At 64.8% G+C, this 55817-nt stretch carries 53 protein-coding genes (1 of these 53 running past the window's edge); 21 read left to right on the plus strand and 32 right to left on the minus strand.

The annotated features are described in order from the left end of the window. Positions 1–763 precede the first annotated feature (763 nt). The gene (locus ABIE20_RS24145; protein ID WP_429507841.1) at positions 764–1270 is read right to left on the minus strand and encodes a DUF1772 domain-containing protein; all 507 of its coding nucleotides are present in this window, start codon (positions 1268–1270) and stop codon (positions 764–766) included. A gap of 223 nt (positions 1271–1493) precedes the next feature. Here ABIE20_RS24145 and ABIE20_RS24150 point away from each other — a divergent pair, with 223 nt between their 5' ends. Next, entirely contained in the window at positions 1494–2078 is a 585-nt protein-coding gene (locus ABIE20_RS24150; protein ID WP_429507843.1) for a DUF4174 domain-containing protein, read from the plus strand. A 31-nt stretch (positions 2079–2109) separates the two neighbouring features. Here ABIE20_RS24150 and ABIE20_RS24155 read toward each other — a convergent pair whose 3' ends face one another. The 3 genes from ABIE20_RS24155 to ABIE20_RS24165 form a co-directional block, all read right to left on the minus strand. Continuing rightward, the gene (locus ABIE20_RS24155; RefSeq protein ID WP_429507845.1) at positions 2110–3204 is read right to left on the minus strand and encodes a polyamine ABC transporter substrate-binding protein; all 1095 of its coding nucleotides are present in this window, start codon (positions 3202–3204) and stop codon (positions 2110–2112) included. Positions 3205–3240: 36 nt separating this feature from the next. Continuing rightward, positions 3241–4056, minus strand: a complete 816-nt coding sequence (locus ABIE20_RS24160) for a carbon-nitrogen hydrolase family protein (protein WP_429507846.1) — start codon at positions 4054–4056, stop codon at positions 3241–3243. Positions 4057–4150: 94 nt separating this feature from the next. Then, positions 4151–4738, minus strand: a complete 588-nt coding sequence (locus ABIE20_RS24165) for an SMI1/KNR4 family protein (RefSeq protein ID WP_429507848.1) — start codon at positions 4736–4738, stop codon at positions 4151–4153. A 197-nt stretch (positions 4739–4935) separates the two neighbouring features. Between ABIE20_RS24165 and ABIE20_RS24170 the strand changes: the two genes are divergently transcribed. From ABIE20_RS24170 to ABIE20_RS24180, 3 genes are all read left to right on the plus strand, one after another. Continuing rightward, on the plus strand, positions 4936–5469 hold the full coding sequence (locus tag ABIE20_RS24170) for a sigma-70 family RNA polymerase sigma factor (protein ID WP_429507849.1): 534 nt from the start codon (positions 4936–4938) through the stop codon (positions 5467–5469). Then, complete coding sequence (locus ABIE20_RS24175) at positions 5469–6434, plus strand: FecR domain-containing protein (RefSeq protein WP_429507850.1); 966 nt, start codon at positions 5469–5471, stop codon at positions 6432–6434. The genes ABIE20_RS24170 and ABIE20_RS24175 overlap by 1 nt, the downstream gene beginning before the upstream one ends. 97 nt (positions 6435–6531) lie before the next feature. Further along, a complete protein-coding gene (locus tag ABIE20_RS24180) occupies positions 6532–8931 on the plus strand; it encodes a TonB-dependent siderophore receptor (RefSeq protein WP_429507851.1) in 2400 nt (799 codons plus the stop codon). 234 nt (positions 8932–9165) lie between these two features. Here the strand turns inward: ABIE20_RS24180 and ABIE20_RS24185 are convergent, their stop codons facing one another. Next, positions 9166–9675 (minus strand): methylated-DNA--[protein]-cysteine S-methyltransferase, encoded by a 510-nt coding sequence (locus ABIE20_RS24185; protein WP_429507853.1) that lies wholly within the window; start codon positions 9673–9675, stop codon positions 9166–9168. A gap of 14 nt (positions 9676–9689) precedes the next feature. Beyond that, positions 9690–10247: a helix-turn-helix domain-containing protein gene (locus ABIE20_RS24190; RefSeq protein ID WP_429507854.1), complete on the minus strand. Its 558-nt coding sequence runs from the start codon at positions 10245–10247 to the stop codon at positions 9690–9692. A gap of 96 nt (positions 10248–10343) precedes the next feature. Here ABIE20_RS24190 and ABIE20_RS24195 point away from each other — a divergent pair, with 96 nt between their 5' ends. Continuing rightward, complete coding sequence (locus ABIE20_RS24195; protein ID WP_429507856.1) at positions 10344–11267, plus strand: DMT family transporter; 924 nt, start codon at positions 10344–10346, stop codon at positions 11265–11267. An 18-nt stretch (positions 11268–11285) separates the two neighbouring features. On the opposite strand, the gene ABIE20_RS24200 is transcribed toward ABIE20_RS24195, so the two are convergent. The 3 genes from ABIE20_RS24200 to ABIE20_RS24210 all read right to left on the minus strand — a co-directional run bounded on the left by ABIE20_RS24200 (position 11286) and on the right by ABIE20_RS24210 (position 14709). Continuing rightward, positions 11286–11972, minus strand: a complete 687-nt coding sequence (locus tag ABIE20_RS24200) for a TIGR04211 family SH3 domain-containing protein (protein ID WP_093381520.1) — start codon at positions 11970–11972, stop codon at positions 11286–11288. A 182-nt stretch (positions 11973–12154) separates the two neighbouring features. Further along, on the minus strand, positions 12155–13528 hold the full coding sequence (ppnN, locus tag ABIE20_RS24205) for a nucleotide 5'-monophosphate nucleosidase PpnN (RefSeq protein ID WP_429507859.1): 1374 nt from the start codon (positions 13526–13528) through the stop codon (positions 12155–12157). A gap of 86 nt (positions 13529–13614) precedes the next feature. Continuing rightward, positions 13615–14709: a P1 family peptidase gene (locus tag ABIE20_RS24210; RefSeq protein WP_429507860.1), complete on the minus strand. Its 1095-nt coding sequence runs from the start codon at positions 14707–14709 to the stop codon at positions 13615–13617. Positions 14710–14875: 166 nt separating this feature from the next. Here ABIE20_RS24210 and ABIE20_RS24215 point away from each other — a divergent pair, with 166 nt between their 5' ends. Beyond that, the gene (locus ABIE20_RS24215; protein ID WP_429507862.1) at positions 14876–15667 is read left to right on the plus strand and encodes a response regulator transcription factor; all 792 of its coding nucleotides are present in this window, start codon (positions 14876–14878) and stop codon (positions 15665–15667) included. A 3-nt stretch (positions 15668–15670) separates the two neighbouring features. Further along, the gene (locus ABIE20_RS24220; protein WP_429507863.1) at positions 15671–16294 is read left to right on the plus strand and encodes a glutathione S-transferase family protein; all 624 of its coding nucleotides are present in this window, start codon (positions 15671–15673) and stop codon (positions 16292–16294) included. A gap of 68 nt (positions 16295–16362) precedes the next feature. Here ABIE20_RS24220 and ampC read toward each other — a convergent pair whose 3' ends face one another. Beyond that, complete coding sequence (ampC, locus tag ABIE20_RS24225) at positions 16363–17517, minus strand: class C beta-lactamase (RefSeq protein WP_429507865.1); 1155 nt, start codon at positions 17515–17517, stop codon at positions 16363–16365. 131 nt (positions 17518–17648) lie between these two features. Here ampC and ABIE20_RS24230 point away from each other — a divergent pair, with 131 nt between their 5' ends. After that, a complete protein-coding gene (locus ABIE20_RS24230; RefSeq protein ID WP_429507866.1) occupies positions 17649–18524 on the plus strand; it encodes a LysR family transcriptional regulator in 876 nt (291 codons plus the stop codon). Here ABIE20_RS24230 and ABIE20_RS24235 read toward each other — a convergent pair. From ABIE20_RS24235 to ABIE20_RS24255, 5 genes are all read right to left on the minus strand, one after another. After that, entirely contained in the window at positions 18490–19563 is a 1074-nt protein-coding gene (locus ABIE20_RS24235; protein WP_429507868.1) for an NAD(P)/FAD-dependent oxidoreductase, read from the minus strand. The genes ABIE20_RS24230 and ABIE20_RS24235 overlap by 35 nt on opposite strands. Further along, positions 19560–19985: a hypothetical protein gene (locus ABIE20_RS24240; protein ID WP_429507933.1), complete on the minus strand. Its 426-nt coding sequence runs from the start codon at positions 19983–19985 to the stop codon at positions 19560–19562. Before ABIE20_RS24240 ends, ABIE20_RS24235 begins: the two co-directional genes overlap by 4 nt. Before the next feature lie 29 nt (positions 19986–20014). Further along, entirely contained in the window at positions 20015–22675 is a 2661-nt protein-coding gene (locus ABIE20_RS24245; protein ID WP_429507869.1) for a DUF4132 domain-containing protein, read from the minus strand. A gap of 3 nt (positions 22676–22678) precedes the next feature. Continuing rightward, complete coding sequence (locus ABIE20_RS24250; protein ID WP_429507870.1) at positions 22679–23074, minus strand: hypothetical protein; 396 nt, start codon at positions 23072–23074, stop codon at positions 22679–22681. A gap of 82 nt (positions 23075–23156) precedes the next feature. Further along, positions 23157–23969, minus strand: coding sequence for an AraC family transcriptional regulator (locus ABIE20_RS24255; RefSeq protein WP_429507934.1), 813 nt, complete (start codon positions 23967–23969; stop codon positions 23157–23159). Positions 23970–24048: 79 nt separating this feature from the next. Here ABIE20_RS24255 and ABIE20_RS24260 point away from each other — a divergent pair, with 79 nt between their 5' ends. Further along, complete coding sequence (locus ABIE20_RS24260) at positions 24049–25041, plus strand: bile acid:sodium symporter family protein (RefSeq protein ID WP_429507871.1); 993 nt, start codon at positions 24049–24051, stop codon at positions 25039–25041. Here ABIE20_RS24260 and ABIE20_RS24265 read toward each other — a convergent pair. From ABIE20_RS24265 to ABIE20_RS24275, 3 genes are all read right to left on the minus strand, one after another. After that, entirely contained in the window at positions 25022–25939 is a 918-nt protein-coding gene (locus ABIE20_RS24265; protein ID WP_429507872.1) for a bestrophin family protein, read from the minus strand. The genes ABIE20_RS24260 and ABIE20_RS24265 overlap by 20 nt on opposite strands. A 97-nt stretch (positions 25940–26036) precedes the next feature. After that, positions 26037–26756, minus strand: coding sequence for a DUF899 domain-containing protein (locus ABIE20_RS24270; protein WP_429507874.1), 720 nt, complete (start codon positions 26754–26756; stop codon positions 26037–26039). 185 nt (positions 26757–26941) lie between these two features. After that, positions 26942–27598 carry an HAD family hydrolase gene (locus ABIE20_RS24275; RefSeq protein ID WP_429507876.1) on the minus strand — a complete coding sequence of 219 codons (657 nt, stop codon included), beginning with the start codon at positions 27596–27598 and terminating at the stop codon, positions 26942–26944. 77 nt (positions 27599–27675) lie between these two features. Here ABIE20_RS24275 and lexA point away from each other — a divergent pair, with 77 nt between their 5' ends. The 4 genes from lexA to ABIE20_RS24295 are packed head-to-tail and all read left to right on the plus strand — an operon-like array spanning position 27676 to position 33412. Then, positions 27676–28293: a transcriptional repressor LexA gene (gene lexA / locus ABIE20_RS24280; RefSeq protein ID WP_045194093.1), complete on the plus strand. Its 618-nt coding sequence runs from the start codon at positions 27676–27678 to the stop codon at positions 28291–28293. After that, positions 28293–28910, plus strand: a complete 618-nt coding sequence (imuA, locus tag ABIE20_RS24285; protein WP_429507877.1) for a translesion DNA synthesis-associated protein ImuA — start codon at positions 28293–28295, stop codon at positions 28908–28910. The genes lexA and imuA overlap by 1 nt, the downstream gene beginning before the upstream one ends. A 6-nt stretch (positions 28911–28916) precedes the next feature. Beyond that, positions 28917–30332 carry a Y-family DNA polymerase gene (locus ABIE20_RS24290; RefSeq protein ID WP_429507878.1) on the plus strand — a complete coding sequence of 472 codons (1416 nt, stop codon included), beginning with the start codon at positions 28917–28919 and terminating at the stop codon, positions 30330–30332. Next, a complete protein-coding gene (locus tag ABIE20_RS24295) occupies positions 30308–33412 on the plus strand; it encodes an error-prone DNA polymerase (RefSeq protein WP_429507880.1) in 3105 nt (1034 codons plus the stop codon). The genes ABIE20_RS24290 and ABIE20_RS24295 overlap by 25 nt, the downstream gene beginning before the upstream one ends. A 95-nt stretch (positions 33413–33507) precedes the next feature. Here the strand turns inward: ABIE20_RS24295 and ABIE20_RS24300 are convergent, their stop codons facing one another. Next, entirely contained in the window at positions 33508–34335 is an 828-nt protein-coding gene (locus tag ABIE20_RS24300) for an aldo/keto reductase (protein ID WP_429507882.1), read from the minus strand. Further along, positions 34323–35228 carry a LysR family transcriptional regulator gene (locus ABIE20_RS24305; RefSeq protein ID WP_429507884.1) on the minus strand — a complete coding sequence of 302 codons (906 nt, stop codon included), beginning with the start codon at positions 35226–35228 and terminating at the stop codon, positions 34323–34325. Before ABIE20_RS24305 ends, ABIE20_RS24300 begins: the two co-directional genes overlap by 13 nt. A gap of 137 nt (positions 35229–35365) precedes the next feature. On the opposite strand from ABIE20_RS24305, the gene ABIE20_RS24310 reads away from it, so the two are divergent. The 3 genes from ABIE20_RS24310 (at position 35366) to ABIE20_RS24320 (ending at position 38304) form a co-directional block, all read left to right on the plus strand. Then, entirely contained in the window at positions 35366–36064 is a 699-nt protein-coding gene (locus ABIE20_RS24310; RefSeq protein ID WP_429507885.1) for a CoA transferase subunit A, read from the plus strand. Positions 36065–36096: 32 nt separating this feature from the next. Beyond that, positions 36097–36753 (plus strand): CoA transferase subunit B, encoded by a 657-nt coding sequence (locus tag ABIE20_RS24315; RefSeq protein ID WP_429507886.1) that lies wholly within the window; start codon positions 36097–36099, stop codon positions 36751–36753. Between the two features lie 120 nt (positions 36754–36873). Beyond that, a complete protein-coding gene (locus ABIE20_RS24320) occupies positions 36874–38304 on the plus strand; it encodes a short-chain fatty acid transporter (RefSeq protein ID WP_195884437.1) in 1431 nt (476 codons plus the stop codon). 130 nt (positions 38305–38434) lie between these two features. Here ABIE20_RS24320 and ABIE20_RS24325 read toward each other — a convergent pair whose 3' ends face one another. Together ABIE20_RS24325 and ABIE20_RS24330 are read right to left on the minus strand one after the other, a co-directional pair. Next, positions 38435–38872: a carboxymuconolactone decarboxylase family protein gene (locus ABIE20_RS24325; RefSeq protein WP_429507888.1), complete on the minus strand. Its 438-nt coding sequence runs from the start codon at positions 38870–38872 to the stop codon at positions 38435–38437. A gap of 102 nt (positions 38873–38974) precedes the next feature. After that, positions 38975–40405: a PLP-dependent aminotransferase family protein gene (locus ABIE20_RS24330; RefSeq protein ID WP_429507889.1), complete on the minus strand. Its 1431-nt coding sequence runs from the start codon at positions 40403–40405 to the stop codon at positions 38975–38977. A gap of 160 nt (positions 40406–40565) precedes the next feature. On the opposite strand from ABIE20_RS24330, the gene ABIE20_RS24335 reads away from it, so the two are divergent. Then, a complete protein-coding gene (locus ABIE20_RS24335) occupies positions 40566–40808 on the plus strand; it encodes a DUF2790 domain-containing protein (protein WP_429507891.1) in 243 nt (80 codons plus the stop codon). Here ABIE20_RS24335 and dkgB read toward each other — a convergent pair. Next, a complete protein-coding gene (dkgB, locus tag ABIE20_RS24340) occupies positions 40805–41608 on the minus strand; it encodes a 2,5-didehydrogluconate reductase DkgB (protein ID WP_123566328.1) in 804 nt (267 codons plus the stop codon). The genes ABIE20_RS24335 and dkgB overlap by 4 nt on opposite strands. Before the next feature lie 159 nt (positions 41609–41767). Between dkgB and ABIE20_RS24345 the strand changes: the two genes are divergently transcribed. Beyond that, positions 41768–42388, plus strand: a complete 621-nt coding sequence (locus ABIE20_RS24345; RefSeq protein WP_045194080.1) for a TetR/AcrR family transcriptional regulator — start codon at positions 41768–41770, stop codon at positions 42386–42388. 41 nt (positions 42389–42429) lie between these two features. On the opposite strand, the gene ABIE20_RS24350 is transcribed toward ABIE20_RS24345, so the two are convergent. From ABIE20_RS24350 to ABIE20_RS24365, 4 genes are all read right to left on the minus strand, one after another. After that, a complete protein-coding gene (locus ABIE20_RS24350) occupies positions 42430–43716 on the minus strand; it encodes an MBL fold metallo-hydrolase (protein ID WP_429507893.1) in 1287 nt (428 codons plus the stop codon). Continuing rightward, positions 43713–45446 (minus strand): hypothetical protein, encoded by a 1734-nt coding sequence (locus ABIE20_RS24355; protein WP_429507894.1) that lies wholly within the window; start codon positions 45444–45446, stop codon positions 43713–43715. The genes ABIE20_RS24350 and ABIE20_RS24355 overlap by 4 nt, the downstream gene beginning before the upstream one ends. A 44-nt stretch (positions 45447–45490) precedes the next feature. Further along, on the minus strand, positions 45491–46312 hold the full coding sequence (locus ABIE20_RS24360; RefSeq protein ID WP_429507896.1) for a WG repeat-containing protein: 822 nt from the start codon (positions 46310–46312) through the stop codon (positions 45491–45493). Positions 46313–46389: 77 nt separating this feature from the next. Beyond that, the gene (locus tag ABIE20_RS24365) at positions 46390–46869 is read right to left on the minus strand and encodes an N-acetyltransferase family protein (protein ID WP_429507898.1); all 480 of its coding nucleotides are present in this window, start codon (positions 46867–46869) and stop codon (positions 46390–46392) included. Between the two features lie 187 nt (positions 46870–47056). Between ABIE20_RS24365 and tam the strand changes: the two genes are divergently transcribed. Continuing rightward, on the plus strand, positions 47057–47821 hold the full coding sequence (gene tam / locus ABIE20_RS24370; RefSeq protein WP_429507899.1) for a trans-aconitate 2-methyltransferase: 765 nt from the start codon (positions 47057–47059) through the stop codon (positions 47819–47821). Here tam and ABIE20_RS24375 read toward each other — a convergent pair. The 4 genes from ABIE20_RS24375 to hydA form a co-directional block, all read right to left on the minus strand. Continuing rightward, positions 47818–48201 carry a DUF2784 domain-containing protein gene (locus tag ABIE20_RS24375; protein WP_429507900.1) on the minus strand — a complete coding sequence of 128 codons (384 nt, stop codon included), beginning with the start codon at positions 48199–48201 and terminating at the stop codon, positions 47818–47820. The two genes, tam and ABIE20_RS24375, sit on opposite strands and share 4 nt — an antisense overlap. A gap of 122 nt (positions 48202–48323) precedes the next feature. Beyond that, positions 48324–49601: an NAD-dependent dihydropyrimidine dehydrogenase subunit PreA gene (gene preA / locus ABIE20_RS24380; RefSeq protein ID WP_429507936.1), complete on the minus strand. Its 1278-nt coding sequence runs from the start codon at positions 49599–49601 to the stop codon at positions 48324–48326. Further along, positions 49598–50965 carry an NAD(P)-dependent oxidoreductase gene (locus ABIE20_RS24385; protein ID WP_429507901.1) on the minus strand — a complete coding sequence of 456 codons (1368 nt, stop codon included), beginning with the start codon at positions 50963–50965 and terminating at the stop codon, positions 49598–49600. Before ABIE20_RS24385 ends, preA begins: the two co-directional genes overlap by 4 nt. A 91-nt stretch (positions 50966–51056) precedes the next feature. Beyond that, positions 51057–52502 (minus strand): dihydropyrimidinase, encoded by a 1446-nt coding sequence (gene hydA, locus ABIE20_RS24390; protein WP_429507903.1) that lies wholly within the window; start codon positions 52500–52502, stop codon positions 51057–51059. A 331-nt stretch (positions 52503–52833) separates the two neighbouring features. Here hydA and ABIE20_RS24395 point away from each other — a divergent pair, with 331 nt between their 5' ends. Together ABIE20_RS24395 and ABIE20_RS24400 are read left to right on the plus strand one after the other, a co-directional pair. Then, on the plus strand, positions 52834–54321 hold the full coding sequence (locus ABIE20_RS24395) for an NCS1 family nucleobase:cation symporter-1 (protein WP_429507905.1): 1488 nt from the start codon (positions 52834–52836) through the stop codon (positions 54319–54321). Positions 54322–54365: 44 nt separating this feature from the next. After that, positions 54366–55649, plus strand: coding sequence for a Zn-dependent hydrolase (locus tag ABIE20_RS24400; protein WP_429507906.1), 1284 nt, complete (start codon positions 54366–54368; stop codon positions 55647–55649). 116 nt (positions 55650–55765) lie between these two features. On the opposite strand, the gene ABIE20_RS24405 is transcribed toward ABIE20_RS24400, so the two are convergent. Next, positions 55766–55817, minus strand: the final stretch of a protein-coding gene (locus tag ABIE20_RS24405; RefSeq protein WP_429507908.1) for a LysR family transcriptional regulator. The gene runs 818 nt beyond the window's last position; 52 of the gene's 870 nt are visible here — the last part of the coding sequence; its start codon lies beyond the right edge, outside the window; the stop codon is at positions 55766–55768.

Consider the following 55817-nt stretch of genomic DNA (forward strand, 5'->3'; position numbering starts at 1 on the left):
GCCGGCGATGAGGCCGGTACAGCCAGCACATCAGGTGGCATCTGGATTACGAGCGCTGCGCACTCGATCGCTGGCAAGGCCTGCTCCCACAGGTCCGGTACATGCAGGTCTATTGTGTGGGCCTTGCCGGCGATGAGGCCGGTACAGCCAGCACATCAGGTGGCATCTGGATTACGAGCGCTGCGCACTCGATCGCTGGCAAGGCCTGCTCCCACAGGTCTGGTACATGCAGGTCTATTGTGTGGGCCTTGCCGGCGATGAGGCCGGTGCAGGCAGCGCATCAGGTAGCGTCTGGATTACGATCGCAGGCAAGGCCTGCCCACAGGTCCTCTACATGCAAGTCTATTGTGGGAGCCGGCCTTGCCGGCGATGAGGCCGGTGCAGGCAGCACATCAGGTGGCGTCTGGATTACGAGCGCTGCGCACTCGATCGCTGGCAAGGCCTGCTCCCACAGGTTGGCTACATGCAAGTCTATTGTGTGGGCCTTGCCGGCGATGAGGCCGGTGCAGCCAGCGCATCAGGTGGCGTCTGGATTACGATCGCAGGCAAGGCCTGCCCACAGGTCCGGTACATGCAAGTCTATTGTGGGAGCCGGCCTTGCCGGCGATGAGGCCGGTACAGCCAGCACATCAGGTGGCGTCTGGATTACGATCGCAGGCAAGGCCTGCCCACAGGTCCGGTACATGCAAATCTATTGTGGGAGCCGGCCTTGCCGGCGATGAGGCCGGTGCAGGCAGCAAGTCCAGCTCCGGTGTACACAGATCTACTGTTGAGTCCACACCACTCGCAGCAAGGCCACCATCAACCACGCCGTCGCCGCCAGGGCGGTGATGGTGCGCACATGGTTCCAGCGGTTCCACACCCGTGCATAGGTGGGCCAGGCACTGGCCGCTTCGCTGCTGGCCGGGTCCAGGCGTGCCAGGCTCTGGTTGCGTGGCACGTTGAAGAGCAGGGTTACCAGTACGTTGCCGAGCAGGTACAGGCCGCTGCCGATGCCGATGCACAAGCTGCCGGGCAGCGGCCAGCGCAGCCAGGCCCAGGTCAGCAGGATCGCGCAGGTGACGGCGGTGCCGAGAAACAACGACAGGAACAGACGATTGAGCACCACCTGGTTGATCGATTGCATGGCGGTGACCGCGCTCTGCGCCGGGATGCGCTCCAGGGCCTGCATCACGAAGTTGGAGAAGGCGAAGAACAATCCGCCCATCAATCCGCAGCCCAACGCGGTAACAAGGATCAGCAGCAACAGCAGGGTATTGGCAATGCTCATGGTTCAGGCCTTTTTCCAGGGTGGTCGACGGGCATGGCAGGCGGCCTTCAGCTATCCTCAGAATCGGATGACAGACCTTTCGGTATGCATCCAAGGTCGCACTTGGTAATCGGAAGTTACCTTTGCTTTGCCCACTCATCTGGCCCTGTAGTTTAGGCTCGCAACCCGGATCTTTCGTCGCGACTTGTAGTCTTTGATGCATGGAAATTGAAAGGAGATGCGCATGCTTGTCCGGTCACTGACCCTCGCCACCCTGCTGGCCTTCGTTGCCGGCCCCGCCCTCGCTGCCGATAGCGATGACCCTCTGGCCCAGGATCTGTACAAGGCCCGCCCCTTGATTGTCCTTGCCCCCAGTACTGCCGACCCAACCTTGCGTAAGTTAGTAGAGGCCCTCAAAGACCCGGCCACCAAGGCTGCCTTTGAGGAGCGAAAACTGGTGTTGTATAGCGTCGCAAGCATGGTCGGCAAACGCGATGACAAGTTTCTGGAGCAGCAGGAGACCATGGCCCTGATCCGCAAGTTCAAGTTCAGCGCCCGGGATACCATGGTCACCCCGGTGGTACTGGTAGGCAAGGACGGCGAACTGCACCGGCTCGAACACACCGGCACCCTCGAACCCAAGGCAATTTTCGATGCGGTCGACCAGTTGCCGGCAGCAGAGAAAGCCATCGTGCCGCCGACCGTTGCCGACCTGAAGAATGAGCCCGACAAGGGCAAGAAAGACGCAAAGCCCGGCAAGGATGGCAAACCGGCCAAGCCGGCAAAACCACCTAAGCCCTTGCCACCGCCCAAGCCGCTGGAGGACTGAGGCGCGGCGATCACCCAGGCACTTCTCCCAACTAACTGCCGGTCTTGACCTTGCTCCACACCCGGGTGCGGATGCGTTCGTATTTGAGTGGCAGCGGCTCCAGGGCGAACAGGGTGTCGAGCACCGCCTGGGGCGGGTACACCGAGGGGTTGTCGCGGATTTTGGCGTTCACCAGTGGCGCGGCATCCTTGTTGGCGTTGGGGTAGCCGAGGTAGTTGGTCGAGGCGGCAATCACCTCGGGGCGCAGCATGTAGTCGATAAAAGCCAGGCCTTGCTGCGGGTTGGGCGCATCCTTGAGCAAGACCATGCTTTCGAGCCAGAACGGCGCGCCCTCGCGCGGAATGCTGTAGCGGATGTCGCGGCCGTTCTTGGCGTTGTCGGCGGCAAGCTTGGCATCGAACACCCCGCCGGACCAGCCGAGCACCACGCACACGTTGCCGTTGGCCAGGTCCGAGATGAACCGCGAGGAATCGAAGTAGGCGATGTGCGGGCGCACCTTGAGCAGCAGCGCTTCGGCCTTGCGGTAGTCCTCGGGGTTCTTGCTGTTGTAGGGCAGGCCCAGGTAGTGCAGGGCGATGGGGATGATCTCGCCGGGCGCATCAAGCATGGCCACACCACAGTCGGCCAGCTTGGCGATGTTTTCTTCCTTGAAGATCAGGTCCCAGGAGTTGAGCGGTGCATCGTGGCCCAGGCGCGCCTTGACCTTGTCGACGTCGTAACCCAGGCCCGTGGTGCCCCACAAGTAGGGGGCGGCGAAGCGGTTGCCGGGGTCGTTGCCCTGCAGTTTGGCGAGTATCTGCGGGTCCAGGTGCGCCAGGTTGGGCAACTGGCTGCGGTCGAGTTCGGCCAGCACCCCGGCCTTGATCAGGTTGGGCAGCAGGTCGGCGCTGGCGAACACCACGTCATAACCGCTGCGCCCGGCCATCAGCTTGCTCTGCATGACATCGCTGTTGTCGAACACGTCGTACACCGGGGCGATCCCCGAGGCCTGCTGGAACTCCTTGGTGGTGTTCGGCGCGATGTAGTCGTACCAGTTGTAGATGTGCACACTGGGCGCGGCGGCCTGGGCAGCTGCCAGGTTGAGCAACGCGGCCAGGGCCAGGGGCAGGCGACGGATGGACTTCATGAAGGGCACTCCGGATTCTTGTTATAGGGGTAGCGCTCAGGGGATCAGCAGTTCGCGGCGGCCATCGGCGTGTTCGAGGCGCTGGCCGGGCAGGTGCAGGCGCCGGTCGGCCAGGTAGTCGTAGTCGCGGCGCGCCTGGTCAAGCTGCCCAAGGTCCAGCTCGATGACTTGCCGGCAGGCCTCGCGCCCCGCCTCGAACAGCAGGCGCCCATGCGGGTCGACCACGGCGCTGCCACCGGCGAACACCAGGTTGTCATCGCCTGCACCGACGCGGTTGACCATCAGCGCGAAGGCCTGGTTTTCCTGGGCGCGGGCCATGATCGCGGTGCGGTGCACCGGGCCGTAGGGGTCCATGTTGCCGTTGCTGACCACGATCAGTTCGGCGCCCAGTTGCGCCAGGGCGCGGCTGCTTTCCGGCAGCTCGATGTCGTAGCAGATCAGCAGGCCGATGCGCAGGCCTTTGAAGGTGGTGGTGGCGTAGCGATCACCGGGGGTGAACAGGCCGCGCTCCGAGGGCCACAGGTGGGTCTTGCGGTAGCGCAGGGCGATGCCCTCGGGGGTTAGCAGCAGCGAGGTATTGTAGAAGCGACCGTCGGCCTTTTCGGCCAGGCCGATCACCACCGCCACGTCGCGCTCGCGCAACGCCTGCAGCACCGCCTGGATGCTGGGGCCGTCCACCGTTTCGGCAACTTCGGGCAACTGTTCGGCGCTGGCAAAACCCATCAGCTGGGTTTCCGGGAACACCAGCAGGTCGGTGTCGGCCGCACAACTGGCGATCGCTTCAAGGGTGCGTTGCAGGTTGTAGGCGGTATCGCCGTCGCGGCCGGCGAGTTGTATCAGTTCGATCTTCATCGGGGTTCCTTGCGTGGGGCTGGAACCGAGTATGCGACGCGACGGCGTGGGCGGTAATTACGTTGATGGAGTAACCCTGAATGGGTAATGGAGCTCAGATTTCGCGTTCGACGAAGGCATAGTCATCGTCGATCAGTTGCTGCAGGTACTGGTCGAAGCTGTCGGCGATCACTTCATAGCTGTCCGGGTCGTGCAGGTAGCGCACCACCTGGCCGACAGTGCCACCGGCGGCGGGATTGAAGTCGATGTACAGCTTCGAGCTGCCGCCGTTGTTCATGCAATGGGAGAAACACAGGCGCTGGTTCATGGCCAGGTCGCTGTCGACGCCCGGGCCGACGGTTTCCGGGTATTCCTCCAGGTACTCGCCGTACATGCCGCGAATGCTGTCGGTGTAACCCCTGGCGTCTTCGAGGATCTGCCCGGTGGCGCTGAGGTAGTAGGGGTATTCGAACACGTCCGAACCGAGCACCAGGACGATGACCGTGCCGCCTGGGTACTCACGAAAATGAGTGCCGTCGATCTGACCGAGCAATTTCAGCAGGCTGTCGGGGCACAGCGGGTAGTGGGCGCTGAGTTTTTGCAGGTCGGCGGGCGAGGCGCCGTGGGCGAGGTTCAGTTGTTCAAGCTCTTCGCTTGGCAGGGCCTGGCGCAGGCCGCTGAGGTAGGTGTCGACGAGGGACATGGGGCGGTTCCTTCCTGAAAGAGCAGAGATGTGTGGTCAGGCTGACTGAAATTGGCCGTGATTGCGAGCGCTCTGCGCTCGATCGCCGGCAAGTCCCACAGAGCCGGCGCAATTTGCAGGGTTCACCGGCGCTCTTCCAACCACTTCACTCATTCGCATAGAATGATAGAAATTCTCATTTACTTTTTCGAGTCGCCATGACCGATTCCAACCCCGCCCTGCGCCAGCAGGTCAGCCACTTGTACCAGGCTCATCACCGCTGGCTGACCAGCTGGCTGCGTCCGCGGGTGGAGTGCCATGACCTGGCTGCCGACCTGATGCAGGACGTGTTCGTGCGCGTGCTCAGTGCCGACGATGCCGTCGACCGCCTGCGCGCCGTGCGCGAACCCCGGGGCTACCTGGCGACCATCGCCCGGCGCTTGATGATCGATCACTTTCGCCGCGCCCGGCTTGAACGTGCCTGGATACAGGCGCTGGCCGAGCAGCCCGAAGCCCTGGACATCTCTGCCGAAGCCCGAGCCATTTTGCTGGAAACCCTGTGCGAACTGGATGCCATGCTTGCCGGGCTCGGTGCCCGGGTGCGCAAGGCCTTTCTGCTCTCGCAACTGGACGGCATGACCTACAAGTCCATCGCCGAAACCCTCGGTATCTCGGTGGTCACGGTCAACCGCGACATCGCCAAGGCCCTGCACCATTGCACGCTGTACAGCCTGCAACACGAGGCTGACTGATGGCCGCCCTCGATTCGCGCCAGCTCGCCGCCCTTGAGCAGGCCGCCGCCTGGCGTGCGCGCCTCGGTGATGAAAGCGCCGGCAGCGCTGAACACGCCGCCTGGCACGCCTGGCTGCAGGCCGACGAGCAACACCGCTGGGCCTGGCAGCAGGTCGAGCGGGTGCAGCAACGCTTGCAGCAAATGCCCACCCGCCTTGCCGGGCGTACCCTGGAACTGGCAGGCCAGCAACCGGCGCTGGGCCGTCGCGGTGTGCTCAAGGGGCTGGTGCTGGCGGCGGGAGCCGGCGCTGTGGGGTGGGGCGGTTACCAGCAGGCGCGCCAGGGCCCCTGGTTCGCTGATTATCACACCCGAACCGGCGAACGCCTGAGCCTGACCCTGGACGATGGCAGCCAGGTCCAGCTCAACACCGCCAGCGCCGTGGATGTGCGCTTCGACCCTCAGCAGCGCCTGCTGGTGCTGCGCGACGGCGAGTTGCTGATCACCACCGCCAAGGACCCGGCCAATCGACCCTTCCTGGTGCAAACCCGCCACGGCACCGTGCAGGCACTGGGCACGCGCTTCTCGCTGCTGGCCGGCGAAAACACCACGCGCCTGGCGGTGTTCGAAAGCCGCGTGCAGGTGCTGGCGGGCGAGCAGGGCGGCGGTGCGCTGCTGGAGGCGGGCGAGCAATGCCGCTTCGCCAACCCGGCGCTGGTGCTCAGTTCGCCACTGGAGGGTAACCTGGATGCCTGGAGCAAGGGCCTGCTGATCGCCAACGAACAGTACCTGGGGGCATTTGTCGCCGACCTGGCGCGCTACCGCCGTGGTTGGCTGCGTTGCGCGCCGGAGGTAGTGGGGCTGCGTATCAGTGGCACCTTCAGGCTCGACGACCAGGCGCAGATCTTCCGCGCCCTGGAAAGCACGTTGCCGGTGCGGGTCAGCCAGCGCACGCCGTATTGGGTGACGGTAGAGGCACGCCAGTAAAAGTATTTTTTATGTAAATGATATTAATTCGTCTTGTCGTTCGACTTATGGAAGGCAGGCCCACTGCCTGAATGCCAACCAGAAGAGAACGCATCGAATGAGAACCCGCCCGATTCACCACGCCCTGCGCTGTTGCGCGCTGTTGTTGCCCTTGAGCATGGCCCAGGCCGAATCGGCCGCGCGCAGCTACGACCTGGCCAAGGACGATCTTGGCCAGGTGCTGACCCGTTTTGCCGCCGAAGCCGGCGTGGTGCTGTCGTTTGACCCGGCGCTGACCCAGGGCCTGCGCAGCGAAGGCCTGCACGGCCAGTACGGGGTCGAGGAGGGCCTGCGCGCCTTGCTCGCCAGCAAGGGCCTGGCGCTGATCAAGGAAGCCGACGGGCGCTACAGCCTGGTGCGCGAAGTGAACGAGGCGGGCGCGATCAACCTCAGTGCCACCGAGGTCACCAGCAACCAGCTGGGGACCATCACCGAAGAAAGCCACTCCTACACCCCCGGCACCATTGCCACCGCCACACGCCTGGTACTGACGCCGCGCGAGACGCCGCAGTCGATCACCGTGGTGACCCGCCAGCACATGGATGACTTTGGCCTCAACAACATCGACGATGTGATGCGCCACACCCCGGGCATCACTGTCTCGGCCTATGACACCGAGCGCAACAGCTACTACGCACGCGGTTTTGCCATCAGCAACTTCCAGTACGACGGCATTCCTTCGACCTCGCGCAACGTCGGTTACTCGGCTGGCAACAGCCTCAGCGACATGGCCATCTACGACCGCGTCGAAGTGCTCAAGGGCGCCACCGGCTTGCTCACCGGCGCAGGTTCGCTGGGCGCGACCATCAACCTGGTGCGCAAGAAACCCACCGCCGAGTTCAAGGGCCATTTTGATCTGGGCGCCGGCAGCTGGGACAACTACCGCAGCGAACTGGACGTCAGCGGCCCGTTGACCGACAGCGCCAACGTGCGTGGCCGGGCGGTGGCGGCCTATCAGGACAAGCACTCGTTCCTCGACCACTACCAGCGCAAAACCAGCGTCTACTACGGCATCCTCGAGTTTGACCTCGACCCCGACACCCTGCTGACCGTCGGCGCCGATTACCAGGACAACAACCCCAAAGGCTCCAGCTGGTCGGGCACCGTGCCGCTGTACGATGGCAATGGCGACACCAACAATGTCTCGCACCATTTCAACAACGCGGCGAAATGGAGCAGCTGGGAGCAGTACACACGCACCGTGTTTGCCAGCCTCGAGCATCACCTGGACAACGGCTGGGTGGCCAAGGCCCAGCTCGATCACAAGATCAACGGCTACCACGCGCCGCTCGGTTCGATCCAGGGCTACCAGCCACGCACGGACGGCACCGCCGGTATCTACGCGCAGAAGTACACCGGCGAAACCGTCAGCAACTCCCTGGACCTGTACCTGAGCGGGCCGTTCCAGCTGTTCGGCCGCGAGCATGAACTGGTGATCGGCAACTCGTACAGCGCCTCGCGCTGGAAGGGCAACGACTACCGCGACGTTACCCATGCCAACAACAACATCCTCGACTTCCCCAACTGGGACGGCGACATCGCCGAACCTGACTGGGGCCCGGTGTCGGCGCGCACCGACGACAAGGTTCGCCAGAACGGCACCTACCTCACCGCGCGCCTGCACCCTGTCGACGACCTGACCCTGCTGCTCGGCGGGCGCCTGGTCAACTACCGCTACGACGGCATCGACGCCGACAACAAGGAAAACGACCGCCTGATCCCTTACGTAGGCGCGGTCTATGACCTCAACGACACCTATTCGCTGTACGCCAGCTACACCGATATCTTCATGCCCCAGGACAGCTGGTTCCGCGACCGCACCGACCGCCTGCTGGACCCGGACGAAGGGCAGAACTACGAGGTGGGTATCAAGGGCGAGTTCCTCGATGGCCGGGTCAACGCCAGCCTTGCTTATTTCGAGATCCACCAGAGCAACCGCACCGTCGAGGACAACCAGTACAACGGTGACCCGACCAACCCGGCGGTGGGCTTCGCCTGGATGGGCGTCAAAGCCAAGACCAAGGGCTTCGAAGCTGAAGTCTCGGGTGAACTGGCGCCGGGCTGGCAGTTGCAGGGCGGCTACACCCACAAAGTGATTCGCGATGACGACGGCCAGAAGGTGTCGACCTGGGAGCCGGAAGACCAGGTCAGCTTCTACACCAGCTACAAGCTCAAGGGCGCGCTCGATCGCCTGACAGTCGGCGGCGGTGCGCGCTGGCAGGGCAAGGGCTGGCAGGTACTGCACAACCGCCCCAAGGGCATCGACGAGGAGTTCGCCCAGGACCCGTTCTGGCTGGTGGACCTGATGGCCCGCTATCAGTTCACCGAGCGTTTCTCGGCCACGGTCAATGCCAACAACCTGTTCGATAAACGTTATTACACCAACATCGGTTTTTATAATTCGATGTCGTACGGTGACCCGCGCAACTTGATGCTGACCACCCGCTGGGATTTCTGATCGGCTAAATAAAAAACGCCCCCTTGATATATCAAAAGGGGGCATTTTTTTATACCGGCTTACTATTGATTATCGAGCGCCAGGCCCGGCTTTTACGGGCGGTTTCAGGATCAGGTAGGCTTTTAGCGCAAGGGCTGCAAAGCACAAGGTCATGCCGGCGATGAATTGAAATGTAGTCATAGAATGCCCTCCAAAACAATTAACGGACGATTATAACATGTATAAATAATATAACTAGGCGTGACGCTCGTGGGCCAATAACCAGCGCTTGCGTTCAATACCACCGCCATAACCTGTCAGTGAGCCATTGCTGCCCACCAGCCGATGGCAGGGAATGGCCAGGCTTACCGGGTTCAGTGCATTGGCCAAGCCCACCGCCCGTGCAGCTGCCGGGTTGCCCAGCTGTGATGCGATCTGCCCGTAAGTGCGGGTACTGCCTGCTGGAATAGCGCGTAACGCCGCCCACACCCGTTGCTGGAACGGCGTGCCGCCGGCATCAACCGCCAGCGCATCAAACGCCTTGAATTGGCCGCAGCAATAGGCCTGCACAGCATCCGCAAGCGCCGTCAGCCCAGCGGTTTCGCGTAATTGCACAGCGGCGCCGAAACGGGTGCGCAGCAGCCGCAGCAGGCGTTTTTCTGGCTCATCGAATTCCAGCGCCAGCAGCCGTTGGTCATCGCCGACGATCAGCACCTGGCCGATCGGCTCGGGCAGGTGCAGGCGGCGCAGCAGCAGTTCGCTCATGGACAATCCTCGTTTCAGGCGTGTTCGATCAGCATCACCGCCAGGGTGTCAGCGGCCAGGGCCTCGAACACATGCGGGGCGTCGGCCGAATAGCTCATGTAGTCACCGGCCTCCAAGGTCACCGCTTGCTCGATCGGGCCGACCCGGGCGCGGCCGCTGCAGAGGATCACGTGCTCAAGGGTACCCGGTGGATGCGGTTTTGACAGCCGCGGTTCACCCGGCTGCACCCGCAGCCGGTAGATATCGCGCTGCGCCCCGGCCGGGCAGGCGGCGAGCAGGGTGGCGGCGTAATGGGCCTGCTCGCTATGGCTGGCGGCGCCTTCAGCGGCGCGAATCACCTGCACATGCTGGCGCGGCTGGCCCATCAGCCGGCTGACCGGCACCTGCAGCGCAGTGGCCAGGGCCCAGAGGGTTTCCAGGCTGGGGTTGCCGACCCCTGATTCCAGTTGCGACAGGGTCGACTTGGCCAGGCCCGCGCGCTTGCCCAGTTCGGTTACCGACAGGCCCAGGCGCTCGCGCTCACGACGGATGGCGCTGGCCAGCAGCAGGATGGGGGAATGTGCTTCGATCATGTGTTCGCTCTGCCGGTCATTTGTTCGTCTTGACGAACGCTGTTCATCTGTTCAGCATAACGGACCTTTGTTCGTTATGACAGGATTCAGCTCGCCATGAACCTCAAGACACGCGGCACCCTGGAAATGACCGCCGCCATGGTGATCTCTGGCACGGTGGGCTGGTTCGTGCTGGCCGCAGACCAGCCGGCAACGGCAGTGGTGTTCTGGCGCTGCCTGTTCGGTGCGTTGGCATTGTTGCTGGCCTGTGCCGGGCTGGGCTTGCTGGGGCGAGGAATGATTAGCGCTCGGCAGGCGCTGGCTGCGGCGTTGGGCGGGGTGGCGCTGGTGCTGAACTGGGTGTTGCTGTTCAGTGCTTATGCCCATGCCTCGATTGCGGTCACTACGGTGGTCTACCACACCCAGCCGTTCATGCTGGTGGGCTTGGGCATGCTGCTGTTCGCCGAGAAGATGACCGTCAACAAGGCCGGCTGGCTGCTGGCGGCGTTCGCCGGGATGCTGCTGATCGTCCTGGCCGGATCGAGCGTTGATGGTGTTGCCGGTGACTACCGCCTGGGTGTGCTGATGGCCCTGGGCGCGGCGTTTTTCTATGCCGTCGCTGCCGCTATCACCAAGCGCTTGCAGGGGGTGGCGCCACACCTGATCGTGCTGATCCAGATGCTGGTCGGGGTGGTGCTGTTGGCGCCCTTTGCCCATCTACCGGCTTTGAGCCTTGCACCCGGCACCTGGGCCTTGCTGGCCTCCATCGGCATCGTCCATACCGGCTTGATGTCGACCTTGTTGTACAGCGCCATCCAGAAAATCCCTACCAGCCTGGTTGGCGCCTTGTCGTTCATTTACCCGGTGGTGGCGATCCTGGTCGACTGGCTGGCCCTGGGGCACCCGCTGAGTAGCCTGCAACTGGCCGGTTCCGGCTTGATTTTACTGGCGGCGGCGGGGATGACTTTTGGCTGGATGCTGCGCATCACGGCCGCTGCGCGGCCGATCGCTGGCAAGGCCAGCTCCCACAGGGATCGCTGAGCACCTCAGGATTATCCATCAGAACCAGCGGTCATTCTTCTTACGCCCGCGGCTCAAGGCCGGCAAGATCAAACCCGCCAGCAAACCGGCCCCGGCGATGCCGCCGCCGTACACCATGTAGCGCATCAACACCTGTTTGTTCTCGTCACCCAGGCGTGCCTGGGTGCTGCGCAGTTCCGACTGGGTGTCGCTCAGCTCGGCATTGAGTGCCTTGCTGCGTGCTTGCAGTTCGTCGATCAGCGCCTTGCGCGAGTCGAGGGTCTCTTGCATGCCTTGCACGCGGGTCTTCCAGCTGTCGTCGATGGTCTTGAGCTGTTCGCTGAGCTGGGTCACCTGCTCGGTCAGCTGCGGCAGGCGCTCGGCCTGGCCGGGCACGGCCTGCAGGTCGCTGCTGGTGATCCACACGGTGTCGCCGGATTCACCGCGCACCTGGCTGTAGTTGCCTTGGGTGGTCAGCAGGGTGACCTTCTGCCCGGACTTGAGGTTGCCGACAATACGATGGCCGTCGGTAGGGCCGCTACGCACGTAGGTGCTCAAGCTGTCGCTGACCCAGCGCTCGCTGCTGGGTGCGGCCTCTTCGGCATGCAGCGGGTTGGCCAGAACCAGCAGGGCGCCTATCAGGCTGCCGGTCAGCAGGCGGCGCGCGCCCGGATTGCAGGAGGAAAACAGCGCGGGCGCCGCAGAAACAGGACGAGAGATAGGCATGATGGTCTTCGCGTGAAATAAACAATAAAAGCCCGATGACTGGGCCGGTGAAGAGTCGGCGTGCGCGCAGGCCGCCTGCTGAAAGACCATATTTCTGCGGGCTGGTTCACTGAAGGGTGTAGGAAAATAGCAGCAAATGTTGCGGGCACAGGCTGTGCCCGCAAGCGGGGGAGGGGCATGAATCAGCTCACGACGCGGTAGCAGGGCACGTATTCGGCGCCGCCCGGCAGCTTCATCCGGTGCTGGTCGACGAACGCCTGCAGCAGCTGGCCGAGGGGTTCGAGCACGGCGCTGTCACCCTTGATTTCGTACGGGCCTTTCTCCTCGATCAGGCGGATACCCTTGTCCTTGACGTTGCCGGCAACAATCCCGGAAAACGCCCGGCGCAGGTTGGCGGCCAGTTCGTGAGGCGGCAGCGCGCGGCTGAGTTTGAGCCCGGCCATGTTCTCGTGGGTCGGGTCGAAGGGGCGCTGGAAGCCTTCTTCGATCTTCAGCAGCCAGTTGAAGTGGAAGGCGTCGTTGCGCTCGCGGCGGAACTGCTTGACCTCCTTGAGCCCGTCGACCATCTGCCGGGCGACTTCGGCCGGATCGTCGATGATGATCTGGTAGTGCGCCTGCGCCTCGTCGCCCAGGGTCGCGCGCACGAACGCATGCAGTTGCTGCAGGTACGGCGCGGCGCTCTTGGGCCCGGTGAGGATCACCGGGAACGGCAGGCCGCGGTTATCCGGGTGCATGAGGATGCCGAGCAGGTACAGGAACTCTTCGGCAGTACCGGCGCCACCAGGGAAGATGATGATGCCGTGGCCGACGCGCACGAAGGCTTCCAGGCGTTTTTCGATGTCCGGCAGGATCACCAGTTCGTTGACGATCGGGTTGGGCGCTTCGGCGGCGATGATGCCAGGCTCGGTCAGGCCCAGGTAGCGGCTGCCGCTCATGCGCTGCTTGGCGTGGGCAATGGTCGCGCCTTTCATCGGGCCTTTCATTACGCCCGGGCCGCAGCCGGTGCAGACGTCCAGCTTGCGCAGGCCGAGCTCATGGCCGACCTTCTTGGTGTACTGGTATTCCTCGGTGCTGATCGAGTGACCGCCCCAGCACACGACCATTTTCGGTTCCACGCCAGGGCGCAGGGTGCGGGCGTTGCGCAACAGGTGGAAGACGTAGTCGGTGATGCCCTGGGAGCTTTCCAGGTCGATGCGCTGGCTGGCCAGTTCGCTTTCGGTGTAGACGATGTCGCGCAGGGCGCTGAAGAGCATTTCGCGGGTGCTGGCGATCATTTCGCCGTCGACGAAGGCATCGGCCGGGGCGTTCAGCAGTTCCAGGCGCACGCCGCGGTCCTGCTGGTGAATGCGTACCTCGAAGTCCTTGTAGGCTTCGAGGATGGTCTTGGCGTTGTCGACGTGCGCGCCGGTGTTGAGGATTGCCAGCGCGCACTGGCGGAACAGGGTGTACAGGCTGCCGGAACCGGCTTCACTCAGTTGCTGTACTTCACGTTGAGACAGTGTTTCCAGGCTGCCTTTTGGGCTGACAGATGCATTGATAACTTCACGTTGGGGCATTCTGGGTTTCCTGTGAGCGGGTAAACGTCCATCTTCAGAACACCACCATACCGACAAATTGTCGCAGCAACGAGTGCCTTTCGCTGTCAGGCCTTCCAGCCGACCGCCTGCAGGGCCTCAAGCAAGCGCTCGGGCGTGAGCGCCAGGACCTTGCTGCCATGGGCCTCGAGGTCGGTGGCAGCCAGCAGGGCATTGACGATGGCTTCCTCGACGGCATCGGCAGCGGCGCTGAACAACGCCGAGATGTGCTCGTTGTTGACCGTCTGCACCGTGCTGGTCAGTGCCCCCGGGTGGCCAAAGTTGGCCGCTGGCAGGCTGTTGCCGGTGGAGAAGGCGATGAAGATATCGCCACTGGAGTCCTCGGTACCGCCACCGACCCGCGCCAGGCCGACACCGGCCCGTTGCGCCAGGCGCGTGCACTGATGCGGCAGCAGCGGGGCGTCGGTGGCCAGGGTGATGACGATCGAACCCATGCCCGGCTCGCCAACGTTGCGCGGCGCGCTGAACGGCGAATGCACCTCGCCCAGCACCTGGCCGACCGGGTAGCCGGCCACCCGCAGGGCGCCGCGCACGCCATAGTTGGCCTGCACCAGGACGCCGACGGTCCAGCCACCGGCCGCGCTATCCAGAACCCGTGACGAGGTGCCGATACCGCCCTTGAACTCGTGGCAGATCATCCCGGTACCGCCGCCGACGCAACCTTCGGCCACCGGCCCCGATTGCGCCGCGGCACGTGCTGCATGGACATGCTCGGCAGTCACGTGCTGGCCCCAGATATCGTTGAGCACGCCGTCGTAGGTTTCCAGCACCGTTGGCATGCACCAGTAAGTGCGTGCCTTACCCATCTCGCGCTCGGCCGCCACCAGCGCATCGCGGACCACGCCGACGCTGTGGGTGTTGGTGTAGGCAATCGGCGTGGTCAGCAGGCCGGCTTCGCGAATCCACTCAAGGCCGGTGGCATCGCCGTTGCCGTTGAGCACGTGCACGCCGGCAAAACATGGTTGCAGGCTGGCGGCCTGGGCTCGCGGCTCGATCACCGTGACGCCGGTATTGACCGCGTGGTCGCCGCTGCCGCGCTGCACGGTGTGATGGCCGACACGCACGCCCGGCACATCGGTGATGGCGTTGAACGCGCCAGGGGTGCCCACGCCGATACGAATGCCCAGATCACGTACACGCATTGATTCACAGCTCCTGTTGGAAGGTTCGAAGGGCCCGCAAGGGTCGTTGCTCGGACAGCATGACAAGTGCTTGAGCAACGGCAATACTGCGTGCCGGTGAGCAGAGTCTAGGAGCCCGACCTGCCGCTGGCGATTCCCCCCAATCGTTACCCCCTAGGAGTTATCGGTGAACCTGCTATTCGAAGCCGCCGCCCATCACCATGGCCTTGCCCGGGTCATCGACCAGCTTGGCAAACCGGGGTTCTGGCATCAGTTGATCGTGCTGCTCGATCAACTGCTGCCGTGCGACACCGCCCTGGCCTTGCTGGTGGAGCGCGACGGCGCGCCCCAGGTGCTGGAGGAATTCGACCGCGGCTTTCGCGATGCGCCGGCGGCAGCGCCCCTGTACCTGGGCGGCCTGTACCTGCTCGACCCGTTTATCCAGGCCATGCGCGACGGCCTCGCCGATGGCGTGTACCGCATGGAAGAGGTCGCCCCGGACGAGTTTCGCAAGAGCGACTACTTCAACAACTACTTTCGTGCCCTGGTCGGCGAGGATGAGCTGCAGCTGATCCTCAACCTTGAGCCGGGCAAGGTCCTGGCCATTTCCCTGGGCGCCAACCAGCGTTACCAGACCGCGACCATCGGCCAACTGAGCCTGCTGGCGCCGTGGCTGCTGGCCTTGATGCGCCAGCACTGGCAACAGCAGCATCCATTGCAGGCCACTGAGCGTTCGACCCCGGTCGAGCGGGCCCTGGAGCATTTTGGCAGCGACACGCTGTCGGCGCGCGAGCTGGAAACCGCGCGCCTGGTGCTGCGCGGCAACTCCAGCAAGGCCATCGCCAAGCGCCTGGACATCTCCCAGGAGACGGTCAAGGTGCACCGCCGCAACCTGTACAGCAAGCTTGGGGTATCGTCCCAATCGGAGCTGTTCAGCCTGTTTTTGCAACACCTGGGACAACATGACCATCAGGAGTGAATGATGCTACGGATACTCGGCAAGGCTTCATCGATCAACGTGCGCAAGGTGCTGTGGACCTGCGCCGAATTGCAGCTGCCGTTCGAGCGCGAAGACTGGGGCTCGGGCTTTCGCTCCACCGAGGATGAGGCGTTCCTGGCGCTGAACCCCAACGCCATGGTGCCGGTGATTGTCGACGCTGATTTCGTCTTGTGGGAGTCCAACACCATCATCCGTTACCTGGCCGCCCAGTATGGCGGCCAGCAGCTGTACCCGGCCGAGCCGAAGGCGCGGGCGCGGGTCGATCAATGGCTGGACTGGCAGGCCACCGACCTCAATGGCTCGTGGAGTTATGCCTTTGTCTCGCTGGTGCGCAAGGCGCCGACCCACCAGGACCCTGCAGCATTGGCGGCGGGCTGCCGCAACTGGGCGAAGAACATGACCATCCTTGAACGTCAGTTGCAGCGTACCGGGGCCTATGTCAGTGGCCAGGACTTTTCCCTGGCGGACATTGCCATCGGCCTGTCGGTCAATCGCTGGTTGCAGACGCCCATGGAGCGCCCGGCGTTGCCGGCGGTCGAGGCTTACTATGACCGCCTGAACGAGCGTGAAGGCTATCGTTTGCATGGGCGCAACGGGTTGCCGTGAGGCCAACTTTAAGCACTGCGTAGGACCTGTGGGAGCGGCGGGGCGACGCCTCGACTTGCCCCGCGATTCTACTTGGCCAGAGCCGTGAGGATCTGGTGCGCCACCTTCACCCGCTCGGCAATGGGGTAGTTCTTGTTCGCCAACAACACAATGGCGATGCGTTTTGACGGCACGAACGCCACGTAGGCACCAAATCCATCGGTCGAGCCGGTCTTGTTCAGCAGGGTGTCGGCCGGCAGCGGTCGCGCCGGTTTCAGCCAGGTCACAGGTTGCGGTTCCAGCACCATCGACGGTGCATTGCCGGCCTGCAGCCGTTCCAGGCTCACCGGGTAGGCATACTGTTCCCACCCCAGGCCCTGGGTCATGTCACCGACCTGGTAATAGCCGGTCTGGGTGGTGGCGATGGCCCGTTGCAGCGGTTTGCTCAGGCTGTGCGGCTGCATGTTCAGGTCCAGGTAGTGGAGCAGGTCCACGGCCGTGACTTTCAGACCATAGGCTTCGCCATCCAGCGGCCCGGGGCCAACGCGCACGGGTTGGTCCTGCTTGTTGTAACCCTGGGCGTAGTTGCCCAGTTGCGCGGCAGGCACCTGCAGGTAGCTGTGCTGCAGGCCCAGTTGCGGCAGCAGCTGTTGTTCCATCAACTGCGCAAACGGCGTACCCAGGCTTTTTGCCGTGAGGTAGCCGAACAGGCCCAGGCTGGGGTTGGAATACAGGCGGTGGGTGCCGGGTGCGTAATCGGCTTTCCAGTGGCCGTAGTAACCGGGCAGGTCAGCCTCGCCCTTGACCTCGTCAGGGAACTGCAAGGGCAGGCCGCCAGCACTGTAGGTGCCGAGGTTGAGCAGGGTGATGCCATCGAACGCGGTGCCTTTGAGCGCGGGCCAGTGCTTGCTGGCCGCATCGCCAAGGCTCAGCTTGCCACTGGCCTGGGCAAAGCCTGCGAGGGTGGCGGTGAAGGTCTTGCTCACCGAACCGATCTCGAACAGGGTCTCGCCATTCACCGCCTGGCCGCTCTGTTTCGACGCCACACCGTAGTTAAAGTAGTGCTGCTGGCCATCGACGCTGATGGCCACGGCCATGCCGGGAATCGCCTGTTGCTGCATCAGCGGGCCCACGGCGGCGCTCACCGTTGACTCCAGCGGCGTCTGCGCAAGGCTTTGCCCGGCAACCAGGCACAGGGCAAAAGTGGCCAGAATCCCTGGCTTGAGGTTGGTTTTTTGGTGCATGATCGGCAACCTTTCCTTAAGTGGACTGTTGTGAGCCTGGCTGCAGCAGGGAGCGCCAATCTAGGCGCTTTGCCCAGGTTGCACAAACGATGATATTTCGCAGCAGCCATTAGAAAAATTTGGGAGTCTGCATGATCCGACCGCACCTGCCCCTGAATGCCCTGCGTGCGTTCGAGGCTTCGGCCCGGCACTTGAGCTTTACCCGCGCAGCGATCGAGTTGTGCGTGACCCAGGCGGCGGTCAGCCATCAGGTCAAGAGCCTTGAAGCCCAGCTCAAGGTCACCCTGTTCAAGCGCCTGCCACGCGGCTTGATGCTCACCAATGAAGGCGAAACCTTGCTGCCGGTGCTGCGCGACTGCTTCGACCGCATCGCCCAGACCCTCGATTGCTTCGATGGCGGCCATTACCGCGAAGTACTGACCGTGGGCGCGGTGGGCACCTTTGCCGTTGGCTGGCTGCTGCCACGCCTGCCGGAGTTCCAGGCCCTGCACCCGTTTATCGATTTGCGCCTGTCGACCAACAACAACCGCGTCGATGTTGCCGCCGAAGGCCTGGACTATGCCATTCGTTTTGGCAGTGGCGCCTGGCATGGCATCGATGCGCAGCCCTTGCTGGAGGCGCCGCTGTCGGTGTTGTGCGTACCGTCGATTGCCGTGCAGTTGCACAGCCCCGCCGACCTGCTGCAACACACCCTGCTGCGCTCCTACCGCAGCGACGAGTGGGCCGAATGGTTCCAGGCCGCAGGCCTGCCGGGCGCAGTACAGCCTTCGCGGACCATGGTCTTCGATTCGTCGTTGGGGATGATGGAGGCAGCGCTGCAAGGCGCCGGCGTGGCCCTGGCGCCACCGCTGATGTTCGAGCGGTTGCTGGCCAGCGATGCCATTCGCCAGCCCTTTGACCTGAGTATTGGCACTGGCAGCTACTGGCTGACGCGCCTGCAGTCCAAAGCCGAAAGCCCGGCGATGGCGGCGTTCAAAGCCTGGCTGTTGAAGGCAGCGACAGGCTGAAACGCGAAGGCCGGCAGCCATGCAGCTCGGGCGCCAGCTGGCCGTCGATCAGCTCTTGCGTCACCAACCGGCCAACCACGGCCGCCAGGGTAACGCCCGAGTGCATCACCGCCAGGTACAGGCCACTGACCGTTGGCAAGGTACCGATGATGGGGATGCGATCATCCGGCATGGGCCGCCAGCCAACCTCGGTACTGATCAGCTCAAGGCCCTGGCCGCCGTGCAAGCTGTTGCGGATGGTGTTCAGCGCCCGCTGGGCAATGCCCTGGGGACCGTCTTCGCCGTCGGCGTCGAGGTAGTCTTCGGCGGCCAGGATCAGCTCCGGCGTCGGTTGGCGGATTTCCAGTTCACTGCTGGCGATCAGGGTATGTACCAGTTGCTGGTGTGCCCGCAAGCGGATCAGGATCGACGGCGACGGGTGCAGCGGCAAGCTGACGCCCAAGGGCTGCAGCAAGGCTTTGCACTCGGTGCCTGCCGCCACGACCAGGCGCTCGCAAGCAAGCCGTCCGCCAGCGGTGACAAGCGCCTCGACAGCGCCGTCCCGGCATTCAATCGCCAGCACCTGCGTGTCGCTGAGCACGCTGGCGCCGTTGGCCTGGGCGTGCTCCAGCAGCAAACGGGTCATCGCTAGCGGCTCGATCGAGCCTTCCTGCGGTGCAAACAGCGCTTGCTGGCGGGGCGCTTTGAAGTGCGGCTCAAGCTGTTGCACGCGAGCGGGGCCGATCAGCTCGACACCATCAGCGGGCGAGGGCGTGTCGCTGAACGACAGCGCGCCGATCCAGTTGATCGGCACCGTGCCCAGTTCGCCTTGCAGCCGGTGATACTCGGCAATCGCCAGATTGCGCAGTGCCGCGAATTCGCCAGGCTGAGGCGCCGTGGTGTTGATCCAGCCAAAGGCCCGCGAGGTGACTCCCAGGCCCGGCTGCCCCTTGTCGATCACGGTCACCTGGGCGTGCTTGCTCAGGTGATAGGCAATCGAGGCACCGACGATACCGGCGCCGATGACCACCACGTGCGGGCGCTCGGTTTCTGCTTTCATTGGCGATTCTCCGGCCAGGTGGCAGTCGGAAAGTAGCTTTCCATGCCCGGCTCCTTGTGCTCGACGCCGTCGCGCTGCCAGTAGCAGGTCAGGCGCGCGTAGTTGTCCAGGTCACCGTGGATCAGGCAGGTCGAGCGATGCCCGGGCCAGGTGAAACGCAGCACCTTGGCCTTGGCAATGGCCGCGACCTCGACCTGGCCGATGGCGGTGCGGGTCTTGCCGTCGAGGGTCGTTGTCAGCAACAACTGTCCGTCCACATAGCGCAGTGTGGCCCGGCCCGAATACGTGGCGCCGTTATCCGGCGCTTTGCCGATCAGCGCATAAGGCCCGACAACAAAGCCGTACAATGGGTCCGGATAGTCCTCGTCATCGGCCACGCAAACCGTGCCGACCAGCAACAAACTCAGCAGCAACAGCCTCATGGCGGACACGGGGCAATCCTTTTTCACGTTCACTTCAAAGCCAACTGCCGGGTAATGGTCGGGTCGCTGATCTTGTCGTCGTCAATCAGCAGCAAGGCCTTGGAGAGGATGATCGACAGCAGCGCGTCGCCCTCGAACGGCAGGTACTGCGGGGTGTTTTTCAGCCGCGCCTTGGCGTCGGGGACGATGCACAGGTACTGATCGTTGGGCAGCATGAGGATGTTGCCCGAGCCCAGGTGGATCTTGTAGCTGCGCAGCTTGCCGGTGACTTCCAGGAAGCGCCCGTGCAGGGTCCATTTGTCCTTCAGGCGGGTCATGCGCGGTAGCAGTTTTTCCAGCAGTTGCTTGCGCGTTTGCGCGGTGGCACCCAGCTCGCCGAACGAATGGTTGTGCCAGTAATCGCGGTAGCGGCCGTCCGGCCCGCCGTCGGCCCATAGCGGGTCGTTGGCCAGCGAGGCGACGCCGACGAACAGGTCGACGTCGCGCATCACTTCGCTGAGCACCAGCGGTGGCACCTGGTCCAGCGGCAAGGGCGCGGCGTCCTCGGCGTTGTCCCAGCGGTTCAACGCATATCCACCGCCACCGGCATGGGCGCTGCGCTGGGCGGCGTCGATGGGGTAGAAACGCACCTGGTCGGTGCTCAGGCGCAGAAAGGCTCCCGCCTCGTTGGTGTCGACGCCATAGTCGTCGCCCACACCCTCGATCCAGAACTCGGCACGCAGGCCCCAGGCCGGCAGTTCGCGGCTGGCTGGCGGGTAGGTGTCATCGACCATCAGGCGCAGCTTGTTGCGCCAGCCGCGGGCGGCGGCCAGGGCGTGGAACTGGTGCTGGCGCAGGATATGCGCGGCGAAGCGGTTGGAGTAGGTGGCGGTGGTACGTTCGGCTTCGGTCAGCAGGTAGACCTCGCGGTGGGCCTGCTTGAACGGCTGGGTGATCTGCAGCGCTTCGATGCGCTCGCGCCAGGCCAGGACCTCCTCCAGCGGGCGGCCAATCGGGTGCCAGAGGCGCACTTCGGCCTCGCTGGAAGGGCTGATGGTGCTGCCGTCGAGGGTTTGCAGGCAGCCTTCGTTGAACACCACGGCGTGTTGCTGGCCGCCGTCGCTGATTACCCAGATCAGCCGCCGCGCCAGGGTGCCGATCAGCGGATGGTCGAGGTAGCGCTCCTGCCATTGATCGTACGGCCAGTGCTTTTCCAGCAGGAACAGGCTGTCCAGGCGCTCGGCCTGGGCCGGCAGCATGGCGCCGATATCCTTGACCGCGCCTTGCAGCTCCTTGAGCTCGTCCTTGTAGTCGGCCTTGACCTTGGCCGGTACCGATTTTTGCGGCGTGCCGTCGGCGCGGAACCAATTCAGGCTGGCGGTCTTGCCATCGACTTTGAGCTCGGCGACAAAGGCGCCGTCATCAAAACGTTCGCGGCGCAGGCCGACCTGTTCCAGGCCATAGGTCGGCACGCCGAGCTCTTCGATCTGGTCACGGGGCAGCTGCAGGGCTTGGGCGGCGCTGGTGAAGGCTTTTTCGATTTCCTTCTGGGCGGTGCCGAACTTGACCCGCACCTTGAGCAGGGCCAGTTGCCCGACCGCTTCGCTGGTTGGGATCGACGACAGCGCGAACACCGCCGCGTTGCCGACCTTCGGCGCGCGCGGGCCGATGCCGCGCACCTTGCGGTAGGCGCTCAGGGCCAGGCGGGCAATGGCCCGGGTCAGTTCGCTGTCGGCCAGTGGCGCGCTCATCCACAACAGGCCGCGCAGCACCGTGGCGTTGCCATCGTGCATGCGCGCGCGGTCATCGGTGCTTTCCCAGCCGACGTTGAGCAATGCGCCGCAGCGCCCGGCATCGACCCGCGCAAACCAGCGCAGCAGTGCCGCCCGCAACGGCGCTTCGCCGACCTTGGCCAGTAGCGCCTGGGCGTTCTTCAGCCATTTTGCCGAGGGCCGCGCCGACGTTGCGGCAGCGGCCTGGCGCAACAGCGCCAGCCAGTCTTCGCGCACCTCGGGGCTCAGTTGTTCGAGGTCTTCCAGGGCCAGTTGGGTCCAGTGTTCGCACGGCGCCAACACCTGCCAGGCGCCGCTGCCCAGCAGCGGGTCGAGCTTGGCCAGCAGTTGTTCGCCGAAGTTGCCGTAGTGGCCCAGGTCGGCGCACTGGCTGCGCAGCATGATCAGCAGGTCACGCAGGTCAGTTGGCACTGTGCTGAAGTGTTGCGCGATGACCCAGTCGGCCACCGTCAGGGTCGGCAGGGTGCCGTAATAGGCAAAGCGGTAGCTGGTGAACCACTGCAGCACAGGCTCGGCCAACTGGCCGACGTCGGCGCCGTTTTCCATCAGCCAGGTCATCAGCGCCGGCAGTACGCCGTAGTCGAAAATGTGCGAGAAGGCATGGCCGGCACTGGCGGTGCTCAGCTCACCGTTGTAGGCCACCACCCGTTCGATCAGCGCCAGCACCAGGCGTGTGCGCAGCGCCGGGTCAGGGCTCAGGGCCATCACCGCCGGCAATTTGCCCAAGGCGAAGACCATGGCATCGGGGCGGCCGTGAATTTTTTGCAGCAGCGGCAGCAGCTCGCCGATCAGCTCATGCTCGTGGCGCAGTTCGGAGCCGGCCAGCAGCGGGTAGCCGTCCGGGCCGATGTGCTCGACCGGGCCCAGTTCGGTTTGCGCGCGGTCGTGGCGAAACGCCTGAAGTTGTTCCAGTGCCATGGTTCAGCCTCCTACCAACGGGGTCAGTTTGATGAAATTGACCACGCTGTCGTGGCGGATGGTCAGGACTTCGTCGAGGCTTTCGGCCTGACGCTCGTCGAGCAGGATGAAAAAGCCATTGCGCTCGAAGGCCTCGCAGGCGATGTCGACCTGCTTGCGCCAGTCGATGCTCGGCCGCTCGACGGCAGGCTCGCCATTGAGCGCGGCTTCCAGCGGTTCGGGGCTGACCAGGCGCTGGCGCCGGCTGTGGCCGGTTTCAGTGCTGCGCTGCAGGACTTCCTGATGGACCCGCTCGCGGATCAACTGGCGCACGGTGATGGTGTCGGTGGCAAAGTGCAGGGCGAAATCGTCAAAGACTTCGCCTGAGACCGACTCGTCGCGGACGGTGAGCGTTGCCATGGGAACTCCTTTTCTGGCAAGAGGCAAAACGGAATGGGCGCAAGAGTATCAGGCTGGTCGGCGGATTTCGACGTGCAGGCGCTCAACCATCACTGCCGTTGCGTGCGCGAAAGAACTCCCCCGGCGGCAGGCCGAACTGCTTGCCGAAGGCGGCGATAAACGCCGACAGTGATTCGTAGCCGCAGGCCAGGGCCACGTCGGTGACCCGCTCGCCGCGCTCAAGGGCCGGCAGGGCGCAGAGCAGGCGCATGCGCTGGCGCCAGAGGCGAAAGCTCAGGCCGGTTTCGCGCTGAAAACGCCGGCTCAGGGTTTTCTCCGACACGCCGGCTTGCCGCGCCCAGTCGGCCAGCCCGGTCGGCGAATCGGGCTGCGTCTGCAGGTGGCTGCACAGGGCGCGCAGGTCCGGGTCCAGTGGCAGCGGCAGCATCAGTTGCTGTTGTTCGGCACGGTCCAGCTGGTCGAGCAATACCTGCACCAGACGCCCGTCCGGGCCCTCGCTGTCGTACTCCACCGGCAGTTCGCTGAAGCTGCGGATCAGCTCGCGCAACAGCGGCTTGACCGCGACTACCCGACATTGCGGCTCACTCCAGCTCGGCGGTGCTTGCTCCAGGTACAGGCTGCGCAGGCAGGTGTCGTCAGCGCAACTGACCCGGTGCGGCACGTGCGCCGGCAGCCACACCGCGCGCTGCGGCGGCACCAGGTAGAAACCCTGGTCGGTGTGCACCTCCAGCACGCCGCGGATGGCATAGGACAACTGCCCCCACGGATGGCTATGGCGGTAGCCGAGCACCACGTTGGGCAGCGCCTGCACGTGGCCATACACCGGACGCGGCAGTGCGGTCAGCTGTTCCAGTGACTGCGGGGCGAAGGTGGGCGGTTGTCCTTTTGGCGACACTGGCGGGGCGCTGGCGTTAGTCAAGATCGGGCAAAGACCTTAACGTCTGCGGCGCCACAATAACAAGCCGGGAGCGGTCATGAAGTACCTGCGGATGCTGTTCGACAATTTCACCCTGGCGCTGCTCGGGGTCATCCTCATTGCCACGCTGTTGCCTTGCGAAGGCAGCGGCGCCGTGCTGTTCGGCTGGCTGACCAACCTGGCCATCGGCCTGTTGTTCTTTTTGCATGGCGCCAAGCTCTCGCGCGAGGCGGTCGCTGCCGGTGCCGGGCACTGGCGCCTGCACCTGCTGGTGTTTGCCTGCACCTTCGGGATGTTCCCACTGCTGGGCATGCTGCTCAAGCCGCTGTTGCTGCCGCTGGTGGGCGATGAGCTGTACCTGGGGGTGCTGTACCTGTGCGCTTTGCCAGCCACGGTGCAGTCGGCCATTGCCTTTACTTCCCTGGCCCGCGGCAACGTGCCGGCGGCGATCTGCAGCGCGGCGGCGTCGAGTTTGCTCGGCATCGTGTTGACGCCTTTGCTGGTGGTGCTGCTGATGGGCGTTGAAGGTGACAGCGGTTCGAGCCTGGATGCCGTGCTGAAAATCGTTGTGCAACTGCTGGTGCCGTTTGTGGCCGGGCAACTGGCGCGGCGCTGGATCGGCGCCTGGGTGGCGCGCAATGCCCGTTGGCTGAAGAGTGTCGACCAGGGTTCGATCCTGCTGGTGGTCTATACCGCCTTCAGCGATGCGGTGGTCAGCGGCCTGTGGCATGCAGTACCTGCGTCGCGCCTGATGGGCCTGGCGCTGGCCTGCTGCCTGCTGCTGGCGCTGGTGCTGGGGCTGACCAGCGCGCTGGGGCGCTGGCTGGGCTTCAACCTCGAAGACCGCATCACCATTTTGTTTGCCGGCTCGAAAAAAAGCATGGCCACCGGCGTGCCGATGGCCCAGGTGCTGTTCGTCGGCGGCGGCATCGGCGCAATGATCCTGCCGCTGATGCTGTTCCACCAGATCCAGCTGATGGTCTGCGCGGTATTGGCCCAGCGCTATGCCGCGCGCACTGAAGAACCGACGCTTACAACAGAACCCCTTTGACCGGTTGCAGTTGTGCCGGCGCCGCTTCATCGGCCAGCTCGCGCACGGCGATTTCCAGGTTGCGGCACATGGCGTCCAGGGCCAGGTCGTTGGGCTGGGTGTCGAACGGGTCGGCGATCTGGTCACCCAGGGCATCCAGGCCGAAGAAGGTATAGGCCAGCACGCACACGGCAAACGGTGTGAACCAGCCGATGCTGTCGACCAGGCAGAACGGCAGCAAGAAACAGTAGACGTGGACGATGCGGTGCAGCATGAGGATGTAAGGGTAGGGGATGGGCGTGTTCTTGATCCGCTCGCAGCCCCCCAGCACGTACGACAGCCGGTTGAGCTGCTGGTCGAGGTTGGCCTGGATCACCTCGCCGGCACCGGCGTCGCGGGCCTGGGCCATGAAGCGCTGGCCGAGCAGGCCGAGCAGGCGGCTGGCGGGCGCGTCGCTGCTGGCCAGGGCGGTGCGCGTCGGGGTGTCGAGCAGGCGCTGGCGGTCGGCGCAGGCCGGGGTGCCGCGCAACTGGTCACGCAGCACATAGGCGAAAGCAATCAAGGGGTCGAGCAGGGCGCGGCGCTGGCTGGCGTCGAGGTCGGGCAGCAGGCTCAGGGTCTGGCGGGTCAGGTTGCGGCTGACGATCAGCAGTTCGCCCCACAGCGTGCGCGCTTCCCAGAAGCGCTGGTAGGCCACGGTGTTGCGAAAGCCGAGGAAGATCGCCAGGGTCAGGCCCCAGAGGGTAAAGGGCGTGGCGGTGAGGATGACCTTGTACTCGAACAGGGTACCGTGGGTGGCCACCACCGCCGAACTGATCAGCACCGTGTACAGCACCTTGCGCCAGATCGCCGGGATGATCGAGCCCTTGAGCGAAAACAGCAGGACGCGGATGGAGGGTTTTTGTGGCTGGATGATCATCAAGGCAGGACCTGTACAGTAACGCGAGTATTGACGCGCGCTACTGTAGGGCAAAGCCTGTCCGGGATACAGCCCGAAAGGGCTTGCCGGCGCTGTACTACTCGTGGCAACAATGGGGTGGTTGGGCGACGTCTTCATAACGGTCATGATGGCGCACCCAATCCATGGTGCCTTCCTCGTTGCGGCCCTTGGGCATCAGGTCGAGAAAATTGTAGGTACCGACCAGAATGTCCAGCCCGCGGGCGTAGCTTGAGTAGGTGTGGAACAGCGTGCCGCCGGCATCGCGGTAGAACACGCTAAGGCCCGGCAGCTCGGTTTCTTCGCCCGAATACGGCTCATAGTTGTATTGGTCGCTGCCCTTGGCGCCGACGCCGAAGTCCTGGTTGAAGCTACTGGCGTGGGACGAGACCCAGGGGAACTTCCAGCCCATGCGTTGCTTGAAGGCCTGGAACTGGGCATAGGGTGCGCGCGACACCGCCACCAGCGACACGTCGTGATGGGCCAGGTGCAGGTTGGCGCCGTCGAAATGATCGGCCAGAAACGAACAGCCCGGGCAGCCTTCATCCCAGCCTTCGCCGAACATGAAGTGATAGACCAGCAACTGGCTGCGGCCGGCGAACAGGTCGCCAAGGCTCAGGCGGCCTTGGGCGCCTTCGAAGCGATAGTCCTGGTCGACCCGCACCCAGGGCAGGGCGCGGCGGGCCTTGCTCAGTTCATCGCGCTGGTGGGTCAGGGCCTTTTCATGCAGCAACAGCTGGCGGCGGGCGCTGAGCCATTCGCTGCGCGAGACCACCTGGGGGTTTTGATGGTTGTCCATGGGTACGGCTCCGCTGGGGGAATGTACTCATGGTCGATTGCCAGCCGGGAGATTCGACAGGTATGAGGGCAGGGGCGATGAACGGTGGTGAATTCATCGCCGGCAAGGCCGGTTCCCACAGAGATCCTGCATACCCCGCAACCCTGTGGGAGCTGGCCTTGCCAGCGATGGGCGCGCCGCAGTCTTCAGCCGGACATCCGCCCGATCAACGCCCACAAGCGCTCATCGTCGAAATCCTTCACCACCAACTGCGCACCGGCTTCCAGCAAGGCTTCAGGCCGCTGGCTGGTCGACAACCCGACGGTGAATATCCCCGCGCCGCTGGCCGCCTTCACCCCCGGTACCGAGTCCTCGAACGCCAGCGAATGCGTCGCCCGCGCCTGCAGGCGCTCAAGGCCGGTGAGGTAGGGCAGCGGGTCGGGCTTGGCCCGGGGCAGTTCTTCGGCCACCAGCACATGCTCGAAGCGTTGCTCCAGGCCCATGGCGCCAAGCATGTGCACGGCGTTGGCCCGTGGCGCGTTGGTGACCACGGCAACGCCGATGTGCTGGCGTTCGGCATGTTCAAGCAAACGCAGCAGGCCGGCGGTGGGCTGCAAGGTCGGCGACAGTGCGCGAAAGCGCGCCTCTTTGCGCTCGGCGAACAGCTGGTGCTCGCTCACCGGCCGGTCCGGGAACAAGTAACGGCACAGGTCGGCATTGGCCCGGCCGCTGACGTGGGCATCGAATTCGGCTTCGGTGAACACCCGGCCTTCTTCGAGCAACAGCTGTTGCATGGCCAGCAGGTGGAGTTTGTCGGTATCGGTCAGGGTACCGTCGAGGTCGAACAACAGGGCATCAAGCATGGTCGGCTTCCGCTGCGGTGGCCGGCCATGATAACCGGATCAGCGGGGCTGGTCAGATGCACAGGAAAAGAGTACAAATGTACTCCATGAATAAACTATCGCCCAAACGCCGCGCTATTCTCGATTTCATTCGACAGCGCATCGCCGATCAGGCCCAGCCGCCAAGCCTGGCCGATATTGCCACGGCCTTCGGTTTTGCCTCGCGCAGTGTCGCGCGCAAGCACATCCAGGCGCTGACCGAGGCTGGTTTCATCGAGGTCACCCCCAACCAGGCCCGTGGCATCCGCCTGGCCGGTGCCTTGCGCCGCCCCGAGGTGCTGGAGATCCCGGTGCTCGGCCAGGTCGCCGCCGGCCGGCCGATCGGCCCCGACGTGGATATCCACGAGCAACTGATGCTCGATTCACACCTGTTCAGCCGCTCCCCGGACTACCTGCTCAAGGTGCGCGGCGACTCGATGATCGACGCCGGCATCCTCGACGGCGACCTGGTCGGCATCAAGCAGCAGGCCGAGGCCCGTGACGGGCAGATCATCGTCGCGCGCCTGGACGGCGAGGTGACCATCAAGCGCTTCGAACGCGCCGGCGGGCATTACCGGCTGCTGCCGCGCAACCCGGCGTATGCCCCCATCGAGGTCGGCCCGGAGCACGACTTTGTCATCGAAGGGGTGTTCTGCGGCCTGGTGAGGCGCGGCTGATGGGTGCGGTGGTCAGCCTCGACGGCCTGCTCGACCAGCAACGGGTCTGGAAGGGTCGCCCGCAGGCCTTGCCCCAGGGACTGCAGCCCACTGGCCATGCCGTTCTGGACACGGCGCTGCCCGGTGGCGGCTGGCCGCCCGGGGCGCTGACCGAGCTGCTGCTGGCGGCCGAAGGCTGTGGCGAGCTGCAATTGTTGTGGCCGAGCCTGGCGCGCCTGACCCAGGCCGGCGAGCGGGTGGTGCTGATTGCGCCGCCGTTCATTCCCTACCCACCGGCCTGGCAGGCGGCCGGGGTCGACCTGCAGTGGCTGGCGGTGGTTCAGGCCACTGCCGGCGAGGTGCTCTGGGCTGCCGAGCAGTGTTTGCGCTCGGGCAGTTGCGGCGCGGTGCTGTGCTGGCCGCACAAGGCCGATGATCGCGCCTTGCGCCGCTTGCAGGTCGCGGCCGAAAGCGGCCAGACCCTGGCCTTTGCCTGTCGCCCGCAACAGGCCGCGCTCAACCCGTCACCGGCGGCGCTGCGCATTGCCGTCGATGCCCAGCCGGCCCAATGGCGGGTACTCAAGTGCCGCGGCGGCCTGGCTCCGGCCACGCCCATTGCCTGCCCCGGGCGAGGCTGATGGATCATGCTCTGGGCCTGTATCCTGCTGCCGCAGCTGGCGCTCGACGCCGTGCTGCGCGCCCGCGACGACGCCGACACGCCATTGGTGCTGCTCAGCGGCCCGGCCCAGCGCCGGGTCTTGCAGGCGGTCAACCCGCCAGCCGCCGCCCTGGGCCTGCGCGCCGGGCAGGCGCTGACCACCGCCCAGGCCCTGGCCGGCCGTTTTACCTGCATCGAGCACGACCCGGCGGCCATCGAGCAATTGCAGCAGTTTCTGGCCGCCTGGGCCTATCGCTTCAGCTCCCAGGTCAGCTTGCATTACCCGCGGGTGCTGTTGCTCGAAGTCGAGTCCAGCCTCGGCCTGTTCGGGCCCTGGCCGGCCTTTGAGGCGCGGCTGCGCGCAGAGCTCAAGGCGCTGGGGTTTCGTCACCGTATCGTCCTGGCCAGCAACCCGGTGGCGGCGCGCATGCTTGCCAATGTCCACGACGGCCTGGCCCTGGCGTGCCCGCAGCAAACCCGTGCGGCGCTGGAGCAGATACCCATCGACCGCGTCGGCCTGCCCGCCGAGGCTGCCAACGCCTTGGCGCGCATGGGCCTGCGCCAGCTCGGCCAGGTCCTGGCCTTGCCCCGTGACGCCCTGGCCCGGCGCTTTGCCGCGCCGGTGCAACTGCACCTGGATCGCCTGCTCGGGCGCCGGCCCATGGCCCTGGAATTCTATTTGCCGCCGGACCGCTTCGATGCGCGCCTGGAGCTGAACTTCGATGTCGAATCCCATCAGGCCCTGCTGTTCCCCCTGCGCCGGCTGATCAACGACCTTGCCGCCTTCCTCGCCGGGCGCGACAGCGGCGTGCAGCGCTTTGCCCTGCACCTGGAGCACGCCGAAGGGCCTGATACCTGCGTGCCGGTCGGCCTGCTGGCGGCCGAGCGTGATCCGTCGATGTTGTTCGAGCTGGCCCGTGGCCGCCTTGAGCAACTGCAGAGTGCCGCACCGGTGCGCAACCTGCGCCTGCTGGCCGAAGACCTGCCGGCCTTCGTGCCGCAGCGCGCCGAACTGTTCGACCCGCGCCCACAGCAAAACCAGCCCTGGGAGCAACTGCGTGAACGCTTGCGCGCGCGGCTGGGCGACGAAGCGGTGTGCGGGCTTGCGGCCCAGGCCGATCACCGCCCCGAGTGCGCCTGGCAGGCGGGCGACGGGCGGCGCCAGGCGCTGGCGCTGCCAGGTGCGCCACGCCCGGGCTGGCTGCTGGCCGAGCCCCAGGCCTTGCCCGGCCTCGGCGTGCAGTTGCTGACCGGCGCCGAGCGCATCGAATCCGGCTGGTGGGACGGCGGCGATGTGCGCCGCGATTACTACCGGGTGCGTACCGCCAGCGGCTTGCACGGCTGGGCCTACCGCACCCTCGGTGAAGACGGCCGCTTGTGGCTGCAGGGCTGGTTCGCATGAACACACCGGGTTACGCCGAGCTGCACTGCCTGTCCAACTTCAGCTTCCAGCGTGGCGCCTCCAGTGCCCAGGAGCTGTTCCAGCGCGCCCGCCAGCAGGGCTACCAGGCCCTGGCGATCACCGACGAGTGCACCCTGGCCGGCATCGTCCGCGCCTGGCAGGCAGCCAGGGCGGCGGGCCTGGCGCTGATCGTCGGCAGCGAAGTGCGCCTGCACGACGGCCCCAAGCTGGTGCTGCTGGCCGAGAACCTTGGCGGCTACCAGCACCTGTGCAAGCTCATCACCCTGGGCCGGCGACGGGCGAAGAAGGGCGAGTACCAGTTGCTGCGCGAAGACTTCGCCACGCCCCTGGACGGCCTGCTGGCGCTGTGGGTGCCGGACGGCAGTGAGGCTGACCCGGCCAGCGGCCACTGGTTGCGCGAGGTGTTCGCCGAGCGTCTGTGGCTGGCGGTCGAGCTGCACCGTGGCGCCGATGACCCGCGGCGCCTGCAACAGCTGCTGGCCCTGGCCGAGCACCTCGATATTCCGGCCGTGGCCAGCGGTGATGTGCACATGCATGCCCGTGGTCGTCGTGCCCTGCAGGACAGCATGACCGCCATCCGCCATCACTGCAGCGTGGCCGAGGCCGGCCAGCGCCTGTTCGCCAATGGCGAACGGCACCTGCGCCCGCTGGCGCAACTGGCCGAGCTGTACCCGCCGGCATTGCTCGAAGAAAGCCTGCGCATTGCCGCGCGTTGCCAGTTCGACCTGGGCCAGTTGCGCTACCAGTACCCTCGCGAACTGGTACCCGAAGGCCAGACGGCCAGCGCCTGGCTGCGCCATCTGTGCGAGCGCGGCCACCGTGAGCGCTGGCCCGGGGGCATCGGCGACAAGGCGCGCCAGTCCCTGGAGCACGAGCTGGAGCTGATTGCCGAGCTCAACTACGAAAGCTATTTTCTTACCGTCCACGACATCGTCAACTTCGCCCGGGGCCAGGGCATTCTCTGCCAGGGGCGCGGCTCGGCGGCCAATTCGGTGGTGTGTTTCGTGCTCGGCATCACCGAGCTCGACCCGATGAAAAGCCACCTGCTGTTCGAGCGCTTCTTGTCCCGCGAGCGCGACGAGCCGCCGGACATCGACGTCGACTTCGAACACGACCGCCGCGAAGAAGTCCTGCAGTACGTGTTCCGCCGCTACGGTCGCCATCGCGCGGCGCTCACCGCCGTGGCCAGTACCTACCACGCTGCCGGTGCAGTGCGCGATATCGCCCGGGTGCTGGGCTTGCCGGTGCAGCAGATCAACGCCCTGGCCGATTGCTGCGGGCGCTGGAGCGACCGCCTGCCACCACCGGAGCAACTGCGCGAAGCCGGTTTCGACCCCGACAGCCCGTTGCTGCGCCGGGTGCTGGCGTTGACCGGCGAGCTGATCGGCTTTCCCCGCCACCTGTCCCAACACCCGGGCGGATTCGTGATTTCCGAGCAGCCGCTGGACAGCCTGGTGCCGGTGGAAAACGCCGCCATGGATGATCGCACGGTGATCCAGTGGGACAAGGACGACCTCGACCTGGTCGGCCTGCTCAAGGTCGATATTCTTGCCCTGGGCATGCTCAGCGCCTTGCGCCGCTGTTTCGACCTGCTGTATCGCCACCGTGGTCGCCAGCTGACCCTGGCGAGCATCCCGGCCGACTGCGCGGCGACCTACGAAATGATCGGCCGCGCCGACACCGTCGGCGTGTTCCAGATCGAGTCGCGGGCGCAGATGGCCATGCTGCCGCGGCTCAAGCCGAAGAATTTCTACGACCTGGTGATCGAGGTGGCTATCGTTCGCCCCGGGCCGATCCAGGGCGATATGGTTCACCCGTACCTGCGCAGGCGCCAGGGGCTTGAGCCGGTTAGCTATCCGTCCGATGCGCTGAAGCAGGTCTTCGAACGCACCCTGGGCGTGCCGTTGTTCCAGGAACAGGTGATGGAACTGGCGATGGTCGCCGGTGGTTATTCGGCCGGCGAGGCCGACCAGCTGCGTCGGGCCATGGCCGCCTGGAAGCGCCACGGCGGCCTGGAACCGCACCGCGAACGGCTGACCCAGGGCATGCTCGACAACGGCTACAGCGCAGAATTTGCCGAGCGCATCTTCGAGCAGATCAAGGGCTTTGGCAGCTATGGCTTCCCCGAGTCCCACGCCGCCAGCTTCGCCTTGCTGACCTACGCCAGTTGCTGGCTCAAGTGCCATGAGCCGGCGATCTTTGCCTGCGCGCTGATCAACAGCTGGCCCATGGGTTTCTACAGCCCCGACCAGATCTTGCAGGACGCCCGCCGTCATCACCTCGAGATCCGCCCGGTGGATGTCTGCCACAGCGACTGGGATTGCAGCCTGGAGCCGGGGGCAGGGGACGCCCTGGCCATTCGCCTGGGCCTGCGCCAGGTGCGCGGCTTTCGCCAGCAGGACGCCTTGCGCATCGAACAGGCGCGGGCCGAGTGTGGTTGGCGCGATGTCAGTGATTTGTGCCAGCGGGCGCAGCTGGATGCCCGCGCCCGTGAGCTGCTGGCCGATGCCGGAGCCTTGCGTGGCCTGGCCAGCGACCGTTACCGGGCGCGCTGGAGCGTGGCCGCGGTGCAGGCGCAGCTGCCGTTGTTCGCCGGTATCGAGGCACCGGTGGAAGCGCCGGTGGATTTACCGCAACCGTCGCTGAGCGAGGACATGTTTGCCGACTACGCCAGTGTCGGCACCACCCTCGGACCGCACCCGCTGACCTTGCTGCGCCGCCGCCTCAATGCCCTGGGGTGCCGCAGCTCGCAGGCGCTGGAGCAGGCCGAACACAACGATCGGGTCAGCGTGGCGGGGCTGGTGACCGGGCGCCAACGGCCGGGGACCGCCAGCGGGGTGACCTTCGTCACCCTTGAAGACGAGTTCGGCAACGTCAACGTGGTGGTCTGGCGCGACCTGGCCGAGCGCCAGCGGCGGGTGCTGGTGGGCGCGCAACTGATGCGGGTGACTGGCAAGCTGGAGTGCGAGAGCGGGGTACGTCACCTGATCGCCCAGCGCCTGGAGGATCTGAGTCCGCTGTTGCAGGGGCTGGATGTGCGGAGCCGGGATTTCCATTGATTGGGGCTGCTACGCAGCCCATCGCCGGCAACGCCAGCTCCCACAGGGGATCGGTGGGGAGCTGGCTTGCCAGCGATGAGGCCCTCAGAAACGCCTCACACCATCGACAGATGCTGCTTGCGTGTCGGCGGCGCAAAGGCCCGGTCGATCGCGCGCAAGTCTTCACTGCTGAGCATCAGGTTGGCCGCCGCGGCATTCAGGCGCACATGCTCAAGGTCCACCGCCTTGGGAATGGCGATCACCCCGTCCTGGCGAATCACCCAGGCCAGGCTCACCTGCGCCGGCGTCGCGCCATGGCGCTCGGCAATCTCAGCCAGGGTCGGGTGCTTGAGCAAGCGCCCGGCCTGGGCCAGCGGGCAGTAGGCCATGGTCGGCAACTGGCGCTTGTGGCTCCAGGGCAGCAGGTCGTATTCAATGCCGCGCTGGGAGGGGTTGTAGAGCACCTGGTTGACCGCGCAATTGCGGCTCACCTGATACAGCTCGCGCAAGTCGTCGACATCGAAGTTGGACACGCCCCAACGGCCGATCTTGCCCTCGGCGCGCAAACGCTCGAAGGCTTCGACGGTTTCCGCCAGCGGGTACTGGCCGCGCCAGTGCAGCAGGTACAGGTCGATGTGCTCGGTGCCCAGGCGCTTGAGGCTGCGTTCGCAGGCCGCAGGAATGCCCTTGAGGCTGGCGTTGTGCGGGTACACCTTGCTGACCAGGAACACCTGCTCGCGCCGCCCGGCAATGGCTTTGCCGACGATCTTTTCCGCACCGCCTTCAGCGTACATTTCGGCACTATCGATCAGGTTCAGGCCCAGCTCGATACCGTGCTGCAAGGCGCCAACCTCGGCGTGCTGGCGGCCTGGGTCTTCGCCCATGTACCAGGTGCCCTGGCCAATGGCCGGAATGTTGTGTTCGGCAAGTTTCACGGTACGCATGTCACCTCCTGTGGGCGGATATGTTCAAGCAATACATCGAGCAGCGCCTGGGCGGCTGCCGAGAGTTTATGGTCGGCCAGCAGGGTCACGCCAATACGTCGTTCTATACTCGGCTCTACCAGCGGCACGCAACGCGCGCCCAGCTCCTGCATCTGGCCGATGCACAGGGCTGGCACGGCACTGACGCCCAGGCCATTGGCAACCATGCGGCCGATGGTCGACAGCTGATGGCTTTCAAAGGCTACCGCCAGCTTGCCGTGTTCGGCGGCCAGGTGCTGCTCCAGCAGCAGGCGCACCGCCGAAGGGCGTTGCAGGGCAATGAAGTCTTCGCCCAGCAGTTCACGCCAGCTCACCTGCGGCTGTTGCGCCAGCGGCGAGTCGGCTGGCACCACGGCGACGAAGCGGTCCAGGTACAGCGGCTTGAAGCGCAGGGGCTCGCTGGCTTCGGGTTCGAAGCCGATGCCCAGTTCGACGCGCCGGTGGCGCACCAGTTCCAGCACCTGTTCGTTGATGACGTCGTGCACCGTGACGTTGACCCGCGGGTAGCGCTGGCGAAACACCTTCAGCGCCGCCGGCAGCAGGTTGCCGGCAAAGGCCGGCATGGCGGCGATCGACACCCGCCCAAGCTGCAGGGTAAAGCGCTGGCGCAGTAGCTCTTCGGTGTTGTCCCAGTCGGCCAGCAGTTGCCGGGCCAAGGGCAGCAATACCTCGCCCTCAGGCGTCAGGCTGACGCTGCGGGTGGTGCGGCTGAGCAGGGCGCCGCCGAGGTTGTCTTCCAGGGCCTTGATGGTCAGGCTCAGGGCCGGCTGCGACAGGTGCAAGTGTTCGCCCGCCTGGGCAAAACTCTGGTATTTGGCGACGGTGACGAAGGCGCGCAACTGTTTGACGTTCATCGGATTAGGCTATTCTTTTGAAAAGTTAATCAATCGATCATAAAAACAAAATTAACAAATAAGTGCTCAGGGGTGAAGATGCTTGAAACGCTCGCCGACACCCCTGTCGGATCAACAACTACAAAAGGCGGATCAGCATGGCCGGACTGGACAAGCGCGTAGCAACCTATGAACAGGCCCTTGAAGGCCTGACCGACAACATGACGGTACTGGCCGGTGGTTTCGGCCTGTGCGGCATCCCGGAAAACCTCATCGCCGAAATCAAGCGCCGTGGCGTCAAGGGCCTGACCGTGGTCTCCAACAACTGCGGCGTCGACGGCTTTGGCCTGGGCGTGCTGCTCGAAGACCACCAGATCCGCAAGATGGTCGCCTCCTACGTGGGCGAAAACGCCGAGTTCGAGCGCCAGTTGCTCAGCGGCGAGCTGGAAGTGGAACTCACCCCGCAAGGCACCCTGGCCGAGAAAATGCGCGCAGGCGGCGCCGGTATCCCGGCTTTCTTCACCGCCACCGGCTATGGCACCCCGGTCGCCGAAGGCAAAGAGGTGCGCGAATTCAACGGCCGCAAGTACATCCTTGAAGAGTCCATCACCGGCGACTTCGCCATCGTCAAGGGCTGGAAGGCCGACCACTACGGCAACGTGGTGTACCGCAACACCGCGCAGAACTTCAACCCGCTGGCCGCCACCGCCGGCAAGATCACCGTGGTCGAGGTCGAAGAGATCGTCGAGCCAGGCGTGCTGCTGCCGACCGAAATCCATACCCCGGGCATCTATGTCGACCGGGTCATCGTCGGCACCTTCGAGAAGCGTATCGAAAAACGCACCGTCAAAGCCTGACCCGACCCCAGAACAATAAAGAGATCCTGACCATGGCACTTACCCGCGAACAAATGGCCCAACGTGTAGCCCGTGAACTCAAGGACGGCTACTACGTCAACCTCGGCATCGGCATCCCGACCCTGGTGGCCAACTACGTCCCGGCCGATATGGACGTAATGCTGCAATCGGAAAACGGCCTGCTGGGCATGGGTGAATTCCCCACCGAAGCGCAGCTGGACGCCGACATGATCAACGCCGGCAAACAGACCGTCACCGCCCGCACCGGCGCCTCGATTTTCAACTCGGCCGAATCCTTCGCCATGATCCGCGGCGGTCACGTCGACCTCACCGTGCTCGGCGCTTTTGAAGTGGACGTGGAAGGCAACATCGCCTCGTGGATGATCCCCGGCAAGCTGGTCAAGGGCATGGGCGGGGCGATGGACCTGGTAGCCGGTGCCGAGAACATCATCGTCACCATGACCCACGCGTCGAAGGACGGCGAGTCCAAACTGCTGCCGCGTTGCAGCCTGCCGCTGACCGGCGCCGGCTGCATCCGCAAGGTGCTCACCGACCTGGCTTACCTTGAGATCGAGAACGGCGCTTTCATCCTGCGCGAGACTGCGCCGGGTGTAACGGTTGAAGAGATCATCGAGAAGACCGCGGGCAAGTTGATTGTGGCGGATGATGTTAAAGAAATGACGTTTTAAATCGTCCTTTCGGGCCCCATTGCGGGGCAAGCCCGCTCCTACAGGTATTTGTGGGAGCGGGCTTGCCCCGCGATGGGGCTTTTGGCTGTTCCAGAAAAATAACGATAAAAGGAAAATCCCGTGGCCGCTGATATCCAAGACAGCCGCTCCGCCCGTTTTGCCCTGCGTTGCTCGAACTGGGCCGAACGCTGGTTCCCCGATTCCTGGGTGTTCGCCGCCCTGGCCGTGGTGCTGGTGTCGGTCGCTGCCCTCGCCATGGGTGGCAAGCCCACCGATACCGCCAAGGCCTTCGGTGACGGCTTCTGGAGCCTGATCCCGTTCACCATGCAGATGGCTTTCGTGGTCATCGGCGGTTACGTGGTAGCCAGCTCGCCACCGGCGGTCAAGTTGATCGACCGCCTGGCGCGCCTCCCCAACAACGGTCGTTCGGCGGTGTGCTGGGTGGCGTTGATCTCGATGGTCGCCTCGTTGCTCAACTGGGGCCTGTCGCTGGTGTTCGGCGGTTTGCTGGTACGTGCCCTGGCCCGGCGCACCGACCTTAAAATGGACTACCGCGCCGCCGGTGCCGCCGCCTACCTGGGCCTGGGTGCGGTGTGGGCCCTGGGCCTGTCGTCTTCGGCTGCGCAACTGCAGGCCAACCCGGCCAGCCTGCCGCCGTCGATCCTGGCGATCACCGGGGTGATCCCGTTCACCGAGACCATCTTCCTCTGGCAGTCGGGGGTAATGCTCGCCGCGCTGGTGGTGGTTTCGCTGGTCGTGGCCTACGCCACCGCGCCGGGCCCCAACAGCGCCCGCAGCGCCGAAGCCTGCGGCGTCGACCCAAGCTTCTCGGCACCGCCAACGCCCCAGCGCACGCGCCCGGGCGAGTGGCTGGAATACAGCCCGATCCTGATCCTGCTGTTGGTGGCCCTGGCTGCGGGCTGGCTGTACAACGAGTTTTCGACCAAACCTGCGATCACCGCGATTTCCGGGCTCAACACCTACAACCTGCTGTTCATCATGGCCGGCGCCTTGCTGCACTGGCGCCCGCGCAGCTTCCTCGATGCCGTGGCCCGTGCGGTGCCGACCACCACCGGGGTGCTGATCCAGTTCCCGCTGTACGGCTCGATCGCGGCGATTCTCACCCAGGTCCAGGGCGCCGATGCGCAGAGCCTGGCGCACCACATCTCGACCTTCTTCGTGCAGATCGCCACCCACGACACCTACGCCTTGTTGATGGGCGTGTACTCGGCGGTGCTGGGCTTCTTCATTCCTTCGGGCGGCGGCAAGTGGATCATTGAAGCGCCGTACGTGATGCTGGTGGCCAACGACCTGCAGTACCACCTGGGCTGGGCGGTGCAGATCTACAACGCCGCCGAGGCGCTGCCGAACCTGATCAACCCGTTCTACATGCTGCCGCTGCTGGGCGTGCTGGGCCTCAAGGCGCGCGACCTGATCGGCTTCTCGTTCGTGCAGTTGCTGGTGCACGTGCCGCTGGTGCTGTTCCTGCTGTGGATCCTCGGCACCACCTTGCAGTACACGCCGCCGGTGATGCCAACCCCCGCGGGTTAATGAACACTGCACATCCCGTGGGAGCCGGCTTTGCCGGCGATCGACCGCGAAGCGGTCGCGATCCAGCCAGCACCTGATGTGCTGGCTGGCCTGGCCTCATCGCCGGCAACGCCGGCTCCCACAGTACCGATCAGCCAGGAATCATCGCAAAGCCGACGCCGAAGCGGTTCCAGGCGTTGATGGTGGCGATGGCCAGGGTCAGGTTGACCACTTCGGCTTCGCTGAAGTGTTCGAGCAGCGCGCGGTACTGGTGCTCCGGGGCGCGCTGGTCGGGCAGGCGGGTCAGGCTTTCGACCCAGGCCAGCGCCGATCGCTCGCGCGGGCTGAAGAATTCGGTTTCGTCCCACACGCTCAGGGTCTGCAGGCGTGCTTCGCTTTCGCCGCTTTTGCGCGCATCGTTGGCGTGCAGGTTGACGCAGTAGGCGCAGCCATTAATTTGCGAAGCACGCAGGCGCACCAGCTCCAGCAGCGAATTCTCAAGCCCCGATTTACCCAGGGCCATTTCCAGGCCGACCATGGCTTTGTAGGCTTCAGGCGAGTGTTTGGCCCATTCGATACGATTGCTCATTGCTGCTCTCCGATAAGGTCCGCCACAGGCGGCGATGGCGCTACCTTACCGTCAGGTCCGGCGTGCTCGAATAGCCAATTTTGCCCTTTGTCAGGAGGCCAATCAGTCAAGGGCCTGGAGCACGTCGCGCAGGCGGTCCAGGGCCGGGTCGATGTCCAGCCGTTCGATGGCGCCAAAGCCCAGCAGCAGGCCCTGGCGCACCGGTACGCGGGCATGGAAGGGCGCCAGTGAATACAGGCCGACCTCGACCTTGCGCGCCATGCTGATCAAAAACGCCACGTCCAGGTTGCCCCGGGCCAGGGCGCTCAGGTGATAACCGGCAGTGGCCGGCACCACCTCGAACCAGGGCGCAAGATCACCCTGCAGGCGGGCCAGGATGCGTTCGCGGCGCGCGGCATAGACCTCGTGCACGCGGCGAATGTGTTTTTGCAGCGAGCCTTCGCTGATGAACTGCGCCAGGGCCCACTGGTTGAGGGTCGGGGTGTGCCAGTCGGTCAGTTGCTTGGCGATGCAGATCGCCTCGCGCAACGCTTCGGGGACGATGCAGTAGCCCAGGCGCAGCTCCGGCAACAGCGTCTTGGAGAAAGTCCCGACATAGGCCACCAGGCCGTGGCGGTCAAGGCTTTGCAGCGAGTCGGTGGGCCGGCCTTCATAGCGGAACTCGCTGTCGTAGTCGTCCTCGATGATGATCGCGCCCAGCGCTGCGGCGCGTTCGAGCAAAGCCTGGCGGCGTGCCGGGCTCATCGGCATGCCCAGCGGGAACTGGTGCGACGGGGTGACGTAGATCAGTCGCGTACCCTCGGCGATCTGCTCCACGCACATGCCTTCGGTATCCACCGGCACGCATTGCAGTTCGGCGCCCTGGGCCAGGAACAACTGGCGCGCCGGGGTGTAGCCGGGGTCTTCCATGGCCACCTGGCAGCCGGGTTCGACCAGCACCCGGGCGATCAGGTCGAGGGCTTGCTGGGCACCGTTACAAACAAGCACGTCCTGGCTGCTGCAGCGCACGCCGCGGGCGAAGGCGATGTGCCGGGCGATCGCCTCGCGCAGTTCCGGCAGGCCCTGGTGGGCGCTGTAGCGGGCGCTACTGTGGCGGATCTGGCGCAGGGCGTATTGGCTGCAGCGGCGCCAGTCATCGAAGGGGAACTGCACTTTGCTCGAGGCGCCGCCGATAAAGTCGTAGCGCAACATCGGCAGTTTGAGGTCGGCCAGCGGGTTGGCCCGGGCCTGCCATTTGGCCAGGGTGGCGGCGCTGGCCAGGGGGATGCTGGTGCCGGATGAGGCGCTGCGGGTGGCGGCAGGGGTGATGAACGTGCCTTTGCCGACCTGGCCGCTGAGCAGGTTGTCGTAGGTCAGGCGTGAATAGGCTTCGGCCACGGTCTTGCGCGACACCCCCAACTGCTCGGCCAGCAGGCGGCTGGGCGGCAGTTGCGTGCCGGCCGCCAGGCGGCCGCTGTCGATGCCGTCGCGCAGTTGCTGGTAGAGCTGATCGGCCAGGCCCTTGCGGCCCTGCAGGCTGATGTGGAGTTCCATGGTAGGGGGCGTGTCCGCAGGCGTTGATCTGGCGTTCAGGTTACCTGATTCGCTGCCGTTGATCCCCTGGTGCAACGCCCATGCCCGCAGCGCGCCACACTCAACGGGTCGAGGTTCGCCGGCACTGCGGCGAACCGCTTGCGTGCACAGGAGAATCACCATGAGCCTGCGTTATCTGCCGGGTTTGAGCCTGTTGCTGGCGGCGACGGCCGAGGCCGCCACACCGGTGCCGGTCTATCACTATGGCATGCCCGTGGATGTCGCCCGGGTGCTGCAGTTGAGCGAACCGGCCAGCGACACCTGCGAGGTGGTGCTGGCCAGCATGGTCTATGTCGACTCCGCTGGCCGGCAACACAGCCTCCAGTACCTGAAACTGGCCCAGGTCTGCACCGACCGCGGTTAGTCCCAGGCTGGCGCCAGGCTCTCGGGGCTGGTCAGGCGCAGGCCGCTGTCGAGGGCGGCGATCCTGCCCATGTCGTCAGCGCTGAGTTTGAGTTCGCCGGCCTTGAGGTTGCTGGCCAGGTTCTCGCGCCGGGTCGAGGAGGGGATCACCGCATAACCCAGTTGCAGGGCCCAGGCCAGGGTCACCTGCGCCGGGGTGGCGCCGTGCTGCGCGGCGATCTGCTCGATCACCGGGTCGTGCAGGACCTTGCCGTAGCCCAGGGTCATGTACGAGGTCACGGCAATCCCCTGGCTGTGCATGAAGTCCACCAGCGTGCGGTTCTGCAGGTACGGGTGCAGCTCGATCTGGTTGGTGGCAATGGCGTCCTTGCCGACCACCTCGATGGCCTGGCGCAGCAGGTCGATGGTGAAGTTGGACACGCCGATCTGGCGGGTCAGGCCCTGCTTTTGCGCTTCGGCCAGGGCGCCCATGAACTCGCTGACCGGCACAGCGCCCTGGGGTGATGGCCAATGGATCAGGGTCAGGTCGAGGTAGTCGCTGCGCAGCTTGTGCAGGCTGTCCTTGAGGCTGGGGATCAGCTTGTCGGCGGCCAGGTTCTCGGTCCAGATCTTGCTGGTGATGAACAGCTCGCCACGGTCGATGCCGCTGGCGGCCACGGCCTGGCCGACTTCGGCTTCGTTGCCGTAGATCTGCGCGGTGTCGATGGCGCGGTAACCGAGCTCCAGGGCGCTGGCCACCGAATCGATCACTACCTGGTCCTTGAGACGGAAGGTGCCAAGGCCAAGGGCGGGAATAGTCATGAGCGGGTTCCTCCGGTGCGAGCGTTGATAAACAAGACGTGCAGTATTGCGACTGTGCCCGCGCAGAAAAATGCCTGTCGCCGCACAAGCTTTTTGCGTGCAGCGCACGAATGCCCCGGCAGTGGTAGCCTTGCAGGGTCAGTCGCAACGGATTCGGCCATGGCCCAGCACAAGCTCAGCATTCGTCAACGCAACGTTGACAACATCCTTCTGGCGGCAGAAAAGGTCTTTGCCGAAAAAGGCTTCGCCGGCACGGCCATGGCCGACATCGCCGAGGCCGCGCAGCTTCCGCGCAGCAACGTGCACTATTACTTCAGCACCAAGGCCGAGCTGTACCAGGCAGTGCTGTTCGGCCTGCTCGATGTGTGGAAGCAGGATGCCCTGTGTTTTGAACTGTATGACGATCCGCGCATCGTGCTGAGCAGCTACATCCGCGCCAAGATGAACCATTCGCGCACCCGGCCCCATGGCTCCAAGGTCTGGGCCAACGAGATCATCCATGGTGCGCCGAACCTCGGCGCGGCGCTGGACGACCCGCTGTACGACTGGGCGAAGATGAAAGAGGCGAAGATCCGCCAGTGGATCGAAGACGGGCGGATCCTGGCGGTGGAGCCCTCGGGCCTGCTGTACATGATCTGGGCCTCGACCCAGCACTACGCCGACTTCAGCCACCAGGTCGGGCTGCTCAACGATCACCAGCCGCTGTCGGAGCTGCAGTTCGAGCGGGCGGTGCAGACGGTGACCAGTGTGATCCTCAGGGGGATCGGGCTTGAACCCTGATCAAAAGCATCGCTGGCAAGCCAGCGATAGGGCCCTGATCGTCAAAAGCTGAACTCGATCTCCTCGTACAAGCTTCCCGGCTCCAAGCCATCGGTACTGTGCAACTCGCTCTCCTTGCCCAGTGCCTCCAGCAACGGCCGCCTTGGCACTTCGGTGCCGGCCTCGGGGCTGCCGTGCTTGCCGGGCATGGTCGACAGCACGCTGGTCAAGCGCTGCGGCGCACCGGCCTTGCCGCGTTTGTTGAAGCCGCCCCAGAGGCTTTTTGGCGTGGCATTGAGGCTGCCATGGTGGCCGACCTTATACAGGTCGACGTCCGCCAGCAGCGTGCGAATGTCCGGCTGGCTCAGTGCGTAACTCCAGTTTTCGATCTGTGCATCGCCGGGGAACAGCAGCTTCTTGCCCGCCACCTCGAACAGCAGGATCAGGCTGGTGTTGTTCATTTGCTTGTCCAGCGCGGTGACGATCTGCAGCAACTGCTCGCCACGGGCTTCGCGCACCCGCCGGGCGATCCAGCGGGTGCTCATCGGCAGTTTGCTGCCGCGGGTCGCCGGGTAGTCGGCAAAGGGCCCCGGGTCGTCGTCCGGCGCATTGACCTGGGTATCGACCAGTTGCCGGTGCAGGTGCCAGAACTCGGCCGGGTCACGGCTGCGCTGCTTGCGGATCGAGGCGCTCTGCTCGACCGTGGGCGGGCCGAGGACATGGGTACGCACACCGGGCAACAGCTCGGCCAGGGCGTCTTCGCTGCCAAAAAAGGCATAGGCGTTGCGTTTGCCCATGCTCGCCAGGTTGTTCACCGCGCTGGCGTTGGCGATGTTGTCTTCGCCGATAAACTCCAGGCGCCTGGCCAGCTCTGCGGACAACCCATGCTTGCCCCGGTCGAGCAGTTTGACCACGGCGCTGGCCAGGGCATTCATGCTTTTCAGGGTCTGGGCCATGCTGCGCGCGCCGCGCAGGCCGGGTTGCTCGGGGGCGATGGCGTCTTCAGCCAGCTCCAGCTGTTCGGTCCAGGGTTGCAGCACCAGCTCCGGCGCCAGGCTGCGAATCACATCGCCACTGGCGGTGCCGGTGCGGTTGCTGGCAAAGCCGCTGATATGGTCGGCATGCCGGTGGGTGGCGACCACCGCATCGAGCTTGCCCGCACACTTGGCCTTGATGTCTTCGGCGATTGCCAGCAGGCGCTGGCCCTGGGCAACGCCCTTGGGCATGCCCATGGAGCCAAAGTCGATCAGCACATGGCGGCGCCCGTCACCGGGGTAATTGAAGCGCAGCAAAAAGCAGTCGCCAAAACCGACCTGGTAGGCATAGAGGGTCAGGCTGGTCGGGTTCATGCTTGCTCCTCGCGCAATGGGCCCACCTGCCAGGCGCGCTGGCGGTGCAGTTGCGCCAACGGGTTGCGCAGGTCCAGCTCGCTGGTATCGAGGCCTGCCAGGTAGCTCAAGCGCCGCAATTGCCACTGGCCGTCATTGAGCGGGCGCTGAACGTGATACTTGATGCGCCCGTACTGGTCGAAAATCAGCGTGCCGGCGCCGTAGACGGTGAGCGCGTCGGTGGTCTTGATCCAGGCCGGGCGCGGGCTGATGTTGCACACGCTCTTGAGCTCGGCGCCGAAGATGTTGGCCTTCATGATGTATTCGCACACGCTCTCGCGCAGCAGCAGGCCGTCGGTGCCCAGGCGGATGCTTGGGCGCACCGATACCACCTCGGTGTAGGCGCGCTCGTCGATGCCCAGCACCGCACGGTTCTCCCAGAGAAAACGGAACACCTCTTCGTCGTCGCGCAGCATCGAGTCGAAATGGCTGTTGCGGTACTGCACCTGGCCGTTGTCGGCAAAACCGTGCCAGCAGCCGTCGCTGTCGGTGCGCGCCGGCGGTGGATTGATGCCGAAGGCTTCGAAGGTGGTGCGGATGATCAACCGGTAGTCGTAGCGCGAATCGTCCGGGGCCACCTGGGCATCGACGGTGAGCAGGGCGGCCAGGTAGTCGCCGAACTCCAGGTCCAGCGGCGGGCAGTAGTCCAGGGCGCGGATGGCGATGGTCAGCAACTGGTCGGCGGCCTTGGCGCCTTCTTCAACCACTTCGCGCAGGTTGTACAGGTTGTCGCCAAAATTGCCCAGCTCGCCCAGGCGCGCCACCCACAGCGCGAGCATGCTCCGAAGCATGGCGGCGGCGAAGATTTCGCCGCGGTTGTGGGCTTCGGCGAACTGCTCGTCGCTCAGGTAATCCGCCGACGGCGGCAGCATCACCGAGCGGCGCAGGGCATTGGCGCGCAGGCCTTCGAGTTGCTGGCCGAACTCTTCGCCAATGCCGAACAGCAGCGACTCGGCAAGGTTCTGCGGGCTCAGCTGGTCGCCGTTGAGCAGCCTGCGATCGCCCTGTACGGTGAGCTCGATGCGCTCGCCATTGGTCAGGGCGTACTCGATGATTTCGCGCAGGGAAAACACCGACAGCAGCGCCACCACGTCGGCAAAGCCTTCGTGGAAGGCTGCCTGATCCGGCCCCGAGGCATTCATGAAACCGCCGCGCAGGCCGTCGAGAATCGCGTGGGTGGCCTCGTGGGCGACGATGTCGTGGGACAGGCAGGTGAACACGTGCTGGCCGTCCAGGCCTTTGAAATAGCCGAACATCAAGGCGCGGTCGGCCCGCGAGTAAAAGGCGTTGGCTTCGACGAAGGCATGCGGCACCACGTGCAGTTGATGCCCCTCGAAACCCCAGCCGACCCGGCGCCCCAGGGCCATCTCGAAGCGCGCCAGGGTGCGCATGACCACCGCGTAGACGTGCTGGCAATGAAACGCCGGGTTACCCAGCAGCGCCTCGCCGGGCGGGTCGAAGGGGTCGATCATCGCGCCGCTGGCGGCGTCCTGCTGGTAAGGGTGGGCGTGGTACAGCTGGTTGCGCGAGGCGTCGAAGTCGACCACCTTCAGGCGGTAGCCGGTAGGGCCCGGGCCGAGGGTTTCCAGCGGCACGCTGACCCGGGCGAACAGCAGTTCGCCGCGGGCATTACGCACCGCCGGGTCCTGGGCGAGGATGGTGAAGGTCTGGCTATTGGCTTTGACGACCATGGGCAGCACTCCTGTGCACCAGGCTTACATCATTGGAAATACTCTCAGGGTAGCTTCAATGGCTCGTATTCCAAGGGCGTTTCGTTGCCCTTGCGGTCGATCCGGTAGTGCTTGCCGTCGCGCTCTACAATGGCCTGGCCGTCCCGGAAGAAGCCCCGGTTGTCGTAGATGTACGGCAGCACCAGCTTGCCGGAAAGATCGACGAAGCCCCATTTACCTTCCTTGGCCACAGTCAGCAGACCGTCGTTGACCAGCCGCCCGCCCCAGACATTGTAGGCGATGGCGTCGTACTCGAAGGGCAGCACAACTTTGCCGGCTGTGTTCATCAGGCCGCTTTTGTCGCTGTCACCGTCGTTCAGCAACACCAGGCCCTTATCGATAAGGGGCCGGGAGTTGAAACGCAGGGGGATGATCTGCTCGCCCTTGCGGTTGATCATGCCGTACCGGTTGTTCTTGGCGACCACCGCCAAGCCGTCCTGGTCGTCACTGAAACTCTCAACCCAGTCATAGTCGAACGGCACCACGGTGCGGCCCCGGGTGTCGATGTAGCCACACTCGGAATACGTCAGGCAGACGCCTGCCAGGCCATCGCTGAACGGCCCGGGGCGCTTGTAGAGGGTCGGGATGACCAGTTGCCCCTTGCGGTCCATATAGCCCCATTTGTTGTTGATGCGAACGGCTGCCATGCCTTCGTGGTAGGTCGGTTGCAGTTCGATAGAGGGGGGCACGATGACCTTGCCGCTGGCATCCTTAATGCCATACAGGCCATTTTCCTTGAAACTCACCGGGTCGGCGGGGGTGGCGCTGCAGGCCGCCAGGGCAGCGCCCAGGCACAGTAACGGGAGGGAGCGAAAGAGAGCCTTCAATTGAGTGCATTCCTTGGCAAGGCGAGAGTGGGGCAAGGCGCGCACCTTAGCCGATCGCGCCGCACTTGCCCAGCCATTCAACCGCGGGCGAAAGCCTCAAGGCCGGCGCCTTCGAGGCGGTAGCGCACCCATTCATCCTGGGGCAGGGCGCCCAGGGATTTATAGAACTGGATGGCCGGTTCGTTCCAGTCGAGCACGCTCCACTCCAGGCGCCCGCAGCCGTTCTCGCAGGCTTCGATGGCGATATGGCGCAGCAACTGCTTACCGGCGCCGCCGCCGCGTTGCTCAGGGGTGATGTACAGGTCTTCAAGGTAAATGCCGTTGCGTCCCAGCCAGGTTGAATAGCTGTAGAAGTACACCGCATAGCCGATGGCCTGGCCGTCGCGCTCGCAGATCAGGCTCAGGGCCTTGGCGCCGTCGTCGAACAGGGTGCGTTCGATATCGGCCTGGGAGGCGATCACTTCGTGGACGGCGCGTTCGTAGTCGGCAAGCTCGGTGATGAAGGCGAGGATCTGGGCGGCGTCTTCGCGCCGCGCGGGGCGGATGGTCAGGCTCATGGCAGGCTTCCGGCAAGTGAAGTAATCGCCCATGTTAGCCGGAACCGGCCTTGAGGGTAATCGCTTCGCTGCGCAGCAGCGTTTTGCCGGGCGCAAGCTGGCGGCATTGCTGCGCGAGGTTTCCTAATCGGCGGGTAACCGGCATGCTAGGGGCACGCTATTCCCAAGGCCACTAAAGGAACCTGCGATGACCTGGTCAGCTGCGCAATACAGCACCTTCGAGAACGAACGCACGCGCCCGGTGCGCGACCTGGTGGCGGCGCTGCCCAACCACACAGTCGCCAGCGCCGTGGACCTGGGCTGCGGCCCGGGCAACTCCACGCAAGTGCTCGCCAGCCGCTACCCTGAGGCGCAGGTCACCGGCCTGGACAGCTGCGAAGACATGATCGCCGCCGCCCGCCAGCGCTTGCCGCAGCTGGCGTTCGAGGTGGGTGACATCGGTAGCTGGAGCGCTGCACAGGGCGTCAATGTGATCCTCGCCAACGCCTCGCTGCAGTGGCTACCCGACCACGCGCTGCTGTACCCGCACCTGGTGCGCCAACTGACGGCCGGTGGCAGCCTGGCGATCCAGACCCCCGACAACCTCGACGAGCCGGCCCACCGGCAGATTCGCGAGATCGCCAAACTGGGCAGATGGGCCGGCAAGGTCGGTGATCTGCAGTTGCCGCCACGGCACACCGCTGCCTATTACTACGATGTGCTCAGCCCCCATTGCCGGCGCGTGGACGTGTGGCGCACTACCTATTACCACCCGCTGGCAGGTGGTGCACCAGCGGTAGTGGAGTGGTTCAAGGGTTCGGCGCTGCGGCCGTATCTGGCGGTGCTGGATGCGCAGGAGCAGGCAGACTTTTTACAGTACTACCTGCAGGCCATGGAGCAGGCGTATCCGCCTGCCGCGGATGGCACGGTGCTGTTGCCGTTTCCGCGCTTGTTCATCGTTGCAACCCGCTAGGCAATGCGCTGCTGACGCCGCGCCTGCCACTGGCGCAAAACGCGAAGGTAAACCAGGCCGTTGACCAGCACCACCACCGAACCGAGCACCAGCTGGATGCCTGGCGTCAGCCCCGCCGGGTAGATGATCGGCCAGATGTAGTGCTCGATGAAACCGCCTTCGTACCCGGCCAGGCCCGAGGCCTGGCGCAGGCGGTTTTCCCACTCGGTGAGCGGGCAGGTGAGGTGCAAGAACTCCACGGCCATGCCCCAGCACATCGCCGGTAGATGCCACCACATCGCGCCGCGCCATTTGAGCACCAGCAAACCGCCAAACAGCACGAACACAATGAACAACAAATGAAACAGCACCAGACCATCGGCGCCCAGGCGGTAAAGCATGACGATTCCTTCCTCGGGGGGATTTTCCTGTAACCGTCATGATATAGGCATTCGTGCAGCGCTACGATTGCCTTCAGCGAGGGAGATCCGCCAGGCCTCCCTCGCTGTTTTTACTGCCTGCCTCAGGACGCTTCGCAATAGGGGTTGCGCGGGTCATGCAGCCAGTCAAGAAACGGCTTGCCGGTGTCCTGCGGGACCATCTCGATGCAGTCCTGTACCGGGCAGGTGATCTGGCACAGGTTGCAGCCCACGCATTCGGCGTCGATCACTTCGTAACGGTGGCTGCCGTCGGCTTGTTTGAGGTTGGCGATGGCCTGGTGCGAGGTGTCTTCGCAGGCGATGTGGCAGCGGCCGCAACCGATGCACGCGGCCTGGTCGATCCTGGCCACCACCTGGTAATTGATATCCAGGTACTTCCAGTCGGTGGTGTGGCCCACCGCGCGGCCCTGGAATTCCTTGAGGCTACGGTAGCCCTGGCTGTCCATCCAGCGCGAGAGGCCGTCCTTCATCTCGTCGACGATGCGAAAACCATGCAGCATCGCCGCCGTGCACACCTGCACCGCGCCGCAGCCGAGGGCGACGAACTCGGCGGCGTCACGCCAGCTGCCGATGCCGCCGATGCCGCAGATCGGCAGGCCGTGGGTGGCCGGGTCGCGGGCGATTTCGGCGACCATGTTCAAGGCGATCGGCTTGACCGCCGAGCCGCAATAACCGCCATGGGTGCTCATGTCGCCGACGATGGGGTGGGCGACCATGCGTTCGAGGTCGACGCTGGTGATCGAGTTGATGGTGTTGATCAGCGACACCGCGTCGGCGCCACCACGGTGTGCGGCGCGGGCCGATTGGCGAATGTCGGTGATGTTCGGCGTCAGCTTGACGATCACCGGCAGCGAGCAGTGGGTCTTGCACCAGCGGGTAACCTGCTCGACGTACTCCGGCACCTGGCCGACCGCCGCGCCCATACCGCGTTCGGGCATACCGTGGGGGCAGCCAAAATTGAGCTCGATACCGTCGGCGCCAGTGGCTTCGACCAGCGGCAAAATGGCTTTCCAGGATTCTTCGACGCACGGCACCATCAGCGAGACGATCAGCGCGCGGTCGGGCCAGTCCTTTTTCACCTGGGTGATTTCGCGCAGGTTGATTTCCAGCGAGCGGTCGGTGATCAGCTCGATGTTGTTGATGCCCATGACCTCGCGGTTGGCCCCGTAGTGCGCCGAGTAGCGCGACGAGACGTTGACCGCGGCGGGGTCTTCGCCCAGGGTCTTCCAGACCACGCCACCCCAGCCGGCCTGGTAGGCGCGGACCACGTTGTAGGCCTTGTCGGTGGGCGGTGCGGAGGCCAGCCAGAACGGGTTGGGCGCCTTGATGCCAGCGAATTCGATCGACAGGTCAGCCATTATGCAGCCTCCACATTGAGCATCAGGTGCGCATGCATGGCCTCGGCGGCCAGCTTGCCGTGCTGCACGGCCTGGACGGTAAGGTCCTGGCCGAGCTGGGTGCAGTCGCCGCCGGCATAGACGCCGGGCAGGCTGGTGCGCAGCTGCTCGTCGACGCGGATGCGCTCGCCCTCGCGGGCCAGCTGCTGGCCGCTACTGTCGCTCAAGGCGCTGGCATCGAAGGCCTGGCCGATGGCTTTGAAGATCGCGTCGGCGGCCAGTTCGAAGGTCTCGCCGGTTGGCTGCAGGCGGCCATCGCTTAACTGCGTGCGGGCAAAGCGCATGCCGCGCACCCGGCCCTGATCGTCGAGCAGCACTTGCTCTGGCTGGGCCCAGGTCAGCAGGCGTACCTGGTTGTCCTTGGCGATGTGTTGCTCGTGCGCGGTGGCGCCCATGTCCTCGACGCCACGGCGGTACACCAGGTTGACGTCGCGGGCACCGAGGCGGGCCATTTGCACGGCCATGTCGATGGCGGTATTGCCGGCGCCGAGGACGATGCAACGGTCGGCGACGGGCAGGGTGGTGAGGTCATCGGCCTGGCGCAGTTCGCGGATGAACTCGGTGGCGGCGAGCATGCCCGGCGCCGCCTCGTTGGCCAGGCCCAACTGGCGCACGGCATTCAGGCCCAGGCCGAGGAACACCGCGTCGAACTGCTGTTGCAGCTCGGCCAGGCTGAGGTTGTCGCCCAGCACCTGGCCGTGACGGATTTCGATGCCGCCGATCTGCAGGACAAAATCCACCTCACGCTGGGCGAAATCGTCGACCAGCTTGTACTTGGCGATCCCGTATTCATTCAGGCCGCCGGCTTTTTCCCGGGCCTCGAAGATCACCACGTCATGGCCGTGCCAGGCCAGGCGGTGGGCGCACGACAGCCCCGCCGGGCCGGCGCCGACCACGGCGATGCGCTTGCCGGTGCTGGCGGCGCGCTGGAACGGGTGCTGGGCAAACTCGGCATGGTCCACGGCATAGCGCTGCAACAGGCCGATCAGCACCGGCGCGCACTCTTGGTGGTTGTTGCGCACGCAGGCTTGCTGGCAGAGGATCTCGGTGGGGCAGACCCGCGCGCAACTGCCGCCGAGGATGTTGGCCGAGAGAATTTTCTGCGCCGCGCCCTGGACGTTCTCCTGGTGGATGTTGCGGATAAACGAAGGGATGTCGATCTCGCTGGGGCAGGCGTTGACGCACGGGGCATCAAAACAGTACAGGCAACGTGAGGCTTCCAGCGCGGCCTGGCGGGCGGTCAGCGGTGGCGCCAAATCGCTGAAGTGCTCGGCGAGGGTGGCGTTGTTCTCGGACGGTCGGGGGAGGTGGTTGAGGGAATCGATCACGGTGGGTTCCTCATTTTTTTTATTTTTTGGGGAAGGTTTTGCCCACAGGTTCGGCGGTGTCTGTGGGAGCGGGCTTGACCCGCGATGCTCTTCAGCGCTTAACCGCGACCGGCCGCGAATGCTCGGCCCGCTTGCTGAGCAGGTCGAACACCGCCGGGTACGCCGGCCGTTCGATGTAGCGCCCGGCGCCGCGCTCGGCGCGCAGGTCGCCGTTGGCCCAGACCAGCTTGCCCTGGCTGAGGGTGTGGCTGGGGATGCCGCGCACGGTCTTGCCTTCGAAGATGTTGAAGTCCACCTGCTGGTGGTGCGTGGCCGCCGAGATGGTCCGCGTACCTTGCGGGTCCCAGAGCACCAGGTCGGCATCGGCGCCGACGCGCAGGGCGCCCTTGCGCGGGAACAGGTTGAAGATCTTCGCGGTGTTGGTTGAGGTCAGGGCGACAAAGTCCTGCATCGACAACTTGCCGCTGTTGACCCCTTCATCCCACAGCACCGCCATGCGGTCCTCGATGCCGGCGGTGCCATTGGGGATGCGGCTGAAGTCGTGGCGCCCGACGGCTTTCTGTTCGGCGCAAAAGCAGCAGTGGTCGGTGGCCGTGGTGTGCAGGTTGCCCGATTGCAGGCCGTGCCACAGCGCCTCCTGGTGGCCGTCCTGGCGCGGGCGAAACGGCGGGCTCATGACGTAACCGGCGGCGGTTTGCCAGTCGGGGTGGCGGTAGACGCTGTCATCCAGCAGCAGGTGCCCGGCCAGCACTTCGCCGTAGACCTGCAGGCCTTTGTTGCGCGCGTAGGTGATTTCATCCAGGGCTTCGCGGGTCGAAACATGCACCAGGTACAGCGGCGTGCCGAGGGTTTCGGCGATGCGAATGGCGCGGCTGGCGGCTTCGCCTTCGACCTGCGAGGGCCTTGATAGCGGGTGCGCTTCCGGCCCGGTAATGCCCTGGGCCATCAGCTTGCGTTGCAGGTGATAGACCAGTTCGCCGTTCTCGGCATGCACGGTCGGCACCGCGCCGAGCTCCAGGCAGCGCTCGAAGCTGGCGACCAGGGTGTCGTCGGCGGCCATGATCGCGTTCTTGTAGGCCATGAAGTGCTTGAAGCTGTTGACCCCGTGCAGGCGCACCAGCTCGCCCATCTCCTCGCGCACCTGCTCGCTCCACCAGGTCACGGCGACGTGAAAGCCGTAGTCGCTGGCCGACTTCTCGGCCCAGCCGCGCCACTGGTGGAAGGCTTCGAGCAAGGACTGCTGCGGGTTGGGAATCACGAAGTCGATGATCGAGGTGGTGCCGCCGGCCAGGCCCGCGGCGGTGCCGCTGTAGAAGTCCTCGCTGGCCACGGTGCCCATGAAGGGCAGTTGCATGTGGGTGTGCGGGTCGATGCCGCCGGGCATCAGGTACTGGCCGCTGCCGTCGAGCACTTCACAACCGGCCGGCACCTCAAGGTCAGGGCCGATGGCCTTGATCACGCCGTCGGCACACAAGACATCGGCGCGGTAGCTTTCTTCATGGGTAATCAGGGTGGCGCCACGAATCATAAGCGTCATCAGATGCTCCTCGCAGGCTTGACCGGTTGTTACCGGTTCTAGGTTTTGTACTTTTTTCAGCGTAGGCGAATACCTGTCACCGCTGTCAGGAATTGAATCTAGTTGGCGATTTCTGATAGGGCAAATATTTTATTTCTAAGCTAATAACTCTATTAACTGATTGATTTATAGGGATTATATTGTTTATAGGGTGTTAAGAGAAAGCGACCAGTGGTCCTGTCGTTCTTGACAGGTTGTGGAAATGGTCAAGATTTCTCATGGGCAGCCGTGATTGCCCACATGCCCGTGCAATGCAACCAACTCCCAAAATCACAACAACAGTGGAGCGGCCATGCAGCAGACCAGATCGCAGGTGAGCGAACGCGACGGCTTGTTCGAACTCGACGCCGGCAGCGACGTCCTCGACAGCCCCCGGTACAACCACGACATCGCCCCGACCAAGGTGCACGAACGCACCTGGAACAAATGGCATATCACCGCGCTGTGGGTCGGCATGTCGATCTGCGTGCCGACCTACACCCTGGGCGGCGTGCTCACCGCCTACTTCGGGCTGACCGTGGGCGAGGCGCTGCTGGCGATCCTGCTGGCCAACACCGTGGTATTGATCCCGCTGACCTTGAACGCCTTTCCCGGCACCAAGTACGGGATTCCCTTTCCGGTGCTGCTGCGCTCCTCGTTCGGCATCATCGGCTCCAACGTGCCCTGCCTGATCCGCGCCCTGGTGGCTTGCGGCTGGTTCGGCATCCAGACCATGTTTGGCGGCCTGGCCATCCACTTGTTTCTCGGCTCGCTGTCGGCGGACTGGAAGGCGCTGGGCGGCACCGGCGAGGTGATCGGCTTCATGCTGTTCTGGTGCCTGAACCTGTGGGTGGTGCTGCGCGGCGCCGAGTCGATCAAATGGCTGGAGACCCTGTCGGCGCCGTTGCTGGTGCTGGTGGGGGCCGGGCTGCTGGTGTGGGCCTTGCCTAACGTTTCGATCAGCGAGCTGATGGCCCAGCCGCCCAAACGCCCCGAGGGCGCCAGCGTGTATGGCTACTTCTTTGCCGGGCTCACCGCGATGGTCGGTTTCTGGGCCACGCTGTCGCTGAACATCCCCGACTTCAGCCGCTACGCCAAAAGCCAGAAGGACCAGATCCTCGGGCAGATCTTCGGCCTGCCGCTGACCATGTTCCTGTTTGCCGCCCTCGGCGTGGTGCTGACCGCAGCCTCTGCCTCGCTGGTGGGCGAAACCGTGTCCGACCCGGTCAGCCTCATCGGCCATATCCAGAGCCCGATGTGGGTGGCGCTGGCCATGGCCCTGATCATCATCGCCACGCTGTCGACCAACACCGCGGCGAACATCGTCTCGCCGACCAATGACTTCCAGAACCTGGCGCCGAAGTGGATCGGCCGCACCACGGCAGTGCTGCTCACCGGCCTGGTGGGCTTGCTGCTGATGGGCCACGAGCTGTTGAAAAAGCTTGGCTGGATCGTCAGCGACGTCAGCCTGGAGAGCGTCTATTCCAACTGGCTGCTGGGTTATTCGAGCCTGCTCGGGCCGATTGCCGGGATCATGGTGGTCGACTACTTCATCACCCGCAAACAGACCCTGGACCTCGCCGGCCTGTACCGCGACGACGTCTACCCGGCCTGGAACGCCGCCGGCGTCATCGCCTTCGGCGTGCCGGTGGCGCTGACCCTGCTGTCGTTGCACAGCACCGCTTTCAGCTGGTTCTACGATTTTGGCTGGTTCACCGGCTCTGCGTTGGGCGGGCTGATCTACTACGCCCTCGGCAGCCTCAGGGCGGCCCGCACGGCCAACCTCAAACCCACCGTGTAAGCCCATGGCCCGCAGAGGCCAGGCACGTGATGCAGGAGAAGCACATGCAAACCGCTCAGGATGTTCTGCAATCGACCCAACGGCACATCAACGGCGAACGCCTGTGGCAGTCGCTGATGGAGCTGGCCAGGCTTGGCGCCACGGTCAAGGGCGGGGTTTGCCGACTGGCCCTGACCGACCTCGATCGCCAGGCCCGCGACCTGTTCGTCAAATGGACCGAGGAGGCCGGCTGTACCGTCAGCATTGATGGCGTCGGCAATATCTTCGCCCGCCGCCCGGGGCGCAACCCGCAACTGCCGCCGGTGATGACCGGCAGCCATATCGATACCCAGCCCACCGGCGGCAAGTTCGATGGCTGCTATGGCGTGCTGGCCGGGCTTGAAGTACTGCGCACCCTCAATGACCTCAAGCTCGAAACCGAAGCGCCGCTGGAAGTAGTGGTGTGGACCAACGAGGAAGGCTCGCGCTTCGCCCCGTGCATGATGGGCTCGGGGGTGTTCGCCGAGAAATTCACCCTGGCCGAGACTCTGGCCAAGACCGACGCCGACGGCATCAGCGTCGGCGAGGCGCTCAACGCCATTGGCTATGCCGGGCCACGGCCGGTCAGCGGCCATCCGGTGGGCGCCTATTTTGAAGCGCATATCGAACAGGGGCCGATCCTTGAAGACCAGCACAAGACCATCGGTGTGGTGCTGGGGGCCCTTGGGCAAAAGTGGTTCGACCTGACCCTGCGCGGCGTCGAGGCCCACGCCGGGCCGACGCCGATGCACCTGCGCAAGGACGCCCTGGTCGGCGCCAGCGCGGTGGTGGCGGCGGTCAACCGCGTGGCCCTCGAGCACCAGCCCCACGCCTGCGGCACGGTCGGTTGCCTGCAGGCTTATCCCGGTTCGCGCAACGTCATTCCTGGCGAGGTGCGCATGACCCTGGATTTCCGGCACCTGGAGCCGGCGCGGCTGGATTCGATGATTGCCCAGGTCAAGGATGTGATCAGCAGCACCTGCCAGCAGCATGGGCTGACCTACAGCCTGACGCCGACCGCAGACTTCCCGCCGCTGTACTTCGACGAGGGCTGCGTGCAGGCGGTGCGCAGCGCAGCCGAGGGCCTGGGGCTGTCGCACATGGATATCGTCAGTGGTGCCGGGCATGACGCGATCTTCGTCGCTGAACTGGGCCCGGCGGGGATGATCTTCGTGCCCTGCGAAGGCGGCATCAGCCACAACGAAATCGAGAATGCCGCGCCGCAAGACCTGGCCGATGGATGCGCGGTGCTGTTGCGCTCGATGCTGGCGGCGGCCCAGGCGGTGGCGCGGGGCAGGGAGGCGGCTTGAGCTGAGCTGCAGGCGCTTTTCCTGGCCTCATCGCCGGCAATGCCGGCTCCCACAATGGATCTGTGTACACCAGGCATGTGGGAGCCGGCCTTGCCGGCGATGGCCGCGCCGCGGTTTCAGAGGCTGTCCTGCACCATCTGTAAAAACGTCGCCACCAGCCGCCGCGAG

Source organism: Pseudomonas sp. 2835 (assembly GCF_050435905.1).
GTDB lineage: Bacteria > Pseudomonadota > Gammaproteobacteria > Pseudomonadales > Pseudomonadaceae > Aquipseudomonas.

Excerpts from the sequence above, each read along its gene's own strand:
- hydA (WP_429507903.1), bottom strand. The coding sequence starts at position 52,502 with ATGACGCTTATGATTCGTGGCGCCACCCTGATTACCCATGAAGAAAGC.
- lexA (WP_045194093.1), top strand. The coding sequence starts at position 27,676 with ATGTACTCCATGAATAAACTATCGCCCAAACGCCGCGCTATTCTCGAT.
- tam (WP_429507899.1), top strand. The coding sequence starts at position 47,057 with ATGACCTGGTCAGCTGCGCAATACAGCACCTTCGAGAACGAACGCACG.
- ampC (WP_429507865.1), bottom strand. The coding sequence starts at position 17,517 with ATGCACCAAAAAACCAACCTCAAGCCAGGGATTCTGGCCACTTTTGCC.
- ABIE20_RS24265 (WP_429507872.1), bottom strand. The coding sequence starts at position 25,939 with ATGATCATCCAGCCACAAAAACCCTCCATCCGCGTCCTGCTGTTTTCG.
- ABIE20_RS24245 (WP_429507869.1), bottom strand. The coding sequence starts at position 22,675 with ATGGCACTGGAACAACTTCAGGCGTTTCGCCACGACCGCGCGCAAACC.
- ABIE20_RS24260 (WP_429507871.1), top strand. The coding sequence starts at position 24,049 with ATGAAGTACCTGCGGATGCTGTTCGACAATTTCACCCTGGCGCTGCTC.
- ABIE20_RS24210 (WP_429507860.1), bottom strand. The coding sequence starts at position 14,709 with ATGCGTGTACGTGATCTGGGCATTCGTATCGGCGTGGGCACCCCTGGC.
- ABIE20_RS24145 (WP_429507841.1), bottom strand. The coding sequence starts at position 1,270 with ATGAGCATTGCCAATACCCTGCTGTTGCTGCTGATCCTTGTTACCGCG.
- ppnN (WP_429507859.1), bottom strand. The coding sequence starts at position 13,528 with ATGCCCCAACGTGAAGTTATCAATGCATCTGTCAGCCCAAAAGGCAGC.
- ABIE20_RS24315 (WP_429507886.1), top strand. The coding sequence starts at position 36,097 with ATGGCACTTACCCGCGAACAAATGGCCCAACGTGTAGCCCGTGAACTC.
- dkgB (WP_123566328.1), bottom strand. The coding sequence starts at position 41,608 with ATGACTATTCCCGCCCTTGGCCTTGGCACCTTCCGTCTCAAGGACCAG.
- ABIE20_RS24270 (WP_429507874.1), bottom strand. The coding sequence starts at position 26,756 with ATGGACAACCATCAAAACCCCCAGGTGGTCTCGCGCAGCGAATGGCTC.
- ABIE20_RS24235 (WP_429507868.1), bottom strand. The coding sequence starts at position 19,563 with ATGAAAGCAGAAACCGAGCGCCCGCACGTGGTGGTCATCGGCGCCGGT.
- ABIE20_RS24310 (WP_429507885.1), top strand. The coding sequence starts at position 35,366 with ATGGCCGGACTGGACAAGCGCGTAGCAACCTATGAACAGGCCCTTGAA.
- ABIE20_RS24400 (WP_429507906.1), top strand. The coding sequence starts at position 54,366 with ATGCAAACCGCTCAGGATGTTCTGCAATCGACCCAACGGCACATCAAC.
- ABIE20_RS24275 (WP_429507876.1), bottom strand. The coding sequence starts at position 27,598 with ATGCTTGATGCCCTGTTGTTCGACCTCGACGGTACCCTGACCGATACC.
- ABIE20_RS24250 (WP_429507870.1), bottom strand. The coding sequence starts at position 23,074 with ATGGCAACGCTCACCGTCCGCGACGAGTCGGTCTCAGGCGAAGTCTTT.
- ABIE20_RS24325 (WP_429507888.1), bottom strand. The coding sequence starts at position 38,872 with ATGAGCAATCGTATCGAATGGGCCAAACACTCGCCTGAAGCCTACAAA.
- ABIE20_RS24195 (WP_429507856.1), top strand. The coding sequence starts at position 10,344 with ATGAACCTCAAGACACGCGGCACCCTGGAAATGACCGCCGCCATGGTG.
- ABIE20_RS24355 (WP_429507894.1), bottom strand. The coding sequence starts at position 45,446 with ATGGTCGTCAAAGCCAATAGCCAGACCTTCACCATCCTCGCCCAGGAC.
- ABIE20_RS24330 (WP_429507889.1), bottom strand. The coding sequence starts at position 40,405 with ATGGAACTCCACATCAGCCTGCAGGGCCGCAAGGGCCTGGCCGATCAG.
- ABIE20_RS24175 (WP_429507850.1), top strand. The coding sequence starts at position 5,469 with ATGGCCGCCCTCGATTCGCGCCAGCTCGCCGCCCTTGAGCAGGCCGCC.
- ABIE20_RS24290 (WP_429507878.1), top strand. The coding sequence starts at position 28,917 with ATGCTCTGGGCCTGTATCCTGCTGCCGCAGCTGGCGCTCGACGCCGTG.
- ABIE20_RS24335 (WP_429507891.1), top strand. The coding sequence starts at position 40,566 with ATGAGCCTGCGTTATCTGCCGGGTTTGAGCCTGTTGCTGGCGGCGACG.
- ABIE20_RS24160 (WP_429507846.1), bottom strand. The coding sequence starts at position 4,056 with ATGAAGATCGAACTGATACAACTCGCCGGCCGCGACGGCGATACCGCC.
- ABIE20_RS24155 (WP_429507845.1), bottom strand. The coding sequence starts at position 3,204 with ATGAAGTCCATCCGTCGCCTGCCCCTGGCCCTGGCCGCGTTGCTCAAC.
- imuA (WP_429507877.1), top strand. The coding sequence starts at position 28,293 with ATGGGTGCGGTGGTCAGCCTCGACGGCCTGCTCGACCAGCAACGGGTC.
- ABIE20_RS24345 (WP_045194080.1), top strand. The coding sequence starts at position 41,768 with ATGGCCCAGCACAAGCTCAGCATTCGTCAACGCAACGTTGACAACATC.
- ABIE20_RS24350 (WP_429507893.1), bottom strand. The coding sequence starts at position 43,716 with ATGAACCCGACCAGCCTGACCCTCTATGCCTACCAGGTCGGTTTTGGC.
- ABIE20_RS24375 (WP_429507900.1), bottom strand. The coding sequence starts at position 48,201 with ATGCTTTACCGCCTGGGCGCCGATGGTCTGGTGCTGTTTCATTTGTTG.
- ABIE20_RS24185 (WP_429507853.1), bottom strand. The coding sequence starts at position 9,675 with ATGAGCGAACTGCTGCTGCGCCGCCTGCACCTGCCCGAGCCGATCGGC.
- ABIE20_RS24200 (WP_093381520.1), bottom strand. The coding sequence starts at position 11,972 with ATGCCTATCTCTCGTCCTGTTTCTGCGGCGCCCGCGCTGTTTTCCTCC.
- ABIE20_RS24240 (WP_429507933.1), bottom strand. The coding sequence starts at position 19,985 with ATGAGGCTGTTGCTGCTGAGTTTGTTGCTGGTCGGCACGGTTTGCGTG.
- ABIE20_RS24230 (WP_429507866.1), top strand. The coding sequence starts at position 17,649 with ATGATCCGACCGCACCTGCCCCTGAATGCCCTGCGTGCGTTCGAGGCT.
- ABIE20_RS24170 (WP_429507849.1), top strand. The coding sequence starts at position 4,936 with ATGACCGATTCCAACCCCGCCCTGCGCCAGCAGGTCAGCCACTTGTAC.
- ABIE20_RS24300 (WP_429507882.1), bottom strand. The coding sequence starts at position 34,335 with ATGCGTACCGTGAAACTTGCCGAACACAACATTCCGGCCATTGGCCAG.
- ABIE20_RS24165 (WP_429507848.1), bottom strand. The coding sequence starts at position 4,738 with ATGTCCCTCGTCGACACCTACCTCAGCGGCCTGCGCCAGGCCCTGCCA.
- ABIE20_RS24150 (WP_429507843.1), top strand. The coding sequence starts at position 1,494 with ATGCTTGTCCGGTCACTGACCCTCGCCACCCTGCTGGCCTTCGTTGCC.
- ABIE20_RS24395 (WP_429507905.1), top strand. The coding sequence starts at position 52,834 with ATGCAGCAGACCAGATCGCAGGTGAGCGAACGCGACGGCTTGTTCGAA.
- ABIE20_RS24305 (WP_429507884.1), bottom strand. The coding sequence starts at position 35,228 with ATGAACGTCAAACAGTTGCGCGCCTTCGTCACCGTCGCCAAATACCAG.
- ABIE20_RS24220 (WP_429507863.1), top strand. The coding sequence starts at position 15,671 with ATGCTACGGATACTCGGCAAGGCTTCATCGATCAACGTGCGCAAGGTG.
- ABIE20_RS24190 (WP_429507854.1), bottom strand. The coding sequence starts at position 10,247 with ATGATCGAAGCACATTCCCCCATCCTGCTGCTGGCCAGCGCCATCCGT.
- ABIE20_RS24180 (WP_429507851.1), top strand. The coding sequence starts at position 6,532 with ATGAGAACCCGCCCGATTCACCACGCCCTGCGCTGTTGCGCGCTGTTG.
- ABIE20_RS24365 (WP_429507898.1), bottom strand. The coding sequence starts at position 46,869 with ATGAGCCTGACCATCCGCCCCGCGCGGCGCGAAGACGCCGCCCAGATC.